Consider the following 57,671-nt stretch of genomic DNA (forward strand, 5'->3'; position numbering starts at 1 on the left):
GGTATATTGAGAAATATTGGATTTGAGAATTACATTTAACCCGCATCTCACACTCTGCCTATGGGTGCAAGGGGGGGCGGCTCTTTGCTTGACTCATCTCATGCAATATGTGTTTCAAGCAGACTCCCTCAAGTCCAGATAGCTCCTATATTTTAAAATTAAAACGTCTGGCTACCTCTCAATAAATCGCTCATAATATTCCCTGGCCGTCATGCGCTCTGCACAGGGAAAACAAATGAATTCTTCCAGATCTTCAGAGTTACCGTAAATGCCATCTGTCTTGTTCACATCAAAATACTCACCACAACCTTCACATTTTCGAACATCGTAAAGTCCTTTAGTATTTCCGACTATCCATTCTTTTGCTAAGGCTGTAAATGGAATATAGCTCATAAAGCATATTGAGTCTGTTTTTGAATCAAACCTTAGCTCTGGGTAGTTGATCGTTTTAACAACAAATTTCCACATTCGTGCTTCCAGATTTACAGCAAGAGCCTGGTTTGCAGCAGATACAGAGAGTGATTCTTCTTTGATATTTTTCATATTTGTATTGAACAATCTGATTTTGTATAAATTGTTTTAGAATTCTCATTCCTAATGAAGATGAAAGGTAGGAAGAGTAACCACAACTATAAGCTCTTCATCGAATAAGATCCACTATGGACATCCGTGGCGATTACTTCCTGTCTACGGGCAATGACACCGAGCTGAGTAATAGTGGATACCCAAACTCTTACGAAGTGACCATTTTTTCGTAATACTATCTTTCATAGGCTACGATAGTGTATTATTTATTAACAGTAATAGAGGGGGAAGAAGGATATGACATTGAAAAATCAGTGCGACCTGAAAACCGGTAAATGAGCTCCAAAGCATAGTTCTGGGGGTGTCCAGGGCCAGGTAGCATCAATTGTACTAGAGAGAAGAAATCAGCTGGAAGAGAAACCATATAGCACTGTAGAGAAGAAACATATTCAAAAAGCAATAAGACAAAAATATCTGCAGGTCTCGAACTCGGCACAAGGGTTATTCAGTTATCAAACTGGCAAAAGAGGAGCCTTGGACCTTGGTTATGATCAAGCCTTTCTTGATAGTTTTCCAGATGATGCGCTCAAATCGTTCTGTGGTGTCGGCAACCCTTTTTCAATATCTTTGATACCTTTAGGCAGCAAAGTCTTGGATATAGGCTGTGGTGCCGGATTTGATCTTGTTGTGGCCTGCAAGATTGTAGGGGATAAGGGGCGTGTGTGCGGAATAGATCTGACTGATGAAATGACTAAAAAGGCTAAAGTGTTTGTTCAACAATTTGGGGAGGATAATATTTCAGTCAAACATGTCTCCACAGAAGAAATACCGTATCCTACCGAAAGTTTCGACTATGTTATTTCTAATGGTGTCTTCAACTTATCCCCATCTAAGCTGGCATTTTTTTCCGAGATTTTGCGGGTATTGAAACCCAATGGTATTTTGCAATTTGCTGATGTTAGTTTGGTAGACGACAAGGTTCCTAATCAGACGATTAGCCCGGAAGATTGGGCTCAATGAATTGGTGGAACAGTCTCCGTGAGAGACCAAATAACTTTACTGGAAAAAGCAGGGTTTCATTCGGTGGAGTTTATGGGTAGTTCAGGATTCAAGACCTCTCCCCAGACTGAGGGAACTTTATTTAAGGCTATTAAGCCATGTTGAGTGCAAAATCAGCATTGTTTCCATAATCAGTTTAAAGAGGAGAATCCCACTTTATTCCGGCTTATTAAACTGCGAGATAGAGGCTTAGAGGTGCCTGATTATCTGGAACCTACTGACAGCAATTAGACGTTCTCGGAGTCTTCGCTTACCTAACGAATTAGATCTATATTAAAAAATTCGCTGTTATTGGTGCCCATGATCACTATCTGTCTGTGATTATTTTGGAAAGACAATCAGGTGATCAATTTCAGGTATGATTCCTATCGATTCCCCGATACCATGGTCATGGTGACTCGATACAAGCGATTGGCATCTTTCACCAGAAGGAAGCTGGAGTTGATACAGGATATTTGGTCCCCTGAAAGACTTATGCTTGATTGTTGCTCGCAACTTAGATTCATCAACATGTTGAATATCCTCAGGACGCAGCAAAAGATCAACTTCACAGCCTGAATCACATGGGAGTGACAGATCACCTTCAAAAACACCAAAACTTGATTGAACTGTTTTGGGGCCAACAACCGTACCTGATACAAGAGTTCCGTCACCTACAAACTTAGCAACTTCAAGTGTTGCAGGCCTATGGTAAATTCCATGAGCTTTCTCCCATTGTTGCATCTTGCCGTTAAATATAATTCCAATTTTATCGGCAACAGAGAATGCTTCATGCTGATTATGGGTTACGAGTAATGCTGTCGTGCCGAGCTCCTTTAAGATATCTCGAACTTCAACTGTCAATCTATCACGTAATACAGCATCAAGGTTTGAAAATGGCTCATCAAGCAGAAGTAGATCAGGCTTAGGTGCAAGCGCTCGTGCTAAGGCAACACGTTGTTGTTGTCCTCCTGAAATCTCATGGGGATATTTGTTACCAATACCTTCTAATCCAACGAGTGACAGCAACTCATTCAGCCTCGATTTCTTTTCAGAAGATTGATGTTTTCTAATACCGAAGCAAATGTTTTCTCCAATGGTCAGATGCGGAAACAAAGCATAGTCTTGAAACACCATCCCAATAGATCTATTCTCAGGAGGAACTGTTGTTTTACTGTCAGTAACAAGATTGTCATCAATATGTACTGAACCACTCTCAATATCTTCAAATCCGGCAATAACACGCAAAAGTGTCGTCTTGCCACAGCCACTTGGTCCAAGTAAACACCCTATCTCTCCTTTTAGAAGCGAAAGGCTAATGTTGTTAGCAACCGTATTGGAGCCAAATGACTTATTAACCTGGTTAACGGAGAGCAGGATTTTGTCGGTTTTCATATTTATTTCTCTGTTTGCTTTATGAGCAAAATTACGGGGACTATCGAAACGAGTATAAGATAGAGGCTAGGAAGAGCTGCACGCTCCCATTCTCCTTCACTTGTCAATTCGTAGATTTTTACTGCCAGAGTATCCCAACCAAAAGGACGGGTCATGAGTGTAATTGGCATCTCCTTAACAACGTCTACCATAACAAGAATCAGTGCAGTCAAAAGTCCTTTTTTTAACAGAGGTAGATGTATGAGCCGGATGAGCGAGAAACCTTTAACTCCTGATATAGATGCTGCTTCATCAAGGCTGGGAGTGATACTCTGCATGCTGCTATCAATACCACCAAATGCAGCAGCCATAAATCGAACTGCATATGCGGTTAACATCACAAAGATGGTTCCTTGAAGAACTGGACCTATCTCAATGTTGAATGCCCAATTCACAAGGAAGGCAAGACTGTTGTCAAACCAGGCAGTCGGAAGAAAAATACCTACTGCGAGTACTGTTCCTGGAATTGCGTATCCTATTGTTGATAGTTTACAAAGGAATATGTTCTTCTTTGATGGAGATTGTCTTTTAACATAGCTGAGAAGAACAGCACCTAAGCACGTAATTATAGCGGCAGTGACACCTAAAAATAGTGTTCGATAGAATTGAACTTTGTAGCTCGACAGCTCTCCCTCTTGCATCATCTCGACGACCCAAACCAATAGCTGTATGACTGGAACTACAAAAGCGATACAAACGATCAGTGCGCAGAAAAGCATAGCAGCAATACCTTTTCCACCCGATAGTTTTATTCGAGCGTGGACTCTAGAAGATCTTGGACTTGAAAAAAAACGCATCCGAGACTTATAGAGCCCTTCAATAGAAACAAGTAATAACGCGAAAATGACAAGTATGGATGAAAGTTGTGCTGCAGCTTTTAGAGAGAAGAATCCATACCATGCTTTATAAATTGCAGTGGTAAATGTGTCATAATTAAAAATAGATACTGCCCCAAAATCGGCGAGAGTCTCCATAAGAACTAACGCAAGCCCGGTTACAACCCAGGGTCTTGCCATCGGTAACATAACGCGCCAGAAGGCCTCCCAGGGACCAACCCCTAGAGTTCTCGCAGCTTCCATTAGTGCTCTTCCCTGACTGAGAAAAGCAGATCTGCTCAAGAGGTAGACATATGGATAGAGTGATAAACCTAAAACAAGAATGACAAATGGAGTAGACCTGACTTCAAACATCGTACGTTCAAACCCGGGAATCAGACGTATTGCTGACTGAACCGGACCCGAAAAGTCCATTACTCCAATGAAAATGAAGGCCATAACATAAGCCGGAACGGCCATTGGCAGGGTCAATGCCCAGGAGAAAAAGGCCCTGCCTGGAAAGGAGCAGGCACCAATTAACCACCCAAGGGACACACCTAAAACTGCAGTAAAGAGAAGTACACCTGTACTCAACCATAAAGTGTTGAGTACCAATGTGCTGAGTACTGTTTCAGTAAGGTGTTTCCAAATCTCTTGTTCAGGGTGAATAACAGAAGAAAGGATGACACATATTGGTACTATAACTACCCCGGCTAAAAGGAAGGCTGAAATTTGCCAGCCGTCTAGCCGGGTAGATCGTAAAATTGACCGCATAATAAACGTAATAATTATTTATAACCAACGCGGTCCATTAACTTAATTGCTGTCGCCTGAAGTTCACCGTATTTAGCGACATTCATTGGGTTTCCTTTAAACGTACCCCACTTTTCAACGACAGGATCTACCTGAACATTTGTATTAACAGGGTATTCCATATTAAGACCAGCAAACTGTGCTTGAGCTTCTTCACCAGATAACCACTCGATGAGTTGTACTGCACCAGCCTTATTCTTTGCATGAGAGGTTACACCTGCGCCACTAACATTCATGTGAACACCACTGTTCTCTTGATTGGGCCAAAATATTGCCAGTGGTAACTCAGGTTTTTTCTTCATTAACCTCCCGAAATAGTAGGTGTTAACAATTGTTGCATCACCAATTCCAGCAGCAACAGCTTCTAAAGCTTTTGTGTCATTACTGAAGGGATTTATTGCAAGATTTGTAACCCAACCAGAAACGATTTTTTCGGCTTCTTCTGCACCATGATCGGCTATTAATGAGGAGACTAAGGATTGGTTGTAAACCTTTTTGGAGGTGCGTAGGACAAGTTTTCCTTTCCAATTTTTATCTGCAAGTGCTTCATAAGTGGAGAGTTTCTCTTCTACTCCCGCCTTTGTATTGTAAACGATAGTTCTTGCACGTACTGAAAGACCAAACCACCTATTGCCTGGGTCTCTAAGGTTGCTGGGAACATTAGACTCAAGCTCTGTAGAATCTACTGCTTGCAGTACACCAGCTTCAGCCGCTTGCCATAAGTTTCCGGCATCAACAGTAATAAACAGATCGGCAGGAGTGTTCTTTCCTTCTGCTTTTAATCTCTCAAGAAGTGCTCCGGCTTTTCCTGTGACATATTTGACTTCGACACCTGTTTTTTTAGTGTATAGGTCAAATAGTGGTTTAATGAGGTGTTCTTTCCTGGCTGAGTATACAACGATCTCTTCTCCTGCAAATACAGATAATGTCGGCATTGTTAACATTAACGCCATCAGTGCAATAATTACTCTGTTCACAACAGTAACTCCTTTGAAATAAAAAATTGTTTTAAGGTTCTTGCCTAAACGCATGTTTAGGCTTCTCTTTAAAAGTTTGGGGAGTCTAAACATTTTGAAAGAGAGAGTCAAGGGGAAATACCACAATGTGGTGTTTGCCGTTATCTGAAATGGTTGTTTGATTTCTGTATTGTTTGGTAATCAAGATACTTGACAGGGAAGGTTTGTTTGGTATGTTGTATGTCAAAATTTTATGAGGAGAACAACATATATGGAACTCGAAACTTTATTAGTAGCAGCTATTCAATCTAGCTTTTTGCTGGGGTTGCTCCATGGCGTTAACCCATGTGGACATTCCTGGCTTGTACTGGCACCTTTTGTGTCAGGAGAGAAACAAGGCTCTCGAGTAGCATTGCTTACCGCTATGTTTGTGGGTGGTACGGCTGTAGCGTGTTTGGTTCTCGGGGCTAGTTTAGGCGCAGTGTCGAAGATAATACCCGTATCTATGGGCATCTGGGTTGAAGTGGTAACGTCGGTTATTCTTATTATAATTGGACTATTATTGCTCTATGATCCGCACATTTTACATAGTCATGACCATGACCATGACCATGACCACGAACACGGAAATGAGCATGAGCATGAACACTCACATTCTTGTGCCTGCAACCATCACCATCATGACGATTCACAAAATCATCACAGTGTTATGGGTAGAATTAAGGGTTTAACGAAGAATAAAAAGCTGTTACCACTAGTATTATTTGCGATCGGTTTCATAAATATGATTGTTCCCTGTCCGACAGCTGCTGTAATGTATACCTATGCCTTAAATGCAGGTAGTGTGTGGAATGCAACAGTTGTTTTTGGAACCTATGCAGTTTCAACAGCAATTGCTGTAGGGGCCGTTATTTATCTGATCTTTAAAGCAACTTCAATGGCCCATAGTCTGCAAAAGGAATGGATAGAACCGTTCATAATGAGATTTGCCGGCGTAGTAATAATTGTTTTTTCTAGTTATGGAATGTACCAAGGCTTTATGGAATAGAATTTAAAGAGAATAGTGACATTATGAGCATTGAAACCCTTTCGAATCAATTGATTGAATTATATGACAAAGTGTCATCATGGGAGCATTCTGTCGTTAAAGATAGTGGCTTATCTCCAGCTCAGATGCATACGATTGAGATCATTGGGCATAAAAAGAATCTTCGAATGAAAGAGCTTGCTGAAAAACTTGGTGTCACTACTGGAACACTTACCATGAGTGTCGATAAACTGGAAAAACTAGGTTTAGTAGAAAGAAAACCACATGATACAGACCGTAGATCATATTTTGTTGTGTTAACCGACAAAGGTGAAGAAATGTTTGAGGAGCATCATCGTTTTCATGAAGATTTTACGAGCGAGATTTCATCTGAACTTTCGAATCAAGAGTTGGAAATACTCATCAAACTACTTGGAAAAATCCTTGTGAAAATCTAAAAAAAGGGTTCTTTCGGATATTGGTATGTGCAACTACTAGAGTAGTGGAATTCAGTGACTGCATTTGTTTGAGGATAGAACCTGTTGACATTTAACCTCCACTCAAAACTGCGCTTTTGAGCGCTATATTCCTTTTCGCTTATCTCACCCGCAGCAAATCGATTTCTCAAAATTTCATAAACGCTATCACTTTGGCTTGAATGAGTGCTGAAAAAAAACCGTTAAGGATGCTGAATGCCAGATAGGCAATTAAACCCCAGAGAGGAGGGGAAACAGTCATCCGACAAGTCATGGGCCTTGACCTGAAGATGGGCCCCATAAGTACCGCGACTAGGTTACAAAACTTTAGACTGGTATAATATAGAGCATTCGCTTAAATTCCCATAGGTGTGAGCGTGGATAGTAGACTTTTAGCTAAAGCCCATTGATAAAACGAATTGAAAGGTTGGTTAAGCTTTTATTAATTTGGCAAAATTATAAAACCACAGAGAGCTATGTATAGAAATCTAGGAATGGAACTGGTCCGTGTAACAGAGGCGGCAGCGCTTTCTGCTGCTCGGTTTATGGGTATTGGGGATAAGGAAGGCGGTGATGGTGCAGCGGTTGATGCCATGCGTGCTGTACTGCAAACTGTGGAGATGGATGGTGTTGTGGTTATTGGGGAAGGAGAGAAAGACAACGCTCCCATGCTCTATAATGGTGAAGTTGTAGGAAGTGGCAATGAACCCAAACTTGATATTGCCGTGGACCCTGTGGAAGGTACCAGCCTGTTGGCCTATGGTCGCCCAAACTCTATTGCCGTTATTGCAGCCGCCCCCCGTGGAGCAATGTGGAGTCCGGGAGCATCTTTATATATGGATAAGATTGTGGTGGAAAAACAGGCTGCCGGGGCCATTGATATCACAAAATCAACTGCAGAAAATCTTCAGGCTATCAGTGAGGCGTATGAACGCCCTGTTACTGATCTGACCGTTTTTATCTTGGATAAACCACGTCATAAGAAGCTCATCAGTGAAATTCGTGAAACAGGTGCCAGGATATCTCTTCATACGGATGGTGATGTTATTGGTGGATTGATGGCCGCAGTACCGGGAACGGGTATTGATGTGTTGATGGGAATTGGCGGGACTCCCGAGGGTGTAATCACCGCTGCCGCAGTAAAGGCACTCGGTGGGGGGATGCAGGGAATACGCGCTCCTCAGCTGGATGAGGAACACGAGGCTCTTGAGTCACTAGGCGAGCCCCTGGACAAGGTTCTTGAACTAGATGATTTGATACGTTCCGACGATGCATTTTTTGCAGCTACTGGGATAACTCCAGGCCCTTTTTTAGAAGGTGTTCATTTTGATCGGGCTGGTGGGGTGACTACTCACAGTGTGGTGATCAGAGCGATTTCTGGTTCTGTACGATATATTCAAGGAATCCATCAGCTTAACCCTGAACATGTTTTTGGTGAGTAAACTGTGCTACGTGAGTTTGTAGCAGCCATTGAAGTATTGGCCGTTAAGGTTGTAGAAAACACCGTATTATAGTTAGAACCATTGTGGATTGGATCTTATGCAGACAATTTCAATAGTGATGGCAATGAAAAGCGAAGCTGAAGCTTTGATTCAAAGTCTCCAGTTGTGTAAGAAACCACGGTCATTGCCCATGAATGTTCCCTTTGAAGTGTATGAGGGGAAATTAGAAAGAACGCAACTTTCCTTATTGGTGAGTGGAACCGATCCTCACCACGGTGTGGATAATGTGGCTAACGTCCCTGCAACTCTTATGACCTACCTGGCTATTGAAAAATATAATCCAGATCTGGTTGTAAACGTCGGTACGGCAGGAGGGATTGCCGAACGGGGTTGCGAGATAGGTGATGTGTATCTCAGCTCAGGGTTGTTTACTTTTCATGACAGGCGGATTCCCTTACCTAGGTTTGAGCAATATGGCTTGGGGCAATATACTTCCTATGATACCTCTGTAATTTCTAAGGAATTACAGCTCAAGACTGGATCTGTATCCACCGGAAATTCTTTAGATTTACTTGAAAAAGACATGCAGCTCATAAAGAAAAGTGGGGCTATCATTAAGGATATGGAAGCAGCTGCAATTGCCTGGGTGTGTCAGACCCTTTCCGTACCTCTGATGAGTATCAAGGCGATTACTGATCTTATAGATAAATCGACACCTACAGAAATCCAATTTATGGAAAACCTACATCAGGCCGTCACCAATCTACAGATTAAAACTGTCGAAGTTCTTGAGCTTTTGGATAGTGCTGGAATATTAAAGAAAACAGCGTGAGTATAATGTCTCATTAGGCGCTGATATGGGTAGTTTGAGCCTCTTTATATTCCACCTTCAACGGATCTATACTTCACTTTTGTTATGGCCTGAATTCAACCTCAATGACGAATCCACTTTTCCTTTTATCGTTCTGCGTCACCTTGGCATTCATCGTTTTTACGGCGTGGAGTGGAAAAACCAAGGCCCATGACAGTGCTGACTTTTCCCTCGGAGGGCGGCGTGCAGGCCATTGGAACGTTTTTGGCGCGATTACAGGTACTCTTGTTGGTGGGGCCTCAACCATAGGAACAGCTCAGCTCGCATTCACCTGGGGGCTTTCGGCATGGTGGTTCACCTTGGGAGCAGGATTATCCTGTCTTTTTCTTGGACTTTTTCTGGCTATTCCTTTACGTCAGAGCAATGTTGAAACAATTCCTCAATTTATCTCAAGGTATCATGGCGAGCGGGCCCGAGTGTGTGCCAGCCTCTTTTCAGCAATAGGAATGTTCATTCAAATAGTGGCTCAGCTACTCGCCTGCGGAGCAATTTTGTCGGTCTTGTTTGATATGAGGCTCGTCTCAAGTGCAACGGTTTCATCTCTTCTTGTATTACTCTTTACTTTGGGCGGAGGAATGAAATCGGCGGGCATGACAGGCATCATTAAAATGGTGCTCATTTATCTGACCATGGTTGTTGCAGGTGTACTGGCTCTCTATAAATCAGGCGGCGTAACACAACTGACGATGCATTTTCCTGATTATCCCTGGTTGAGTCTGTTCGGCTACGGTACTTCTCAAGGTGTCTCTGATCTTCTTTCCATGGTCGTCGGGGTTATTTCCACTCAAACATATCTGCAGGCAGTCTTTTCTGCCAGTGATGGCATGACAGCAAGAAAAGGTGCGTTCTTAAGTGCTGTTTTTATTCCTCCACTTGGTTTCTTCGGGATTCTAGTCGGTCTTTTCATGAAGAAAACGGTTCCTGATCTGCAAAGTGCTTTGGCTTTACCAACCTTTATTATTAACTATATGCCGGACTTTATTGCTGGAATTGCTTTTGCAACATTGTTGATCGCTGCTGTCGGCACAGCGTCCGGGCTCGCACTGGGTGTTGCCACCACATTGAAAGTCGATGTGTTCCATGGTGCTTTTAGATCAGGGAAGAGAGAACTTGCACTATTTAGAGGACTGACAACATGTATCGTTCTCAGTGCTTTTGTTCTTCTGCTTTTTAATCTCGGATCGGCAATAATGGATTGGAGTTTTCTTTCCATGGGTTTGCGAGGAGCAACGCTGTTTTTCCCCATCATATTTGCTGTGTTTTTTCAAAAATACGATCTGCGGCTGGCAGGGGCCTTGTCGATATTTATTGCACCTATGAGTGTTGTAGTCTGCGGTGTAATGAAATTTCAGCAACTACAGCCATTGTATGTGGGTCTGGGGATATCCTTGACTATTTTTCTCTACGCAATAGTGAAAAGAAGAAAACAGATCTGATGCCTTAATTACAACAACAGAATCTGTTTTGTGTAGCTTTATATGTTTTCCATAAATCATTCTTTAGTTACGCAAACTCAGCACCAGCGCGATAATAATCTATTTGAGGAAATTTGTGGAATAAGATAAAATCAGATATAAGTTAGGCGAAATAGTTTGACAGTTCTGGCTTTACCATATGACAATATTCAACCAAAGAACCTGTTATGTCAGAAGCTGCTATTACGTTTTTGAGACAACATGGACGTCAGTCACTTGTCAGTCTTGGCTGCGGCCACTGGCTCAATAGGCTCGACAATCATATTCGATTATTTGTCGAATGTGGGTTGAAGTACTACGTTGCTGTTGACCGCGTCACAACAATCGATTACTCCCCCGACTCTGTTTTCACTGATAGACTTTCAGTAGACCTTCTGCTGAAGTCATACTATTCTGGAAACTCTGAACGATTCTTCGAAAATCTCCATACTTTCCCGGATACCTTTGTTGAAGAACTCGTAGATATCCCTTGTAGAGTTGTAGTCTGCCAGCGAATCCTCCCTTTTAGACACTGGGAAGATATTATCAAATCAATGGGCCCCGACCTCATACTTCAAGAAGATCTTAATGGCTGTGAAAAACAGTCAATGAGTGGTGAATTGTATAAAAAGACTTTCCCAGGTATCGTTCATTTCAAACTTCAACCCTTCAGAACTAGTCGTATTCTTGCGGCTGAAAAAAACATCATCCTCTGGAGAAGAAGAAACTTCTTCCCATGCTACTTCGACACAAAACCTTGGTGGGAGCGGTTGTTTTTTCGCCTTTTCTGGCGTAAATATCCCAGGTGTCATTATTAGTAGTTTCTTTTGCAAAATTACACTGAACTTTGTGGCCCGCTCAAATAATTTAGTGGGGTAGGAAAGATCTATGGCTCTAATAATATGCAGGAAATGTTATTGATAGCATTTCCTGCGTTAGTTCGGACTAAAATCTTCTGTGGGAGATACTTCTGAGGTGTGCACGGCTGTAATTAAAGGTCTTAATGAGAGAGATACTGCCAAACCGCCTTGTTCCATTCTGTAACACCCTCATATCGTTTTAAGGGAAGGGATAGCTGTGACTGTTTTTTGACCTTAGCTCAATACATCGAAAAGATGGATTAATGAGGGAAAGTTGATCAGGTATTCCTATTTGTAGAATGTGAGTTTTTGAGGTAAAAATTTGATTTTGGGGCATATTTAATAAACGGATAATACCTGATCCCGATAAACGGGATAAGTGCTTTGTTGGCAACAATCAACTTCACGTTTTTAAATATTGTTCCCGAGTTTTTCGGAGTCTACGCTACCTGTTCTTTATGACAGGGTTACAGCAGTAAGGCACTAATGTACTAAATTTATGGAGAATGTTATGAGATTGTTGGGATTAATCATGTTGTTGGTTTTAGGGACTGTAGTTTCAGCTTCTGCTGGGGATTACAACTATATTGACGCAAAAAACATGAAAGAGAAAATTGAGACTGGAAGTGACGTTATCATCGTTGATATTCAAGTTGAAAAAGAATTTAAAGAGCATCGCTTACCTGGCTCAATTGCCACCTACGCTTATCCGGTAAAGACAGACGCAGAGCGTGCACAGATCGATAAAGCTGTCCAAATGTTCAAGGAGTCTGGACAGGATGTCGTTATTGTTTGTCCCCGTGGTAAAGGCGGAGCAAAACGCTGTTACGACTATATGATGAAGAACGATGTTCCTGCAGAAAAAATCTATATCCTTGAAAAAGGTATTGCCGGATGGCCATACAAGGAGATGTTTGAAAAAGGTTGATTGTGGCTAAGAAGTGTACATAAAACAACCCCTCGTCTTATAGGCGAGGGGTTGTTTTATATAGTATAGGTGAGAACAAGGGGGGAATCGCCCTCGCTCTCACCAACCAAGCAGCAAATTATCTGTCTTTTAAAGGATTCGGTGTTCCCGGTTCTCCTGGTAGCCAGACACCACGTAATTCATCGCAAAGATCTTCCCTCTCATTTTCTCCAAGTACGCCAAGGGAAAGGGCCAGGAAGGTCCAGAGATTACTTACAAAAAAACCACCATTGAAATGATGAGATAGATCATGTATCTGGGCATGGCAGTTATGACAGGGGGTTATGCAATATTTTGCACCGGTTTCAATGATCTGGTCAAATTTAATTTTGCCGTAATCATGCCGTTCTTCATTAAACCCTGACTGAAGGTATCCGCCTCCACCCCCACAGCAATAGTTGTTCGACTTATTAGGGGTCATGTCGATAAAATTGTCTTCCCCTACGCAGGCCTTTACAACAAAGCGAAGATCATCAGCATAAATATCTCCGTATTCTTTACGCACCTGATTGCATGGATCCTGTACAGTAAAGCGCATTTTCAGATCCTTATTCCAAGCACTACTTGGTTTGAGCCTGCCCTCTCTTATCCATTTTGCGTAGTACTGGACAACTATTCTTACTTCAAGCGTGGTATCAATGTTAAATCGACGAATACCCTGGTTCACTGAGAAGGTGGAATGGCCACACTCGGTATTCAGATATATCCTGCAACCGAGCTCCTCTGCCTTTGAAACTGTGGCTTCAGTGATCTGCTTCCAGCCGTCATCATCTGCCAGGAACATACAGTAATTTTCTCCTGCCCAGGCGGTGCTGCCATAGGTCCAGTCCGCACCTGCAAGATGAAGGATTTTCCACAGAGGAACCATTTCATCAGGCAGTGACACAGGTTCCCGAGAGTTCTGACTAAGAAAAAATGTGGCATCTTCCTTGTCGATGGGTGCTTCCAGTTTTTCCCAGCCCGGTTGTGTCTCTCGAACTTCTTCCAGCACATCTTCTATGACAAAGCGAAAGTCATCCGGTGGTGTTCCGGTCGCACTGGTGCTGTCATTTTTCAACGCCATATCACAGGATCGAAGGATTCCCTGTGGTCGATCTTCGCGGGGCCATAGTAGGTTGCGACCTTCCATGATTAATCCGGCAATGTTGATCTCCATCGGGCAGACATAGGTACATCGCATACACATGGAGCATAACCAAACCCATTTGTGAGCGTTGAGATGATCGTCCATACCCATGGCCGCCATGCGTAGGAATTTGCGGGGATCCATATCCAGCATTCCTGTCGCGGGGCATCCTGCAGCACAAGCTCCACAGGTCAGGCAAAGATTGAGATTGCCGCCTTCTGGCAATTCCTGTTGCACCTTATCTAAGAAGGTCTTTCGTTTTGCTGAATTGACTTGAAATGCTTTACCCATTGTCCACCCTCAAAAGTTGTGGCACTATGTAGTGCCTTACTCCAGAAAGCCTGTCTGTTACTGAATGAAAGGCAAGTGGCTATCAGCAGCCACATCCTCCAGAACCACAGGAACCTGAACTGCAACCGGTTCCAGCTCCGGGTAGTGGATTTTTAGAACTTATACTAAATCCCGAACGGCTACCGGCATCAAGATAATCCACCGTAATATCGCCGCACTGTTCCAGAAGATGCTTTTCTATAAGAAAAGTCAGGGTTTGCTCTTCGAATAATTCATCACCAGGCTTTTTTTCGTCCAAGGCGAGGCCAAGGGAGGGCCCAGAGCAGCCACCCTGCATTAAGGCAATTCTTAAGGATGATGATATATTATTATCCTTCATATATTCGACCAGTTTTTCGTTAGCTTGAGAAGTTACTACCAGCATACTGTTTCCTTTAGCTTTGATGTTTTAAATGAATAAGAAACACTCATTTGTGGGATATGCCTGTACGATTTGGCATAAGAGGTGACAGTGTGAAGATATCAACACGATAAACCGGCGTCAAGAAGGTGGTTTCTATATTTCCTATCCGGCGCATAGGCAAAACCTATTTATAGCTAAGGGGTTATACCGTCAAATAGGGTCAGGCTGATTCCTCGCTTGCACATTTATTGAGCTATGTGAACGAGGTCTATGCACAACCTTCTTGCTCTACTGGAGGGGATATTTTACATGACTTGAACATGGTGTATTAAATCAAAGAGATGGTCAATGTAAGTAGCTGTATGTTTTTAGATTTTTGCTATTGCCTGGTGTGTTAAATCAAAACCACAACACCCTTAACAATGATACTTTCCGAGGTAAGTATTGTGTGTGTTTATTATCCTCCGATTGTGACCTTCAAATTATAATCGGATAGTACATTAACAGCTTTTTTTAGTGTATCCTCACTTGGCTCTGCCATGTCTTCTGAGTTATGCACCTGACCAAGACGACGATATTTATTGGCGGCAATATTGTGGTAGGGGAGAAGGTTTACAGCTTTTTTCTGCCCGGCAAGAGAAGAGATAAATAAAGCTGTCTCTTTGATGTTTTCCTCGTCGTCATTGACGCCTGCGATAAATGGGATGCGGATATTTATATTTGCACCAGACTCGGCAAGAGCCTTCAAATTTTTAAGTATCTGTTCGTTTTCAACCCCAGTGTATTTCTTATGACGGATGGAATCCATCATCTTCAGATCGTAGAGGAAGAGGTCAGTACGTTTGGCCACCTCAAGTAGTGTTAATGTGGTGGTAAAGCCTGTGGTGTCCACAGCCCTGTGAATCTTTCTCCTACCCAGTTCATCAAGAAGGGGTATGAGAAAATCAGCTTGTTGTAGAGGCTCACCGCCGGAGAAGGTGATTCCACCTCCTGACTCTTCAAAGAACACACGTTCTTTTTCAGCCTGTTCAACCACTTCCTTTGCAGTAATATATTTTCCGGACATTTCTGTAGCTAAAGTAGGACACACCTCCGCACATTGACCGCAACTGGTGCACAGAGCCATGTCAGTAACAATGCCTTCGGGGGAAAGTGTGCAGGCATTCTCGGGACAGGCCTCAACACAACTGCGACAGCCAATGCACTTCTCTGCATTGTACATCTTCTGTACCTGTGGAGAGATTGACTCGGGATTATGACACCAATCGCATCGGAGTGGACAGCCTTTTAAAAAGACGGTCATTCTGATGCCCGGGCCATCATTAATAGCATATTTTTTTATGTCGAAAATTAGACCTGATTGTTCCATGGTAAAATCTGTACTCTAAATGATGAAGGGGCATTGAACTTTCTCAATGCCCTTTGCTATGTGCTAACTCGTATGAGTGGCTTAGAAGGACTCGTTTTCGGTTCTCTCAATAACCTCTTGCTGGAGGTCCTGATTCATATCGTTGAAATAATCCGAATACCCTGCCATTCTGACCAGCAGGTCCTTGTAGTCATCTGGGGTATCCTGTGCCGCAAGCAGGGTTGCTGTATCAACAATGTTGAACTGAATATGGTGGCCACCAAGAGTAAAATAACTGCGAATAAGCTGGCCTAATTTGACGATATCTTCATCTCGCTTTAATAGACTGGGCAGAAACCTCTGGTTAAGCAGTGTTCCACCCGACTTGGTGTGGTCAAGTTTGCCAAGGGATTTGATAACAGCCGATGGCCCGTTCGTGTCTGCTCCGTGGGTGGGTGAAGTTCCATCGGAAATAGATTTACCGGCAAGCCGTCCATTGGGTGTTGCTCCAAGCACCTTGCCAAAGTAGATATGACAGGTGGTGGAGAGCATATTCAGATGGTAACTACTGCCTTTGGTGTTGGGCTTTCCGTCGATGGCATCAACCAGATCGTCGTAAACACGCAGTGCTATAGAGTCAGCATAGTCATCATCATTGCCAAAGAATGGGGTTCGGTTCATGATGGTCTGTCGCATGAACTCCTCGCCCTCAAAGTTGTTTGCAACGGCGCGTAAAAGCTCATCCATGGTAAATCGTTTGTCTTCCAGGACATGCTTTTTGATGGCGGCAAGACTGTCAGTGACTGTAGCAAGACCGGTACACTGGATATAATTAGTATTATACCGCGGGCCTCCATCGTAATAGTCCTTTCCCTTACTGATGCAGTCATCAATAACCACAGAAAGAAATGGAGCAGGGGCATATTTGGCAAACATCCGGTCAATGTAGTTGCTCACCCGTATCTTCTGATCGACTACAAAGTTGATCTGACGCATAAAGGCGTCATAGAGTTTGTCAAAACTTGTAAATGTTGTGGGATCTCCAGTTTCAATACCACATTTCTTTCCGGTAACGGGGTCGATGCCGTTATTTAATGTAACCTCAAGTACCTTAGGTACATTGAGGTAGCCGGTTAAGAGAAAGGCTTCTTTACCAAAGGCTCCAACCTCTATACAGCCACTGCAACCACCTTCGCGTGCATCTTCAAGGGTTTTGCCCTGGCGTACCATTTCCTGTATATAGGTATCAGGATTGAAGACGGATGGATAGCCATGGCCCTGTCTGATTACCTTTGTTGCGGTATGTAGAAATTTATCTGGTGTTTTGCGGCTTATATGAACCGATGAGCCGGGTTGGAGAATATGTAATTCTTCAATAATTTCCAGTAGGATATAAGATACTTCACTTGTTCCGTCACTCCCGTCTCGAAGGACACCACCAATGTTGATATTGGTGAAATCGTTATAGGTGCCGCTCTCCCGTGCAGTAATTCCTACTTTTGGTGGTGCCGGGTGGTTGTTTACTTTGACCCAAAAGCAGCAGAGTAGTTCTTTTGCTTCTTCCCTTGTCAGAGAGCCTTCTGCGATTTCTTTTTCGTAAAACGGGGCAAGATGGTGGTCAAAGTGGCCTGGGTTCATGGCGTCCCAGCCATTGAGCTCTGTGACTGTTCCAAGGTGCACAAACCAATACATCTGGATTGCTTCCCAGAGGTTTCTCGGCTTGTTTGCCGGAACATAGCGGCACACTTCAGCAATTTTATTCAGTTCTTCTTTGCGCTGAGGATCCTCTGTTTCTTCTGCCATGCGCTCAGCGAGATCGGCATGTCGCTCAGCAAAGACTATTACCGCATCACAGGAGATAGCCATGGCCTTCCACTGTTCGACCTTGTCTGTTGCTTCCGGGTCGTTCAGGTAATCCACTCCTGCTATATTTTCTTCGATTAGGCGTTTAAGGTCATTCATGCCGTATTGATAGATTTTTCCATCTAAAACGGTATGTCCGGGCGCGCGCTGCTCCATGAACTCGGTGAACATGCCTGCTTCGTATGCTGCCTGCCACTCCTTGGGCACGTGGGAAAAGATACGTTCCCTTTGTGTTCTACCCTGCCAAAAAGGGATGACCTCACGTTCGTAGGTATCAATATCTTCCTGCGTGGTGATATAGCGTTGCATGTCACGTGTGTTGAGCACGTGTAAATCTTCGACGCTATGACAGGTCAATTCTGGAAATGTGGGTATGGCCTTGGGCTTTGGCCCACGTTCACCGACGATGAGCTCGTCATCCCCAAGGTAGAGGGTCTTACGTTGACAATGGTCCAGAAATGTCAGGGCACGGAGTACAGGGATTGAATATTTGCCCAGGTTGGCCTTATAAAATTCTGTTTCGTGAAGAGCTCGTTCGATGGAAATTGTAGGTTCTGTTTCGACGCTGAGTTTACGAAGCCTCTGAATCCGAGGATTCATACCGGGCTCAGTATCACCACTTGTAGGATTATAAAAATTGCCTTCTGTTGCCGCTGCTCTTTCAGGTTGTGTGTTTGTAGAATTAATCTGCTCAAACATATTAATTGTCTCCCAATGATAGGATTGTCTTTCGAGGTTTAATTTTGAATGAAAACCAGGAAAACGATACATTAACTAAGATCTATAATCGTCTAGGTAACGTAAATAACAGGAGTTCACTGAAGAAATGGTACACCATTTCCTAAGGAACCCAGGGGGAAAAATGGGGAGGGTGTTAATGGTAGAGCATGCAGCAGTTATACAGGCACCTGTAGCTTGTTCGAAGGTGGCTTATGCTGGCAGGAGGTGTCATAGAGAGCAATGGGCTGACAATTAAAATGTATGGATAAACCTACGTAAAATAACTCTTAGCCCACATTATAGCACAGGGAGGCCAAGAGTTGAAACTAATTCTTATGTAAGAATCTCTACGTTCCACCATACAACAGGACGTTCACCGAGGAATTCGTCAGCTTTTGGTTAAAACTCGTTCTTCTCTGTCATCATTTACGCACGTTTCTTCAGGGAATACGCAGTTGAGAGCTTCAAAGGTAACCGTTGCCAAGATCACCGCCGCACTAATTTCAAAAACTCGTTCTATTGATGAGATTGCTATAGTATCCGCCAAAGCCAAGACAGAGTGGTTTGCATACACATTCATCATAATAGTAGCAGGTGCAATAACTATGAGTTCATAGGTCGTAAGAGAAGCGAACGCCGCAACAAGGTTGGTGTGCTGTTTTTCAAAAGGACAGCAGGAAAAGTGGAAAGTGCCATTCCCATTAAAGGGAACGGCACTTTTGCAGTACTTATTACGTACTATTTAAGTGAGCTATTTTGCAGAAACAGGGTACTTGTTTCTGTACCAGTCTCTCCAGCCGCCTTTGAGTGCGTATACGTTTTCGTAGCCTTGATCAACGAGTTTCTGTGCCATCCTGGCACTAGTATATTCGTTAGGTCAGGCGCAGTAAAAGACGAAGGTGTTATCCTTTGGATATTTCTCTGTGACAGTGAGATCTTTGCCATCCACCCGTACAGCATCCTGTATCATAAACTCACTGGTGCTCCAGTCTCGTCCTGTTCGAACATCGAGAACGACTAGTTTGTCCGAGCCAAGGAGCGTTTTGAGTTCGTCTTTATCCATAATTTGTACTGATCCTGCCACAAGAGGTGAGGCGAAAGCGAGTGAAAACAGCAGAACTAATGTAAATAGTTTTTTCATAACAGTTCTCCTAATTATATGAGTTGTTAGTGAGCTCTTTTACCGAGAAAGGTCACTGCTGAGCTGATTATAAAGCTTGGGCAGAGGGCAAGAGCGATAAAAATGACCAGAGATGTTGAGTCTTCGTGGGTCATAATTAAATAGAAGGGTGCCAAAATAAAAGTGGCTGGAAGAATAGTGTAGACTATTTTTCTGGTTCGCAGCCAGGCAAGGCTTACTCTGACAGCGGCACTCATTAGCCAGAGTAGTAAGGATGCAAAAATGTATATTTCTAAGTGAGGTTCCCCGGCAAGCCCTGAGGCCATACAGATAGCAATCATGGTTGCCAGTAGTAGTACAATCAACCGATCCGTCGCTACTTTATGAGTGCTCGAAGTCGTGATGGGATTCAACAGCTTGCGGCTGTATCTTGTCGTAAGGGAAAAGAAATAATTAACTGCGGCGCAGGTTCCTGAAATTATTGTTATTCCAATAATGATTCTGCCTGCCTGGCCCATTACTTCACGTGCAACAAAGATATAAGCAATTGTAGAGTTGGCAAGTTTTTCACCGGGTACATAGTGAATAGCAACTATTTGCCATAGGCTGATGAATAGGGCGCCACCTAATAGGATGCAAAACAGTTGTATCGGGCTAATGCTTCGCAGAGCCGGGTGCCAGCTTCCAAGAAACAGCAGCAGGCTGAATGTAAAATGAGTAAAGTAATGCCCTTCTCTTGAAGCGCTATGGAGCTCTGGTGTAGCAGTACCCGTTTGGCTGAGTAGCCCCACAAGAATAATGGTAAAAACGCCCATTGCTGCAATTGAGCTGAAGAGGCGTTGCGCCACCTGTACGGCAAACTCACCAGTTAACTGGATGAGCAGAACAACAATAAGCAGGGTGGCGCTAAACCCAAAGTTAGGAAACCAGTAGAGGAAGGTTTCATTGAAGGTAAAACCAGCAGTAACCAGCATACCTGTAGGCAGAAATATAGCTAGAGTCCCGGCTGCAGCAAGACCAAAACTGTGTAAGATAATTTCTTCTCCTGGAAAAGTCTTTTCCTGCTCACTTTGATAGTTGGTAAGGAGTAGTGCAAGGTAGCTGATCAGAGCAGCCCCAAGAATAAACAAGGGGGCTGTCAGTCCATTTGTTCCTGCAAGGTTACTCACTAGAACCAGTGCTTCAGGGGACAGTAGCCAGGCAGCAAAGATACTTCCTGCTATAAAAAATGAGTTGCTCATAGTTTCCTTGATCAGTAAATACGTCAAATTTCGACTTCTTACTAACTATACTAAGAGCAGTTTCTTGAGTTTCAAGGGGAGGGGGACATTGTTGCATGTACCATCTCATGCGAGGGCGAGTGATTTGCAGGAAGGCAGCAAAAAAAAAAATCGACATCACCTGTATAATCATTTGAATGACGTTTACAGGTAATGCCGATTTTCGGAGAGATCATTATCTACTGGCATCTTGAAAGATTGGTCCTTCGCCCAACTTCATCGTTGCGCTTGAACAAATCACCTCATTTTTCAAGGTACCCTACAATATGTAGTTACAAAAATTCAGTAAACTTGAGTTCTTCACTGTCAGAGTCTTCCAGAAGTTCATTTATCTCGAGTATCTGTTTGTATGTTGGTTTAACAAAAGCAACACCTACGATGAGTTCGAATCTGTTTAATAGTTCCTGGTCTCCATTTCGGGATTCCCAAACTTTTTCAACTTGAAGATCGCGAACGTGAGCACCTCTGGCGTCGAGAATATCCATGTTCCATTGTTGATCAAAGGTGTGTGGATAGAGACAACCAAAGGAGAGTCCCCTGTGGTTAATCTCAAATATTTGTCCGGTGCCCCATTTGGTGACTGCCAGAAGGTGTGCTATATGGAATCGTTCGTAGTCTCTCTGTTCTGGTATATATTGAGGGGATATTTGTCCCTGCACTGATAAAGTATTCATAATGTCTCCTGATAAGCTAACAAGTTAGATCGGCATGCTGTCCATATTGATGATGTCTGTAGTCGCCAACCTCAAATGGACAATGGCGAGCAAATTCTCTACCAAGATCCATTGGATCAGGACTGCCGTAAAGCAGATAGGTTTGCAGTATTTCAAAGTCATCATGATTCATCTGAGTGAATTGAAACGCTGTGCCGCAGTGGTCCTTTCTACTTACTCGTGCCGAAAAATCGAGGAATATCGGCTCGGAATCCAACCAGGTACCCTTAATCGTCAGCCTGCATGGCTCGAGAGGGTACGAATGAAGTTTACCAATGACATATATTCCTGAGAGGCTGATATCTTTAGTTTTCAGCCCCTCAATTTCCTTTTCACCAAGGAAAATGTTTGCACTAGCAGTAAGGCGTACTCTCTCATATTGTCGTTTGTATATATGAGTCATAATGCTGCCTCCTTTGTCACCAAGGTGTTTATTTTCCCCCCACCTCCATCAACAGTGTGCAATATCTCTAAACCTATATAAGCAAAGTAGATGCCATTTTTAAAAAGGTCATGTTTTCAGGGACATCGAAGAAAGGAGCTACAAGTAGTGGCTATGAAACGGTAATAAATTTCCCGCTGGATGGGTAAAAGTGCAATATTTGCGCACCCGCCAGGTGATTGGAGAGGTATGAGATAGGGAAGGGCAAATCACCCGCAGAGAGCGGGTGATTTGTTGAGCAGATTGTTGCTATTCGATGGTTTCCATGTCCCTGCCGCAGCAGAGTGGAACTGGATCATTTGCTTTTACTTTCATATACTTGTTACAGGTGTGACAGTAGTATGTGTTGTCTTGGGGTGCTTTTTTATCATCGGAGTAGGTGGTCACACCACCTTGCACACCTTCAATATTAAATCTTGCAAGTGAGTCTATACCGGGAACAAACTGTCCCATTGGTACCAACTTTTTGTTGTTACCGTAACAGTCGATTATGATTTTCCACAGTACGTCTAAAGAAGCTGTTTCTTGTTCTGATTCGGGTGTAATTTCAACAACATTTCTATCTACTGAGATTTTCATTTTCCGCTCCTGTAAAGTTATACAGCCGTTTATAAAATCAGTAAAAACAAGATATGTGCTACAACTTAGCGCCTTACTCCAGATACTCCAGAAAAGCTCCCATAAAAAACAGGTAGCGTAGACTCCGAGAGAACTGGAGAACCTTTTAGCATTGCGAACGTACAATTACTTCCAGATAAGTGAATGTAGTGAGACCTGAAAAATACTTATCCCTTTTATCGGGGTTAGTCAGCTTCCCAGAAATCCTCCTTCTCTGCACCGCATTTTGGGCAAACCCAGTCCGCGGGAACCTTCTCCCATGGAGTATCAGGGTCGACGCCGTTTTCATAATCACCTTCTGCCGGATCGTAGATGTAGCCGCAAGGGCATTCCCATTTTTGCATTGTATTCTCCTTAGTGCCTTACTCCTGGAAGCCTGTCATAAAAAACAAGAAACTCAGGAATTGTATTAAAAATCCTAAGTTTAATCTTACCACCAAGGCACTTATACCCCCTTGTGGGGTGTTAGTACTTTACTCCAGAAAAGCTCTCATTAAAAACAGGTAGCGTAGACTCCGAGAGAACTGGAGCACCTTTTAACATTGCGAACTTAAAATTACTTTCAGGGTACTTGACCCATTCATCGAGGTTCGTTGAGTGAATCTAAAATAAGCTGAGATTATCTTAGTGAGAATGATTGTCATTGTCAATAATAAGAAGTATAAATCCTAACTATAATCGATGAGATGTATTTTATCTCCCTGAACCAGTGAGTACCCTCTTCGTAAAAGTCACTACAACTGCAGAAACCAGGTCAGTGGTTTTAAAAAAACAAAAACTCGCTGGGTTAAGCAATCTTGAGAATACTATTTACTCAGGATTAATGGTCTGAGTACTGGCATTGGGCATAATCGGGTTACAATTTTTAATTGTAACTTTTCCCTGGAGTAAATTTCCCTTGGAATACTCACTGAAAATACAGCTATTGCTTTCAGGGTCATAATTTTCTACCCAAAGATTGTCGTCTTTCCAGGTGGCCCCAATATGATACTGCCCCGCGGGTACCTCGATCTTCATAACCCCGCCGTACCTCTTCACAAAGACTTGCTGTAGCCTAAAGTAGTAGGTGCTCCAGCCGATGGCCAGTATGACAATGGAAGTCACAATGCCGGTTTTCCATTGGCTGGTTTTGGCACAAATTCCAAAAACGAGTCCGGCTGCAATGAAAATTGCTGCCCAGTAAAAATATGTGATCATAAGAGTGTCCTTTAGTGCTTTATAAATTTATCCGAAGTCTACGCTCGACTGCGTTAGTCGAGAGTTAACTGTAATCTTAGACTACTTGGGCTCTAGACGAATCCAGAATATGCCGATTTTTCGATCTTTGTATGTTGCATTGACCGGGTAGCGCAAGCCCTGTTTGTCTTCTGAATATCTCGTCCATAGATCCTGTTCAGGGTAGACGGCAAAATTGATATCATTACCATCATTATTAGACTTTGGAGGAGCAAAGCCTTTAAGATTTGCAAAAATTGAATTATCGAGACGAGGAATATTTGACTGTACACCTTTAAGAATCAGGGCTTTATCACGGGGCACAATAAGCTCTTCTCCTGCAGATACGGTCATAAACTGGCCATTAATATTGACCAGTAATTTTTCTGCCTTCAACTGGTCTAAGGTTGGCTTTTTCTTGGCGGTAACAGCAACCTGCTTAGCGTTACCCTGTGGCTGTTCAGATTTTGCAAGTACCTCATCTGTAACCGTGTCAGTGTTTACCTTGATCTTGACCCAACCACAGGTTTCAGCATCCTTTCGTATGAGTACCTTGGTTGTCTGAGCGATACGAAAAGGAAGTTTGGTATCGTTGTAGCTACCCATATTCTCAAAATCTGCGGCCAGTCCCCTGTCAAAATTGGCAATGATATCTGTAATTATGACCTCATCACCTTCGGCCACTGTAATTTCAGAACCGTTGGATACCGCGTAAGGAAGGTCATCATTGATTTGTATCAGAACATAGTCGATCTCAGTTTCTTCCAGATGCATGCCGGGGGATTCCGGAACAATATCAAATTCGGCCATAAATGAATTAACCACAAGTTTTTGCAGGTTGACCTTTTCTGAGTTGGAACGGATGGATTTGGAGGTTTCTATTCCAAATGCCGGGATGTTAGCCTGGGTTAAGGCGTAGTATGATGCTGAGTTTCTCTGTTCAAGATGGGTGGACTCATCTGATACGGTGTTGTGATTATTAGCTTTAAAATGGTAGCGGGGATTTTCGATCTGTGGGTTAACCCGGCCAATGACACGAAGGGCCAGTTCTTCAAGGTTGATAGTTTTCCCCTCTTCACTGGTTAGATATGTGTCAGCATCAAAAATGATGGATTGGCCAAATCTCTTTGAGTTTTCAATCTCACTAATCCATTCTGGACTGTAGTATCCGGATCCCTCATGCAGGTTTAACAGACAGTCTGCTTCGTCGATTAATCCCTTGAGGATCGATACGATTTCCTGCTCGAGATTTTTCTGGTCTTTGTCTTTTTCACCGAATTTCCGATTCATATCTCCAGTGAGGCCATTTCTCTGGTTGAGGAGGATAGAGTAGAAATTGGCTCTCGGCACAACAATGAGGTTACCCTGTTTCAGGATGATATCAGCGTAGAGATCGGCGGTAAGATAGCCACCGGGTTCGTCTCCCTGAATGCCGCCAATGACCATTATCGTCTTGCCCGGCTTTTTCCCATAAATGCGAAAAACATGGAGTTCGTGCTCTGTGTTGGCAAGATACACGTCATGGAGGCTCTGATGCTCAGCACTATATGCTGGTATGGCAGAACAGAGGGTAAAAATGGTCAGAATGGCTACGCTTAGTCGAGCAAATGTTTTTATTTTCATTTAGATGAGATGCCTATGTCGCTAACAGTAATAAATATTTACATGAGCCACTTGCAAAAGTGTCTTTGCGCCCAATATCTTCGTTTTGTTCAAAATTTTATCCTCGGAATATTAACTATATGCCTGTGGTAAAAATTTTTTCACAGGCCTTGATCTTGAACGAAAATCATATTTTTGCAAAAGTCTCACATATATTCTTTTTCAATCATCCAGTTTCCATTTTCCTTTACCAATTGGAGGTTTTTGGTCCCGCTGGTTTCATAGAGATCGGATTGATATGTTTGAAAAAAAGAAATCTTTGCTCTGTCTTTTGTTCTCTCAATAACGATGTTGTCGATGGTAACCTGGATAAATTTATATTTTTTGTTGAGGTAGGTTTTTTTATTTCTCCAACCTTTTTTATCTAAACCGCTACTCTTAAAGTTTTGACTGTAACAGTCCATATAAACTTCAATATCCTTGTTAGACCAGGCTTTACGCCATTTTTCGACAAAATCAAGTAGCTCTTCCCCGTTTGTTATGGTCAGAGGTTGTTTGGGTACTGGAGTCTGCTCTTTAGCAATAACCTTAACAGCACGGCCCTTCTTTTTTATCGGGTAAATAGCGACAAGAGAGGGGATCATGTCCTGCTCATGGGTTGCAAAAAGAGTTCTCCAGTTTTTCGTGAGTGATGGTTTGAGATAGACATGTTTATCATACTTGAACTGCATAGAATTCGCATCAAACTCGTCATATCTTATAAGTGCAAGGCCTTGATCGCCAACCTTAAAAAACTGTAGCTTTTCAATCTGATCAGGTCTGAGATCCCTTGCTGACAAGCCAAGGGTGTCCATCACTGCTGTAAAGGCAGGATCTCCATAGAGCATGGAAAAATTTCTTTGGATTGGATCTTTTTCAAGGGAGTCAACGATGATGACAGGAATAGTTTGGACGGTGAGATATGGTGCAAGTTCGTCCAGGTCTTGGTTGTTCAAAGTTATACAGCCGTTAGTACTGTAGGGTGCCAGGTTCTTGTTGGTGCCATGGATAAAAATCCCATCACCATTATGGCCGGCGTACTTGTCAAAGATGTTTGGGTAATCGAGGTGAAAGGCACGACTTCCGAAGACGGTGATCTCATTGTCCTGAAATACTTCTGTGATAAAGTAGACCCCTTCCGGAGTTTTTGCATCTCCACTTATCTGTTTTGTTCCAGCATGTTCACCTGTCGCGCAGGTGAGTTTTTTTAAAAGTTTAAGTGAGTTACCTTGCTCAAATAGCTTGAGTGTTTGGGTCCTTTTTTCTACAATTATAAATTGGGTTGGGCTACCGTTGGAATAAAAAAACAGCTCAATACCGGGTTTGTTGCTCAGAGGTAGGCCACCCAATGCTTCTGAAGCTAAAAAAGAGCATACAAAGAGGATGGCAAGTAAGGTGTGGATAAAGCGTATATACATAGTATGGAAAATGAGTAATATAGACTATTGCTAAGGGTGTAAGGAGTGAATGAGTGCACCTTTATTAAACTGCAATTATGTTGTCTGCGTGGGTATGGATTTCGCTGACCAATTCCTGGAAAATTGTAAATATGCCGCAGTTCAGTTTGAGGCAGTGCTCTATTGTACAGGATTCAGATGTTGTTTGACAAATTTTCTGCGGAACTTCAATAGTTTTTTGACTTTTATAGCCTTGGTGCCTGTTTGCCTGAATATCCTGCTGATTCATAAAGTATCAGATTGTACGGCTTGCTGGTTTGTATAGGTCATTCCTATGTGGGGAATTCCATCTTCATCATAAGGGTCCGAGGAGATGCTAAATCCTAGGCCAGTATAGAATTCAAGAAGATATTGCTGGGCGGAAATTTGTATAGATTGCTGTGGAAAGAGTGTATTGCAGCTTGATATTCCCCTGCGCATTAATTCTTTTCCCAAGCCAGTTCTCCGCCGTGCCGGGTGGCACAGGACTCTTCCTATTTTGCATGTGTTATCATGGACAGTGGGCGGTAAAATACGAAGGTAGGCAATCAGTTTATGCTGCTCTGAGGTAATGTCCCACCCCAGCAGGTGATAAGATTTTTGATCTTTATTGTCGCAGTCGAGATAGGGACAGTTCTGCTCAACTACAAAAATTTCCTGGCGCAGCTGTAGGGTTGTGTACAGCTCGGATGTGGTCAATTCGTTAAAAGTACGTAAATTCCAAGTGATATTCATGGTGTTGTGGGTACTTCTTTTAATAATATGGCTCTTGCTGTGGAGGAACAGATACCCGCCAATAGTGGTGATAGAGTTTCGGTATGGTTGCCGGCCTGGACCATATTTTCCAGCTTGCAGTTCAGTTTAAATTGACGTAAATGATAGGAGTTATATCTTATTGCAGCAGAAAGACTGTAAAATTAGCTCACTCCGCACTTCATTGTAACACCTTATACATTCATTTCTCGTTTTTTAGAATGAATTTGGTGAAGGTGTGTATCCCGGCTGATTTTCAGTACACTTTGGGTAGTACTGACCCTCCGGGTTTATCACAGGTGTGTTGAAAAAACACCGATAATTTTATTGGTGGTGAACTGTGACCCATGAAGATTTAACCAAATTAGAAAAATCCATGATACGAGTAATTGTAGCACTTATAGCAAGCGTCATAACTGGAGTACAAACCTATCTCATTTATACCCAGGGACAAGGTTACTGTTTTAACAAAGGTTGTGAGATCGTAGAGAGTTTAACAGTGGTTCCTGCTCTCTATTTTAATATTGCAGGTTTTCTCTATTTTCAACTGGTTTTCTGGTGTCTGTTCTGGGGGCGAAAGGGCTCAGAGTATTGGGTGAAATTTGCCCGCATTATGCTGATGGCAGGCTTAATGGCTGAGGCTGTTCTTGTGTTTTTTCAGCACTCCATCGCTCAGGCCTACTGTTCGTATTGCCTTATTGTGTGTGGTTGTATTGTTGTGCTGAATATACTTTCTGGACTGCGTCAGATATTTAGAGGACTTATTCTTACTACTGCGGTGTTTGTGGCCTGTTTTAGTTTGCAGTTTAATCTGGGAGGAGATGGCGCACAACCTTTAAAAAACGGGGCAATTGCCCATGTTGCGGGAGAATTGAAGCGTCCAACATTGCATCTCTTTTTTTCTGCAACCTGCCCTCACTGTGAAGAAGTAATCGAATCCATTGATGGTGAAAATGTTTGCGAGATCTATTTTAATCCGATTGAGCCTTTAGACTCATTTGATTTTACTGGAGCCGAATTGAAATCTGATTACGATCCATCAGTGAGTCTTGGCTTTTTGAAAAATCTCTCAATAAAAGAGGTTCCAGTCCTTGTTACGATAGAGGACGGTGGTACACAGGTGATCAAGGGAAAAAGTAGAATACTTGCTTATCTTGGGGAGGAGTGTCGCCAGGAGGTTGCGGTCGACTATAGCGCAGGCTATAGTTCCTCATCTACGATTAACTATACTGAGACGTCGGGATTCTTAAACCTGGCAGAAGAGGGCTGCCGTGTAGATGAAGATTGCGAAGATCCTGAGAAACCGGCTCTGAAGTAGGCTCTCATATCGTCACAATCGTCAAGAGTGAAAAGAATATTGTACGATGACTGCTCTTGGTGTCTATATGGTCTAATAAATTGAATTTACTGCCTAACTTAAAAGGTCGGCCAACTCTTCTTTAGTGAGCATGGCACTTGGACGACTGTTACGTCTATTGGAAATAATTCTCTGGTCCCCTTGTTTTCTACGATCTACACCTAGGCGTGCATGGGTGAGAGAACGAACCCATGCATAAAAGCTACGATTGGATTTTTGTGATTGTCGTGGGTCGTTACGGCGTTCGTTGTAGGAGCGTCGATCTGAACTTCTTCTGCATCTACTGGATTGGCGGCGATCTGTACCATCCCATGCCGGGGGAATTATGGCGTTCATGACGTAATTTGATTCTAAATAAAAAAGTGTTAGGTAAAAAGTGCATTAATTCAATTATATCTGTGATATGTAATCATTTTACGTGACTAACACAATCAGAAAATGATGAAATGGCAGCGGAAGGTTTTCTCTGTCTATTTTTTGAATTTTTCTATCTGGCTCTCCAGTCCAATGACCTGATCCACCGGTAAAACAAAGGCAATTCCGGTTCCCGGCTTGTTGAATTCCCCGACTTTGCCTATGGTTTCAAGTACTTGGTCGACCAAGCTCTCCTCTAGGAGAAACATGATTATATCTGTTTGAGCTTCCAGGCTAAGGCCGAAAAAGGTCTTGGCTTCCCGTATGCCCGTACCTCTAGCGTGGATAATAGTTGCTCCTGTAGCCCCTGTTTCTTTTGCCGCATCAACAATTTTATCAGTAATATCGCATTTTACCGATGCTAATATAATTTTAAAGCGCATGGGTGATCTCCTTAGTGACTTATTCCAGATTTTCTGTCCCAAATAACAAGAAAACTGGAGGGTTAATTGAAAATATAAACTTCAAACTACCACCATGGCACTTATCCCGTTCATCGGGGTTAGGTAGTTCGTTTGTTTTTTCTTGTAGCAACCCAACGTGCACCTTGAGCATATGTAAGCACACTGATTATGGGAAACAGGGAGGCAAAGGCGATAAGGCCAAAACCGTCAATGGCCGGATTTCGTCCAGGCACCGCCGCGGACAGGCCAAGTCCAAGGGCAGCAACGATTGGTACGGTAACGGTAGAGGTGGTAACACCGCCGGAATCATAGGCAAGGGGCACCAGGGATTTTGGAGCGAAAAAGGTCTGTATACTGACGATGATATAGCCTGCCATAATATAATAATGAAGCGGAGTACCGCTGATAATCCTGTAGCTGCCAAGAGCGATTCCAATGGCGACTCCCACCGCTACGGTTATCCGTAATCCTCTTTGACTGATACTTCCGCCGGAAACTTCACTGGCCTTAAGGGCCACCGCTATAAGAGATGGCTCAGCTATGGTTGTGGCAAAACCTATGGCGGCTGCAAAAACATAAATCCAACCATACGTCGTCCAGGCAGTGAGGTCTACGCTCTCCTTGCCACCTAAAAGAAATGTAGGGTTGGTGAGTTGTGCTGCCATAATATCTCCCACAGGAAAAAGTGCCTCTTCAAGGCCTGTTAAAAAAAGAGTAAGGCCCAGCAGAACGTACAGGCTGCCTATGAGTATTTTGGATAGATTGGCAATGGGTTGCTTGATGATGACAAGCTGGAAGAAGGCAAAGAGGATAGCAATGGGCAGCAGGTCCCGTGCGGTGAGAAATAGTGATGTAAACAAGTCAGTTAGTATTTCCATAATATGTTCTCGCCTCTATATCCCAAAATAAAGTATGCCGTAACCCATCACAAAAATCATAGGAAGAAGAGAAGCAAAGGCAATGAGACCAAACCCGTCAAGAAGAGGGTTACGGCCTTTGATGATGGTGGCAAGACCTACACCAAGTGCAGTCACCAGGGGGACGGTAATGGTGGAGGTGGTAACTCCGCCGGCATCGTAGGCAATGCCAATTATCTGCTCCGGTGCAATAGTGGTAATGAGGACGACCAGGATATATCCACCGATGATGAGATAATGAATGGGCCAGTTGAGGAGTATGCGTAATACCCCAAGTAGGATTGCCAGGCCAACAGAAAAGGCGACGGTAAGTCGTAGTCCAAGGGCATAGGTGTTGAGCGATGATTGTGATGAATCAAGCAAGCCGCCCCCTGCTGCAATTTCAGCAGCCTTTTTACATATGGCGATAAGTGCTGGTTCTGCAACAGTTGTAGAAAACCCCAGGGCAAATGCAAAAGTGAGGAGCCAGAACAGGCTTCCCTTTCTGGTAAGGGACTGGGCCATGTTTTCACCTAAGGGGAAGAGAGCCATCTCAAGCCCCTGGATGAACATGGACAGACCGAAAATAACCATAAGGGTTCCAAAGAGGATCTCGCCCAGGTGGGGTAGTGGCTGGCGAATGATCAGAATTTGGAAGAAGCTGATCACGAGCACAATGGGCATGAGATCCATTGTTGCCTGCTTCAGCTTGGTGAAGATGTAATGAAACGTTTTATTTTTGAATGGGTTCATTCGATTCATAACCTGGTTGCAAACATAATTGTTTAAATGTTTTAGCTATTGTAGCGGGAAAACCAATTAAAAAGAAGGACTGAATTCGGTATAAATATGGACCAAGAAATGAGTGCTCATTCAGTTGAGAGTGTTATGTGTCTGAAATCTATTGGTATATTGTGTGTTGAAATATTATTTTAATCTGTTAATTATACTAGAGCTAAAAGAACACGATGCGTGGAAGGAGTCTATCTCTTGGTTTTTCTGGTGATGTAGATCGGTGTGGCTATTGAAAATTGAGGTTTTATGGAAAACCATAGGCTGGTTTTCACCGATGACAGAAAAGTGAGTGATACGAGAGTAACATATTGTACTTAAGTGAGAATGAAATGACATTACCAATTAGTGAGAACAGTCTCTCTCTTAGATCAATTAAGGAGATCAATACCCTCAGTGGGGAGAGCGTGAAGCTCTGTATGCAGTGTTCCACGTGTACAGGGATGTGTCCCATGGCTGAGGAGATGGATTTTAGTCCCCGTAAGGTTATGCATTTTGCCCAATTTGGTCTAATGGACAGGTTGGCTGAGATAAACACATTTTGGAAATGTGCTTCCTGCCATGCCTGCTCTGTGAAGTGTCCAAGAGGTATAGATATAGCAAAAGTGATGGAGGCCTTGCGCCAGCAACCTCTTCGAAAAAGTAAAAACTATATTGAACCTTCCGAGATGTCTAAGGAGGCCATTGCAGATATGCCACAGATTGCACTGGTCGCCGGTTTTAGAAAATTCACGAGTTAAGGAGAGCAATGAAGATTAGTTATTATCCAGGTTGTACCTTAAAGACTAAAGCAAAAAATCTGGACATTGCTGCGGTTGCGTCCCTGGAAACGCTAGGAGTGGAGGTTGAAGAGATTAAGCGGTGGAATTGTTGTGGGGCAGTACATTCGCTCACTGCAGATGATCTGATCCATCAGGTCGGGCCGGTTCGTAATCTTATCCGGGCAAAGGAGATGGGAGCAGACAAGCTGGTGACCCTTTGCTCCATGTGCTACAACAGTCTCGCCCGAGCCAATGAAATCATGAGAAATGATCCGGAAAAACGGGACACAATCAACCGTTTTATGGATGAAGAAATCGATTATAACGGTGAGATTGAAGTTGTCCACTATCTCACTTTCTTAAAAGAAGATATAGGCTGGGAAAAGCTGAAAAATAGCGTCAAGACTCCCTTAACGGATCTAAAGATAGGTTCTTACTATGGGTGTACGCTCCAGCGTCCAGCAGATGTGGGGATTGAGCCATTTGGTAGCTTTGAGCTGATGAATGATATGTTCAAAAGTCTTGGGGCCACTGTAAAGGATTTTGATGGGGCTGATAAGTGCTGCGGCTCCTATCAGGTCTTAAGTAGTCTGCCGGGTGAAAACAGTGCAGGTGCAAACGTTGTAAACAGTGCGGTCCGCTCGGGATTGGAAGCTATTGCCACCAGTTGCCCCCTCTGTGAATATAACCTCGGCAAACAGCAGGGCCAGATGCTTGAAAAGGGCAATATCGAAGCAAACGTACCAACCTATTATTTCACCCAGCTTTTGGCAGTGGCCCTTGGTTTGGACGTTGAGCTGTGTCATTTTGAGTTAAATGATCCTAAAAGCCTTAGCCTTTTGGAAGATAAAAACTATCTGGTTGCTGCGTAGCACCGGGTTCTTGATAATTTGTGCGAGTAGCTATTGCGCATTATTGGAGATAGATCATGTGTGAAACTGAACAAAAAAAACAAGCAGTACCAAAGGTTGCAACCGGGGATAGGGCTATCCTGCCTGAAGGCGCTAAAACAATTCCTGTATACATCATGGGCAAGCAGTACCAGGTGCCTGAGACCCTGACCATTATGAAGGCCATGGAGTTTGCGGGTTTTCATTTTTTAAGGGGCGCCGGTTGTAGGGGCGGGATCTGTGGTGCCTGTCCAACTGTTTATCGGATGGCTGGAGACTATAAACTTCACTTTGGTCTTGCTTGCCAAACGGTTGTTGAAGCGGATATGTATCTTGCTCAAATCCCATTTTTTCCAGCAAATAGGGCAAACTATTCCATCGAAGAGATTGGTGGTGCGCCTGAGGCAATCCATGCATTGTATCCAGAGCTGTTTCGTTGTGTTGCTTGCAATCAGTGCACTAAGGCCTGTCCGATGGATGTTGATGTTCTTGGTTATATTTCAGCTCTTAAACAGGGTAACATTGAGCAGGCAGCAAAAATTTCTTTTGATTGTATTCAATGCGGACTCTGTGCGAGTCGCTGTATGGGTGAGATTCCGCAGTACCATGCGGCTCAGCTTGCCCGCAGAATATATGGCAGATATGTACTCCCCAATGCAGAGCACTTAAAGGCAAGGGTAGAGGCCATTGAAGGTGGTCGATATGATGAAATGCTTACCGAGCTTGAAGGTATGAGTAAAGAGGACTTGGAAAAAAGGTATGTAGAACGGGAGCGTGAGCCTGACTTTGCAGAGGTCGGATCCTGGAAACCTGAAGAGACCCGTTATTTATAATTACACATCGATTGATCCTCTTTGGGATTAAGGAGAATACAATGGCTTATACACCTGAAATGAGGGAACTGATAAAAAAAGTTGAGGCTACCCGGCCTGAACGGGTTGCAATGGCGAGGCGCAATGAAAATTACCCTGCGCTTTCCATGGATGAGCGGGCGGATGTTCTGTCCAAATTTCATCCAGATTATCAGTCCACAGGAAAACGTACTGTAGCAGTAGGACCCAATAAAGGTGAGACTTTTCAGGAAGGCGTGGCGGCGCTTCTGGAATCAAAATCAATGGTACGGCCAGATAAGGTCAACTTAAAAGATGTTGACTATGAAACAGATGTCCTGGTAATCGGTGGCGGCGGAGCGGGAACCTCTGCTGCGATCATGGCCGCAGATGAAGGCTGTAAGGTTATCATTGCCACCAAGCTGAGACACGGTGACTCTAATACAATCATGGCAGAAGGTGGTATTCAGGCCGCAACCCATGAGTGCGATTCCCCTTACTACCATTTTATGGACACCATCGGTGGAGGACATTTTTCAAATCAGAGAGATCTGGTGGCGGCACTATCAAAAGATGCCCCCCTCTCCATCGCCTGGCTTGAGAAATTAGGTATGATCTTCAATAAGTATGAAGATGGTCGTACCGTTGTTCGTCACTGTGGTGGGTCTTCCAGGAAAAGACTGCAATCGTCAGGAGATATGACTGGTGCAGAGATCATGCGTGTGGTGCGTGATGAGGTGAGAAACCGGGAAGATCAGATAACGGTTCTTGAGTTCAGCCCTGCAGTTGAGTTACTTCTTGACGATGACGGTAAGTGTGCTGGAGCAATTCTGCACAATATGGAGACTAAAGAGTTTTTTATCGTTAAGGCCAAGTCGGTTATTATTGGTACCGGTGGTTTTGGTCGTCTGCATATTAAGGGATTTGCCACAACAAACCATTATGGTGCAACCATGGATGGTGTGGTCATGGCATATCGTGCGGGAGTTGGTAATCAATCCCTGCACTCAACCCAGTATCATCCCACCGGAGTCGCCTATCCGGAGCAGAATGTAGGTCTTCTGATTACAGAAAAAGTACGTGGCCTTGGTGCCCATGTATTAAATATTGATGGAGAGCAGTTCTGTTTTCCTCTTGAACCACGTGATGTGGAATCAGCCGAGCTTATCTGTGAGGCCATGGAGAAAGGTAAGGGTATTATCACCCCAACAGGCCGGGTTGGGCTATGGCTTGATTCTCCAATGATTGAGGAGCTGCATGGTCCGGGTTCTGTACGTAAAGAACTTCCTGCAAAATTTATTCAGTTTGAGCGCCATGGCATAGATATCAGCAAGGACCCAATGCTGGTCTATCCAACATTGCATTATCAAAATGGTGGTATCAATGTTAATGGTGACACTGAAACAGTGGTTCCTGGCCTCTATGCTGCGGGGGAGGCCATAGGCGGTGTGCATGGTGAAAACCGCCTTATGGGTAACAGCCTTCAGGATATCATCACCTTTGGCCGCAGGGCTGGAATTAGCGCTGCACATTATGTCAAGTCAGGTGTTGAATTGAAAAATCTCAGCCTTGATCACGTGGTGAAGTTTGAAAAAGAACTGAAAGATGCTGGCGTTGAGAATCCCGGCGTGGCACCAATTCTTCTACCGGACTACTCCACCGATGAAATGGTAGAACGCAGATGGCCTGATGCAAAAACCAAAGGTGAGGCTGCAGTCGCATAGGGTTTACCTTGATTTTAGTGAATGGGTAAGAATAGCAGGTTTGCCCAGGCATGACAGCTACGGAGCTGTATCTAATCCGCCTCAGAGTTATTCTGTGGCGGATTTTTGCTAGTAAAAGCAATACATGCATTTATGTTTGGAAAGTATTTGGTTGTGGTTTTTTTGTAAAACCGAAGTAGAGGTGATTTGGAAAATATGATAAGCTCACATTGATCGATCCAGTTACCTTGAAAGCGAGTCACTACTATTTCAAAAATGGGTATTGTATGAAGAGTAACTATATCACGACAGTCTACGGACCGGACATACCTGGAGTTATAAAGTCGCTCTCTCTTGCTACCAGAAGTTATGGAGGGGAGTGGCTGAGTAGTAAGTTGATCAAAGCAGATGGTCAGTTTGCGGCCATAATGAATGTGGTGGTTGGAAGCGATAAGGAACTGAGTCTGAAGATGGGGTTGGAAAATGACTTCTCTGCACTCACATTTGTCTATTCGCCAGCAACTGCGCCTTCACAAAATATGAACAAAACGATTCATCTTGGAGTGGATTGTATAGATCGTCCCGGTCTTACGGGTGATCTCAGTAACATCCTGACTAACCTCGATATCTGTGTTGAAAACATGGAGTGTAAACGATTTGTAATGGATGGTATTGGAGATGTTTTTTCAGCAAAAATTGCTTTGGTTGTGCCGGATTCTGTGAAGAGTGAGGTTATAGCTGGGGAAATTGAAACCCTGTCGGAAGACGTGCAGGTGAATGTACTGGGGTAGTGAATTGTCACTATCTCCTTGAAGAATGTAGCTATACAATATTTGTTTTTGGGGTTTAAACGGAGTTTCTTCCTAAAGATGGAATAAAGGTGTTTGAATGAAGCGTAAATTTGTGGCAACTGTTATGGGGCCGGCATCGTCCGGAATTGTTAAGAGTTTGGCAGAAGCAACTCGAGAGCTTGGGGGAGAGTGGAGTACAAGTAAGGTGATGAAACTTGATGGTAGATTTACTGCTATGATGGAGGTGGCTGTAGATGATGACCTCGAAATGTTATTAAAAGACACCTTGGCAGATAAATTCCCAGATTTAGAGTTTTACTACTCCGATGTTAATGGACAAGAGAGTGAACACAATAAAACTGTATCTCTTGTGGTGGATTGTAAGGATCGCTCAGGCCTAACGAGGGATTTAAATAATATTCTTTATAACCTTGATCTGGTTGTTGAAAATATGGATTGCAACAGGTTTCCGGTTTCTTCACTTGGTGAGTCAGTGTTTTCAGCCAAATTGACTCTGGCAGTAAATGAGGAGATGAGTGCAGAAGCGATAGCTGAGGAGATTGAGACTCTATCTGAAGATACGAGGGTGAGCGTTGTCTGAGCTGTAGTGATAACGAAGTGTTATATTGTTTTAAAGGAGGTACTGAATGTTCAGTACCTCCTTTTTTTATCTACTGGATCAACCGATAAGTGCTGGAATGCCAGGTATCATACCAACTATTGCCATGGAAATAGTGGCAATAGCAAGAGCAAGGCCAGGAATAACCAGACGATCTAAGATATTGAGAGCTTTGGGGCGATCCTTGTCACCGATAAAGCCGTTGTTATCAAGAAACATGGTAAGTGCCCAGCCAAATACCGGGTTTATGATTGCAGAGGCAAAGATACAGATTCCGGATGCCTGGGTGCTTTTTCTGTCACGGACCATCTCCATACCAGCCTCAAGAAGGGGCAGATAAACACCAACCAGAAGTGCAATACCAAGAACAGGGCGCCAGACTGCAATATCCATTGGAAAACCTGCAATGGCAACTACGGCCGACAATAATCCACAAAAAATTGCGCCACCGGGAATAGGGCGTTTGGCGATGGCTGCAGGGATCATATAAGTACCCCAGGAAGAGGTTATACAACCACTTCCAAAAAATGCGGAAGTTACCTGACGCAACGAGCAGCCGATCATGGTGTCGTCCACATCCATCAACACATTTTTGGCCTTACGTGGATAACTCATCTCCTGGAAAATTCTATGACCGAGAAAATCTGGAGACCACATGGCGACAGCTAGAATGGCAAAAGGCAGGGAAGATATGAAGTGTGATAGTGTCGGAAGTCCAAGTTTCCAGCCAGTGTCTTCTCCCCACCAGTACATAGGGTTAAAGCTTGGTAGGCCTGGGCTGGTTGTAAATTCAAATGGCGCCCCTAAAACGAGGGCTACAACGGCTGCGAGGAATGAGCAGATGGGTATGGAAAGCCACCGTTTACCTATGCGGGCAAGGTATGCGTATAAGACGAGGTTGGATATCAAAACGGCCAAACCAATAAAGCCAAGTTCAAGTGAATTTGCCCATTTCTGAATGGCTCCGACCTGGCCCATAGTACCAATTGCACCAAGGTAGACAAGGAGGCCACCTGCCACCCCCTGACTCGTCACTTTTACAAGTCGTGAACCACCCTTTGTTATACTGAGAATGAGGCCGAACACTGCTATAAGAGTCGCAAGCGCAAGAGGGTGTGTGCCTGAAACTGCCATGAGTGGAATAAGCGGCATCATGGGGCCATGGATACCGGCAAGGTTCGCTTTTGGGTTGAAGATTCCTGAGAAAAGAATAACAAAGAGGAAGGAGACAATGAGCATGTCAACCCGTACATTCTCAATGATAAACGCCTGGTCAAGGCCATAGGCATTTGCAAAGGCGTTGGTTACTGCGGTACACATTACAGTGAGACCGATGGTGCCGGCGATGGCTGGAATGCAATCTTCCCAGGCAAAATTAAAATCCCTTCCCGGCAGGTTAAGGCCCCACCGTTTGGGTTTCATTATGATTAATTCATGGTCAAGATACTCTGCACGGCTGTTAAATGCTGAGCGAGGCTTTCGCAATTCCTGATAGCTTTGGGGTTCGTTGTTCTGCATAACGTAAAATCCTAATATTTTTGATCGATTCTCGGCACGCTTTTCTTGGCGCCACCTGGAGTTGAGAATCCCCCACGGAACTCATCGACCTATGGTTAATTTGTAAAAAATGCTGGGTGTCAGGTGGTTAAATTAAGGGAAATCTCCGGTGAATGTTTTCTTTGATTGTTGACCATGTGAAAGTTGCAGAAAGTATATCTTTTGACATAGGGCGTAGCGGTGTCGGTGTAGTAGGCAGTAATAATAATAATTTTTTGCATAGATTGTATGGTTACTAAATGGCGTAATACAATGTAGGAGTGCACTATTCTAGAAGAGGGGGATGCTGTCAATGACAAAGATTTTTCTAACAATAGTTACAATAATGTCATAAAAAGACCATGGTCTAAGTGTTTGAAAATGTATTAGTAATTAAGGGGATTCATAGTTTTGTCCACACCTATCAAAATTATTGATACTATGTATAATGAAAAACCTGTAAGTGAAGTGTGAGTTAGGCGATAAGGGGCTTGGTTTTAAAGGGAATATTGAGGATATGTTATGGAAAGAGTGCGGTTTCTGGTATGCCCAGAACTGAAAAATGAAGTGAATTGAGGTGGGACGTTTAGTGAGTCAAAGAGTTGCAGGTTGTGTGAGGTTCGCGAGGTAATTTTTAGATCGCCACAAACCTGCAGAGCGTTCTCTGCAGGTTTGGCAATGGGAGATAGGGGTTGGAATGTCTATTCGTTTTCATCCTCGCAGAGAGCACGGTGTAAGGCTCTCTGGGCGAGGACAAAATGATCACGATCAACGGTAAACTGCATGTTTGTCTGTCGCGATGTCTGTGAAACCGTCAGGATATTAATATGGGCATCGGCCAGGGACTTTGTGGCCTTTGCGAGGATGCCTGGCTTTGCAATGTTAGAACCGATGGCGCAAACGATTGCCAGTTCCTGCACGCTTACGTTTTCGAACTGGGCCCTTAGTGCAGTAATTAAATCATCTGTGAGGTCTTTTTCTGAGATAATGACATCGATGGTGTTCGCATTGGTGGCCTTGTTAATGTAGCTGACCCCAAATTGTTCGAGAACCATCATGATCTTCATGTCAAAGCCCACTTCCCCAACCATTCTGGTGTCATGTATTTCAATACAGACAACACTATCTGAACCGGTGACCACCTCTGTCTTAAGTTTTGGACAGATGTAATCTTTGGTCATAAGGGTTCCGCTATGGCTTGGGTCAAAGGCGTTCATTACCCGTATTGATATACCTGCCATTTCAAGAGGTTTTGAGGCCTTGGGGTGTATCGCCTCCATACCAACATCTGCGAGCTGGTCAGCAACATCAAAGTTAGTATTGCAGATAGGATGTACATTTTCTTCACCCATTATCATGGGGTCACCTGAGCAGAGGTGGTATTCCTTGTGGATAACGGCTTCCGCTGCCCCAAGGATAACTGCAATCTTGGAAAATGTGACTTCTGAGTAGCCCCTGTCAAACTCTCTCATGATCCCTTCCGTTCCCTTGGTATAACCCGTTGCAACACAGATGGTTTTGGATGGGTCGATATTTCTGAAGGTGTACTCGATTCTTTCGTCTATGGTTCTCTCTATTCTATCGTTTCTGCCGCTTAGATCTACAAAGGTGGCGTCGTATCCAAGGTTTTGCAGAATATTGGTCGTATTAAATGCACTGTGCATTTCCCCAAGGGAGGCAAGGAGTTCACGGGCTGCAAGCAGTACTTCCCTACGCATAACATAACCGGAGCCGAGCACAGTATCCATGGATCGAAGAATATTGACACAGAATGCGATGCGCTCACAGATAAAATCATCGGCTTTTTTAGTGTCTAGACCGATGCTCGCAAAATTCGCATTAATGGTGCAGAGGTGTTTCTGCAGGTTGAGCATTGCCGGTTCATACTTTTCATTATTGGTAAAGGTCTGGTAAATACCCGGTTGACCCGTTTTTTTATGCTCAAGTAATTCGTTGGTGATTCCCGAATAAGCAGAAACGACGTATATTCTGTTAAAAATATCGGATTTATCTTTGAGGATAACGTTGTCCAGTACCTCACCAAAGCGGGACATTGTTGTTCCGCCTATTTTCTCAATGCGCAGATTGTTGTTACTCATTTTGTAATCACCAAAAAAAAGTGTTCGTAAAGCTGGGTAAATTCGGCCTGTATCCTAGCTCAAAGTTATGTGCGTCGCAATAGATTTATCAGGGGCAAGATGCAGGTTGTAAGCGGTGGTAAAATGGGAAATATTTTAAATAAAGACCTTCATTAGCACTGTGGCAGTGGTAATTTCTTCACTGAGCATATCAATGGTATGGGTAATAGCCTGTGTTTCGCCGGAGTTACATTGCCTTTCTAAAAGAAAGGCAACCTGTTCCACCTGTTTTGCTTCAACACTTGCCGCGGCACCTTTTATTTTATGAGCAAGTCGTTCTATTTCAAGAAAATTATCATCATTAAGAAAAGATTTGAGCCTTGCGAGGTGGGTTGGCCCATCTTGTATAAACAGTTTGAGTACCGTTGCCGCAAGCTCTCGGTCTCCCATGAGTCGCTGAACCAGAGTGTCAAAATTGAACGCAGATAATTCGTCAGACGTATGATCCAAATGTTCCTGCTCAGTTGGCTCTGTGTGGATGGTGAGCAGGGGATCGTGGAGCAAGGTACTTAAGGTTTTTGCGAGATCACTGGCACTGATAGGTTTTGCAAGGTAATCGTCCATGCCTGCTTGAAGGCATTTTTCCCGATCCCCTTTAATCGCATGTGCAGTTAAAGCCACAATGGGGATAGTTGAGGGGTTATGGATAAATCGTGTTTTACGAATAGTGGTTGTGGCCTCAAAACCATCCATTACCGGCATAGAAATATCCATTAATATGAGGTCAAAAGGTCTGTTTCGCAGGGAGCGGATCGCCTCCTCTCCATTATTTGCAACTTCAATATCCAAAAAGCCCATGGATTCAAGGATACCGAGGACAACTTGCTGATTAATTGGGTTGTCTTCAGCCAGGAGGATGGATTCGCTACGGTAATAGTTATGTTTGACCGACATTTGCCCAGACTCATCAGCAACGGGCTGGGGTGATATTATATCCCGTATTGAATCCGCTAAATCTTTAAACTTTAGGGGATTACTCAAAAGCGTTTTGTGTTTGTATCCTTCTATACCCGCTTTGTTACTGGTTCCCTTTGTTAAAAGCAGTACACTATTCATGTTTTTGTTGTTGGTGCAACCCTGTGTCTTTACAAGCTCGTCAAGGTTTACATTTCCTGATCGTACGAGATGTTCGTCGATGAGTGCGAGATCATAACAGCTTTGCTGTACTTCGGATGTAGGTGTTTGCCTATTTGGAACAGTGAAGGCATTAATGTGGGTTATGGCTCCGCCCCACCCGGCGAGTTGTTCTGCAATCGCTGTTCTGCGAATGTCGTGGCTGTCAACGATGAGGATTTTAGTGCCCCTGAGATCTGGACTCTTCAGGTAGACTGAGTTTGGATCTGTCTGTTTTTCAAGTTGAACGCTAAAATGAAATTCCGTTCCTTTTTTTCTTCCGGTATGCACTGTGATATTACCACCCATCAATTCACACAGCTGTTTGGAGATAGCAAGGCCTAGGCCGGTACCGCCAAATTTACGGGTGGTGGATGAATCGAGTTGTTCAAAACTTCTAAAAAGTGTCGATTTCTTGTCGTCGGGGATTCCAATTCCGGTATCTTCGATGAGGAATTCCAATAGAATATGCTTGGAATCTTCTCGTTTGTTGGCGACCCGAACAACCACTTCTCCGTCACTTGTAAATTTAATACCGTTTGTCACAAGATTAAGCAAAATTTGCTGCAGCCTGTCAGGATCACCTCTAAGCAGGGTGGGGACATTTGGCTCAATGGTGCAGATAAAATCAATATTTTTATCCTGAGCCTTAATGGACATTATACCAAGGATCTTATCGAGCAGTTCATGGAGGTCAAAATCGAGGGATTCCAGTTCAAGTTTTCTTGCCTCAATCTTAGAAAAATCGAGTATGTCATTTATTATTGCCAGGAGGAATTCTCCACTCTTCTGGAGCATGTCCACATAGTGCTGCTGGGTTTCATTCAGTTTTGTATTTCTAAGAAGTGAAGCCATACCAATAACACCATTCATGGGGGTACGTATTTCATGGCTCATATTGGCAAGAAAGGTAGATTTGGCTCTGTTGGCGGCTTCTGAGCTTTTGATGAGTTTATCTCTTTCTTTTTCACTCTGTTTGCGGTGGGTTATATCGTGTCCGACCCCGATGAGGCCTGTAATCCTTCCACGGTTATCAGTGAGAGGAATTTTGGTAAGGTGTAACCAGCACCAGTTTCCATCACTGTCAGGAAGGTATTCCTCTTGATCGAGCAAAGAGGTTTCACAATTAAAAATCGACTGTTCAGCTGTGTAGAGTTTTCTGGCTACTTCTTCTGGGAAGTAATAGAAGTCATTTTTGTTTAGCACCTTATCGGGAGAGCTTTCACCGAGAAAATCAACACAGGTCTTGTTGGCTGAGGTGTAGAGGCTTTTAGTATCTTTTACAAAGATCAGTGCCGGTATGTTGTCTATTACTGAGCGCAGAAAAGTCGACTGTTCTTCCATGGCTCTGTTAATCTTTTCTGTCTGTTCTTTTGCCTTGGTTAGCTCCTGGGTGCGCTTATCCACCAGCTTTTCCAATTGAGTCTGATGTTCTCTCAGATCTTTTGCGATTTTCTTTCTATTCGTAATATCGCGTACAATGGAAGAGAGGTACTTCTGATTTTGTAGAAGAAAAACGGTAACGCTTATTTCAACCGGGACAGTGCGGCCATCTTTGGTGATATGTATGGTTTCAAAAACATTTTTGTCACCTAAATTTTTGAGAAAGTCCTTGTGGTTGAACGATTGTGCTGCTTCTGGGCAGTCAAGCCCGTAGGGTTCAAGTTGCAATAACTCTGCCTTTGTGTAGCCGTAGCGTTTGCAGGCAATATTGTTCACATCTACAAGGGTAATTTCGAGTTTTTCTTCATTAAAACTGTGGAGGAAGATGGCATCATTTGCTGAATTGAACAGATGTCGATACCTGGCCTCGCTTTCTGAAAGAGCAATGTCAGTCAAGATGCGGCTGGTAATATTTTCAGCGGTTCCGATGATGCCCATGACATTGCCGCTTTCATCGTAGAGGGGTTGTTTATTTTGCTTGAATATGGCTCGCTCTTTTGTCTGACGGGTATCTTCGTAGATAAAGTCCCGCAGAGGGATTTCAGAGTCGATTACTTTTTTTTCTAAGTCCTCGATAAAGGAAATATCAGCGGTTGAATATCTAAAGTCATGATCGGTTTTACCAATCATGTCTTTGGGGTTATCAACACCGTTTGACTGGGCAAAGGCCTTATTGCAGCCAAGATATTTTGAATCGAGATCTTTCCAGCAGATGAGCTGGGGAACATTGTCAATTACGGTGCGAAGGATTCTTTTACTCGCATATTTAGAAAGTTCGGCTTTCTTTTGATCAGAGATATCGAGGCTGGTGCCGTGTAGTCGTTGTATTTTTCCGTACTCATCCCGGATCACATAGAGATGAATATTTATCCAGGAGATGGTTTCGTCGAGGTGTAAGATTCTGCACTCAAAGCGAAGGTTTGAGGAGGTCGTTTTGTTGAAATGGACGATGTTGCGTAGGAGCTGTACCTTATCTTCTGGGTGGACAAGTGAGATGAGTTTGACTCGATTTGAATAGAAATCAGTGGGTTGATAGCCAAAGTGAGAGATATTGTCAGAGACATACTCGACGGGCTGGTTTGAAGTGGCGTCCCATGAAAATACCACAACCGGGCTTTTATTAATTATACCCTTAAGGGTGTCAGCCTCTCTGCGTGTATTGTACAGTTCCTGTAACAATTGTTGATTTTGTTTTTTTAAATCAGTCATTGTTATTGTCGTGGGAAAATATCTTAAGGTGGAAGTTATAGTGTGAATCAATATAGTAGAAAACGCCTGGAATAACATACCTTTTTTCAATGACCAAATTTCACTCACTGCTATTGGCTTGGCAACCCCTGATTTTTCATGGTAAATATGAGTTTACCGAGGATGCAATTGAGACAACTGTAGAACAGGTTATCTAATTCAAACATGGACTATCCAAAGCTTAAAATTTCACTGGGTCTACTCCTTGCCACCATAGCCTTTGGTACAGGCGGGTATGTTCTATTTGAGGATATGCCTGTTTTTGAAGCATTTTATATGACCCTTATCACCATCAGTACCGTTGGTTTTTCTGAAATACAACCGTTGTCTGATGTTGGGCGCGGAATAACAATTTTAATCATTGTTCTTGGTATCAGCTTGTTGACCTATACCCTGGGGCAGGTTGCGCGTATTTTCGTTGAAGGTGAATTGCGAAAAATTCTTGGGAGAAGAAAATTGGAAAAGCAAATTGCTGAGGTCAAAAATCATTATATTATATGCGGTTACGGACGTATAGGGTCCATTATCGCAGCAGAGTTAACAGCAGCTGAGATCCCGATTGTTGTACTCGAGCAGGAAGAGGAGAGGGTCGCGACCCTTGAGGCAGAAAATATCCTTTATCTCTGTCGGGATGCAACTTCTGATGAGGCCCTCCTTGAGGCAGGGCTTGAACGAGCCATTGGTCTTGTCACCGCTGTGAGTTCAGATGCAAATAATGTTTTTATTTCTCTTTCAGCCAAAGGTTTACGTCCAGATATTTTTATCCTGGCCAGGGCATCAGATGAAAGTAACGAGAGTAAGCTGCTTCGTGCTGGGGCAACAAAGGTTGTTTGTCCATATCAGATTGGCGGCAAAAGAATGGCGGAAATCCTGCATAAACCAACGGTTATGGATTTCCTCGAACGGGTGATGGTCAACGAAGAGCTTGACCTGCAGATAGAAGAATGCATGATTTCTGAAGGGTCCCCCATCGCTGGCGCCTCTTTAGTGGAAAGCCGTCTTCGGCAAAAATATGGGGTTATCATCGTAGCCATAAAAAGAAAATGTGGAAAAATGGTGTTTAATCCTGGTCCAGAGGAGACCTTTATTGCCGGGGATGTTCTTGTTGTGATAGGCAAGAAAACTGAGTTGTTGAAAATGAGTCGTGATACGAAGTAGTGCGGTATATCTATCCTTCGTGAGTTTTGAGCCTGTTGTTGCAAATTGCTCCTGTTATATATGTTTTTCCTGTCTTATATATGGATCACCCTGCTGTTTTTGATTCCATTCTTGCTGATTAACACCACGAGATGGTAAGGATATGTGTTTTGTGGTATATGAAAGTATAGTATATTCAGGTGTGTAAGTATTCATTTTGAAAAATATTTATTTTTTCTGATTCTTTAGCTGAACCCACATGTAATGACCGCATATATACTATTGTGGGCCTCTCCATAATAGGCGGTGAGATATTAATTTTTGTCTAAAAGGAGATCCATCATGAATGGTGTCAGGACAGGGGCCTTGAGGCGAGTCACCGCAGGCGTTTGTATTTGTCTTTTCATTGTAGCTGGGCAACACTCTAACGTGAGGGCGGCGGATTCTTGTGTTGCCTGTCATACTGATGAGGAAATGCTTGTGAAAAGTCTTGGAAAAGATGATATGGCCAAATCATCACTTCAGGCAGGACCTGGCTGAGGCGGTTCGGTGACTCCGTTGGAGCCACAAAAAAAGGTCCTTGTATCTGAACAATTTCTAGATTCAGTCCATGGAGAAGTGTCTTGTGTAGATTGTCATGGAGGTGATGATGAAGCTGTTGCCAAAGAAGATGCCCATAAAGGATATGATCCCTATCCGTCAATTAACAGTCCTCAGGAAACCTGTGGGGAATGTCATGATGAAATAGCTGAGACCGCGCCAAAATCATTGCATGCGACCCTTTCGACCTTTCCAAAATATTTAGAGAAAAGGAGTTCAGCTGAGACCTTTGACAAGGTTGATCACGGTCGACAGCGTCATTGTGCCTCCTGCCATGCAACCTGCGGCTCCTGCCATGTCAGTCGGCCTCAATATGTTGGTGACGGTTTCATAAATGGTCACATGTTTAGAGCGCAGCCGGACACCATTAATCAGTGCATGGCATGTCACGGTAGCCGAATTGGTAATGAATTTGCCGGAAATCGTGGCCAGGGTGATGTGCATGTTCGTAAATATACAATGGTCTGTAAAGATTGTCATAAGGCGGAAGAAATGCATGCTGCGGCACCTGATGATATTGTAAATAGATATCACTTAGAGGAAGCAGCAAGTTGTAGGGGTTGCCATAAGGATTTGGAGTACGGCTCTGTTCTGGATCATAAAATTCATAAAAATAGAGTTCAGTGTCAGGTTTGTCATTCCCAGAGTTATACCAACTGTTACAGTTGCCATACTGGAACTGATGACAAGGGTATTCCGTACTTTGTGACAAATGAAGATTTTGAAACAATTAAAATCGGCTTGAATCCTGATAAAACTCCCCGATCAAACTATAAATACACGCTTTTACGACATGTTCCGGTGGATGAGAAGTTGTTTGACTATTACATTACAGATGGTTTTCCAAATTTTGACAGTTTGTCCACCTGGAAAAAGACCTCGCCCCATAATATTCAGCGTCGAACCTGGCAGAATGCCAATTGCAACAATTGTCATGGGCAGCGTGAACTTTTCTTGTCAGAGGATGAATTGCTTGATTATGAGAAAAAGGCCAATATTCATTTGGTTGTGAGCGATGCTGATCTGCCAAAAGCAAGGGGCAAAACCCAACCCCTTGGTATAGATGCAACAAAAGTTAATCATTCTATGGTGGTTGATGTCACCTGGCTCAAAGAAAATTTGGCCGATAATAATGTGGTGATTTTAGATGTTCGTGGTCAGGCCGCCTATGACAGTGGACATATTCCAGGGGCTATACGTTTTGATCCTGCGATGCCAGAGGGCTTACGAAAACCGGGGAACTCTGATTCTCCTATGATGCTGGAAGATGATGATATCCTTGCTGCGACCCTTGGCGAGCTAGGACTTACCGTTGATTCTCATATTGTTGCCTACAGTAATGTCGGCCAAGATGCTGGCTTTATCCTGGCGATTCTTGATTACGCTGGTGCCAACAATTTGTCTTTACTTAACGGTGGAATTGCTGCCTGGAAGAAGGCGGGTCTTGAAGTGTCTATGGATGCGGTACAACCTGAAAAGAAAACCTTTGTTATAGAACCACGAAACGAGCTTGTTGTTCACAATGATTATGTGAAGGCTAATCTTGATAACCCAGGCGTCACAATTGTGGATGTGAGAATTCTGCAGCAGTCATTAGGAGCTCTCAAACACCCCCTTGCCAAGCGGCCAGGGCGGATTCCTGGGTCAATTCTGTTTCCTATAACCGGTCTTTATATGGATCACTCCTACCTGAAGGGTCCTGAAGAGTTGCTATGGGTGCTTAAGGAGAGAAATATACGACCAAATAAAACCATAGTAGTATCCTGTAACACAGGATGGTGGGGAGCAGGTGCTCAGTATATGCTCCGTTATCTTGGCTATGAAGATGTACGCCTCCATGATGAATCTTGGATTGGCTGGCTGGATTAAGATCTCTGTTTTGGGTGTTGCATAGACCACTTCAAACTCTACGTCTGGCACTTGCACTGGATAGCCCGGATTTTTTAATCCGGGCTATTTTCGTTTATGGAGGCCATATAGTTTTTTTTTCAAACGCCGTATTGGCGTTGTTCCTGCGTCATTTTCTGGACTGAAAGTAAAAATATAATTTTGACATTTTGTATAAAAAAGAGAATGGTAGTGTTTTGGTTGTTGGCATATGAACAATATAATACAATGTCGTAGTTGAAAAGAGGAATGAGATGGAACCGAAAAAAATTGTAGTTATCGGGGGATCTGCTGCGGGTGCAAAGGCTGCAGCTAAGGCGCGGAGACTGGATCAGCAGGCGGAGATAACAATTATCCAAAAGGATCCTGATCTGTCCATGGCATCCTGTGGTTATCCATATTATGTGGGCGGTGTCTTTGATGATAGAAATGCCCTTCTGGCAACACCCACCGGTGTGGTGCGTGGGCCCGGTTTTTTTCAGAAAACAAAAAATATCAAGGCCCTTCCACTAACAGAAGCGACCTCAATAAATGCTGAAAATAAGTCCGTTACCATTAAAAATCTGCAAACCGGTGCGGAATCTGAAGTTAGTTACGATAAGCTGGTATATTGCACCGGTGCAAAGGCAAAGGTTCCACCTGTGGTGGGCAATGATCTCAGTGGTGTTACAACCTTGGTCTCCATGGAGGATACTGACTATCTTCATTCGGTGGTTGCAGAAAAATCGGCAGAGCATGTGGTTGTTATAGGTGGCGGACTTATTGGAGTTGAGGTGTGTGAGGCTCTGACTGAATCTTCGATAAAAGTGACCCTTGTGGAGATGGCAGAAGATATTCTCACCTTTCTTGATCCGCAGATGTCAAAGCTTGTTGCAAATCATATGAAGAGTAAGGGTGTTTCGGTTTTAACCGAGACTGGTCTTGAGTGTTTTGTGGGTGAGGATGGAAAACTCACCGGCGTTATGCTGCGTGATGGATCTGTTCTTTCCTGTGAGGTTGCGGTCGTTGCAACGGGAGTCCAGCCAAATATTGAGCTTGCAAAGGCTGCAGGTCTTGAAATCGGCACACTTGGTGGTGTTGTGGTCGATGAGTTCATGATGACTTCGAACACTGATATTTACGCTGCCGGAGATTGTGTTGAGGTTAAAAATATCATTTCAGGTCAGAGTTCACTTGCTCCTATGGGTGATCTTGCCAACCTCCAGGGCAGGATTGCAGGAGAAAATATAACCTGTGGTAATTGTGTTACTTTTCCTGGAACGATCCACACAGCCATCTGTAAGGTCTTTGATTTTGTGGCAGGTGCTACAGGGCTCAGTGAAGAGACTGCACGTAAAAGTGGTTTTGAGTCAGTGGAAACAGTTGTCAATGCCAGTCCAGATAAGCCTGGATTTATGGGGGCAAAGCTGCTGGTCTCAAAAATTGTTGTTAACACCGAAAACAATACTATCATAGGTTATCAGTGTGTCGGAAACGGTGATGTCAGTCGGCAAATTGCAACGGCGGCCATGGCAATCCAGGGACAGATGAGCCTTGATAGTCTCTGTTGTGCCGATCTACCGTATGCTCCACCGTTTTCTCTGGCGATAGATCATTTTATCGCGTCTGCTCATATTGTGCAGAACAAAATCAAGGGCAGGTTTAAGGGTATCAGTGCCAAAGAGGTTATGGAGAAGGTGGAGAGGAATGAGAACATCTTTTTCCTCGATGGTCGTGGGCCTGACGAGTATGAAGTTCTTCGTCTTGGAATTGGTGAACACTACCTCCCATTGGGCATCCTAAAAGATCACCTGGACGAGTTGCCAGAAGATAAGGATAGTGAGATTATCTGTTTTTGTAAGATAAGTCTTCGAGGTTACGAGGCGGCCATAGTTCTTGAAGAGCAGGGGTATACAAATGTACGGGTTATGGAAGGTGGTATCATGGCCTGGCCATACAAGAGAGAGATGTAAGTCGTAAGTACCTACGAACCTGAAGGAGTAAAGGTTATACTCCTTCAGTGTTTTGGAGACTCGCCTCTATATTTTTTGTTCGTTCTCACCATACCTGTTTTTATCCCATCAAATAATGTGGCATTTGCGCAACGCTGACTCTCAACATTACGAATATGTAATGAATATGCTGTGGTATTATTGTTATTCCTATTGACAGAGGGAATTGTTTATTTGTATTTTGTCACGTTCAGTTATAAAAAATTATTCCATAAGTGGAGGAAGGTATGTGGCAAAAAATAGAAGCTGCTCCAGCTGATTCGATTCTGGGATTAACAGAGGCGTTTAAGAGTGATTCAAGTTCCAATAAGGTGAATCTTGGAGTTGGCGTTTACAAAGATGAGAAAGGTACTACTCCAATTTTGGATTGTGTGAAGGCAGCTGAAAAGATCTTACTGGAGAAAGAGGGGACTAAGAGTTACCTGCCTATTTCTGGTGATCCTGTATATGCCCGTGAGGTGCAAAAGCTGCTGTTTGGTGCTGATAGTGATGTGATCACAGCCGGACGTGCTGCAACGGCACACGCACCTGGTGGTACCGGTGCTTTACGTGTTGGTGGTGAGCTTTTAAAAAAATTCAACCCTACAGCTAAGGTATGGATTTCAAACCCTACCTGGGCAAATCATAAGGGTGTATTTTCCACAGCGGGTTTTGAACTGGCGCAATACGACTATTACGATCCCAAAACTAAGAGTCTTGACTTTGATGCAATGCTGGCAAGTTTGAAAACTGTACCTGCTGGAGATATTGTCTTGCTTCACGCCTGCTGCCATAACCCAAGCGGTGTTGACCTCAGCCCAGAGCAGTGGAAGACAGTGGCGGCTCTTGGAAAAGAAAAGGGCTGGATTGCATTTCTTGACTTTGCCTACCAGGGTTTTGGTGATGGTGTTGATGAGGATAGGTGCGCGGTGGAGGAGTTTGCTGTAACTGGTGCTGACTTTTTTGTGGCCAGCTCCTTTTCGAAAAATTTTGGTCTCTATAATGAGCGTACTGGTGCAATTACCATCGTAAGCCCATCTGCTGTAGAATCCGCAGTGGCCATGAGTCATTTGAAGAGCACCATTAGGGTTATCTACTCCAACCCTCCTGCCCATGGAGGTCTGGTTGTTGCGACTATCCTCTCCGACGACAAGCTGCATCAGCAGTGGTTAGGTGAACTTGCTACCATGAGAGATAGAATCAAAGCCATGCGTGTGGCCCTGGTTGCCGGTTTAGAGAGCCGTGGTGTAGATGGAGACTTTTCCTACATTACCTCCCAGCGTGGTATGTTTTCCTTTAGTGGACTATCTGACAGCATTGTAGACTGGTTAAAAGAGAATAAGTCCATCTATGTTGTTGGCGGTGGTAGAATTAACCTCGCCGGCCTCACAAGCTCGAATATTGACTATGTGTGTGACGCGATTGCTGAGGCGTTAAACAGTTAAACCCTGTTTAAATGAACTATGAGCCGGTTCTGCTTAATGCGGAATCGGCTTTTTTTTTGCAATATGCGATTATATAAAGATATTAGGCTCGGAAGTTGGGGAAATAGCGGGGGAATATTTGTAAGGAATCTGGGGTAAGATCATTGGAATCCTACCCCAGATAGTGTATGGCTTAGAGCTTAAGGAATGGCTTGATCTTTTCCAGAAGAGAAGCATCAATACCTTCTACATTTAAAAGGTCTTTGAGTTGTGCAAAAGATCCATTGGCATCACGATACGCTGTGATGGCTTCACCCAGTTTGGGGCCAATTCCTGGGATAGAAGAAAGCATTTCAGGGGTTGCGCTATTGAGGTCGAACATATCTGTAAGTGAGCCTTTTTCAGCCATGGTGCTTACTTCTGTTGCTTTATCGACCATGGCAGCCATGCCTGTTTTATCATCTGCACAGGACAGTCCTGCTGCAAGGGTGAGCATGAAAAAACTACCAATTGCGATGCCTGTGAGCATTTTTCGTGATATCATTATTAATCTCCAATATTTATTATTACTAGTTAACAACTACTTGGTGCTGCATTGGCAATGTAATACAATTTGGATTTGAGTCAATAGTGCTGGGGTAAAGAGCTGGTAAGTATATAAAAGTTTAATGATATCTGTGGTAAGCTTGAAAGGATTGAGGTCGGTCTGGATGGAAAGAGACTGGACAGGTGATTGACTGTAAGAGAATCGACTAACACAGACGAAACATAAACTGGAGGAAATATTATGAACATGCTAGCGCTGCTTGGCAGCCCACGAAAAGGCGGAAACAGTGAAACCCTTGCACGGAGCATAGGGGCTTCTGTTGAGGAAGGTGGTGGCACTGTTGAATATGTGCATCTTAATGGTTTAAGTCTTCGCCCGTGTCAGGGATGTGGTGGCTGCGATAAGACAGGGGTTTGTGTGGTTAAGGATGACATGGGTGCAATTTTTGAAGCGGTGGACAGGGCTGATCGAATTCTCCTGGTAAGCCCGGTCTATTTTTATGGTCTTTCTGCACAGTGTAAAATTTTCGGGGACAGGATGCAGGCTCTCTGGGCAAGAAAATATCTGCTTAAAGAGAGGTATCGTCACAATGAGGGACGAAAAGGTTATCTCGTCTCTACGGCTGCAACCAAAGGACAGAAAATTTTTGACTGTTCCATCTTGACTACAAAGTATATTTTTGATGCCGTTGATGTAGATTATGGTGGAGAGTTTGTGGTTAAAGGAGTGGATGAAAGAAAAGCCGTGCTCAAATATCAGGAAGAGATGGATCGAGCGAATAAGTTTGGTGCAGATATAGTTAAAGGACGTATATAATTCGGATGGTTAGTGGGGTTACACCCGTATTTGTTCGTGCTTACGGGTGAACCTTATCACCGGTTTTTCTATATTCTTATTTATTTTCCCTTCTAATTTTGATAAATTTATACTGTTCGAATATTGTTAAGGCCACCCTTAAAAGAGACTATCAATGATTCCCCCGTGTTAAGAAACACTGTCTCCCCTTATTATCTTCTAATATCACTTACGATATACGCCCTCCACCCATAATGAGAACTTTTGTATGATTGTGTTTGATGGCCATGTCCATATTTATGATTGTTATGATGTAGATACTTTTTTCTCCACAGCCTTTATAAATTTCTCTGAAGAAGGAGAGATGTTACAGGCTGACTCCTCTACTACCTATTTCATGCTCATGGCTGAAGCTACAGGTGTGTACTATTTTAAACAGCTTCGCGAGATGGCTCTGGAGTCAAGAGGCGTTACCACTTCTGTACGATTTGAAATCAGTGACGACGCCTACGCTCTTAACGTGTACCATGATGACTTCCCGTCTATGCGACTTATTATTGTCGCTGGCCGTCAGCTGATCACCAAAGAAAGGTTAGAGCTGCTTGCTTTAATGACAGATAAAGATTTTGAAGATGGGTTGGATCTTTCTGCAACTGTTGATGCGGTGGTTGAGGCCGGTGGAATTCCAGTTTGTCCATGGGGGGCGGGTAAGTGGATGGGCCAGCGTGGCAAGGTACTGGAAACGTATCTTATGAATCCAGCCGAACTGTTTTTTGTGGGCGACAGCGGCGGCAGACCTTCTTTCTGGCCGAGACCAAGCCTCTTTGATGGTGAAAATGTTGCTGCGAGGGTATTGTCTGGTAGTGATCCTTTACCGCTGGCGGGTGAAGAAATAAAGGTGGGGCGTTTTGGAGGTTTTATTCCTCAGGACTGTCCGCAAGACCTACCTGCGACCTTTCTATGTCACGAGTTTAAGAAGCCGGAAACTGTTATCTCTTCCTATGGACGAGCTTGTTCTCCCGTGTCGTTTGTTAAAAATCAAATTGCACTTCGCCTGAAATAATTCCTTCGATTGCAACAATTATATAAGAAAATGAAAAGAGATTTTAACAACTTGCAGGATAAGGCCTTTGATGTTGCCGTCGTAGGTGCTGGCATACACGGAGCGACCATTGCTCTTGAAGCTGTGAAGGCAGGATTCTCCGTAGTTATTCTGGAAAAAGCAGACTTTGGTCATTCCACTTCGGCAAATAGTTTAAAGATCGTTCATGGTGGAATCCGTTATCTCCAGCATGGTGACCTGAAGCGCATGAGAGAATCAATTACTTCAAGGCGATCGATGATGCAGTTTGCACCACATCTGGTAAAGCCTCTTGCCTGCCTGATGCCCACCTATGGGCATGGTATTAAAGGACGGGAGACGATGCGACTGGCTTTTGGAATGTATGACCTTGTAGCCTGGGACCGGAATGCTGGTTTGGCCAAAGAGAATAAACTTCCATCTGGACATTCTATTGATACAACCGAGGTGCGCTGGGCCGTTCCTGGAGTAAATGAGACGGGTCTTACAGGTGGGGCTGTCTGGTACGATGCAATCGCCGATGATACCGAACGACTTATTCTGGAATACATTAAGGAGGCAGTACGATACGGCGCGGTAGCTCTCAATTACACAGAGGTTGTGGAAGTGAAGAGTGAAAATGGTCAGGTAAGTGGGCTCGTTGCCCGGGACAAACTGGGTGAATCAGCTCCTGTCAGTATCACTTGTAAGCGGGTCATAAATGCCGCAGGTCCCTGGTTGGCTGAGCAGGCGCGTGGAAATGCGGAGCTTGGTCGTCAGCAGTGGGCGAGCGCAGTAAATATAGTTGTTAAAAAACGACTATTTAAAAAATATGCGGTAGGCCTTGAGGGGTATACAGATTTTAAAGATAAAGATGCCATTATCCAGCGGGGCAAGCGGTTGTTCTTTTTTGTTCCCTGGCAGGAAAAATACACCATGGTTGGAACAACGTATAAACCGTTTACTGGTAATGCGGATGATTTGTCTCTTGGTCGTGAAGAGTTACAGGATTTTGTAGATGATATAAACAAGGTGTATCCGGCAGGCAATTTATCGCTTAGTGATATCACCTATTATCATGCCGGTTTATTACCCATGGATGGGGCCGACAGTAGCGAAAAGGACTCAGTTCAGGTCAATAAATCATCGGAAATTATTGATCATGGTGGCAATGATAGTGTGGAAGGCTTATTCTCTATTAAGGGTGTGAAGTATACAACTGCACCTGCAATCGCACTGGATATGGTGAAAATCTTGTGTAAACAGGATGATAAAGATGCTCGAGAACGTGGGGTGTACGTTAGTGATCCTCCGTTAAATCTTGATTATGCTCCTGCAATACAACGGCTTGGGGATGAATACCACAACATAACGGATCATCTGAAAAACAAGTATGGGAGAGATTGGCGAGCGGTTTTTAAATATATTGTGGGGCACAGCGATAACGCTGAGAATAGGGCTGACTGGTTGAGCCTTGACCCTCCGATGCTTCATGCTGAGTTGTTATATTTTATCTCTGATGAGATGGCAGTTACCCTGCTTGACGTTATTATAAGAAGATCAAATGTTGGTGCAGCTGAGTTGCCGGATAGTCGGGTTCTAAGTGATATTACAGATGCAATGGCTGCTCATTTGAATTGGACGGATGATGAAAAATCCAGGCAGTTGTCTAGGGTAGAACAGTTTTACTCCCCCGTTACGGGGGGCTGATTAGGAATTATGATGTTTGTGGAAACTGCGGATATAGAAAATGCATCAGCAGAGTATGCTTCTCGCTATAATGGGCCTGCAGGAGAATTCTTTTTAAAAAAACAGACGGAGGTCGTGCTTTCGTTGTTAAAGGATCTACCCAAAGCTAACATATTGGATGTAGGAGGAGGGCATGCCCAGCTTGCTGAGCCATTGGTTAAAAACGGTTTTGATGTGACGGTAACAGGCAGTGATGCCAGTTGTCGAAATCGACTGTTGCAACGTATCTCCCGGGTGGACTTTGAATACACAACATGTGACTTACTGAAATTACCCTTTGAAGATAACTCTTTTGATGTAGTCATGGCCTTTGGCCTGTTGTCCCAGGTGGATCACTGGCGTGAACTGTTAGCGGAGCTTTTAAGAGTAGCAAAACGTTGTGTACTTTTTGATTATCCGGATAGGCGGTCTACCAACATTTTCTATAACCAGTTTTTTGATATGAAGAAACGAGTGGAAGGTGACACCCGCCCCTTTCGTCTCTATTCCAGAAGTGAAATAGTAACTGAACTCAAGTTACATGGGTTTCAAAAGCCCCTCATAAAACCACAGTTTTTTTGTCCAATGGTAGTTCATCGTGCAGTAAATATGCTGTTTTTTTCTCGTTTTATCGAGATGTGCGCACAGCTTACTGGATTAACGCGATGTTTTGGATCACCAATAATAATGAGAAGTAATCAGACTGGTTAGTGAATGATTTTTAAACATAAAGAAACGAAAACAGATTCTTCAGAGTCTACTACCGTAAAGAAGTCTATACTGGTTTTGGCTCCTCAGCCTTTTTTTCAAAACAGGGGCACACCAATTGCAGTTAAACTACTTGTCGAAGAACTGGCGGCTCTTGGTTACGAGGTCCACTTACTTGTGTTTCACGAGGGAGATGATCTTGAAATGCCCGGTGTTCATATTCATAGAACGCCCTCAATCTGGGGAATACACAATATTCCCCCATCCATATCCTGGAAGAAGATTGTTTGCGATGTCCTCATGTTTTTTAAAGGACTGTCATTGCTGAGAACACATAACTTTAAACTGGTTCACGCAGTTGAAGAATCGGTTTTTTTGGCAATGGTGTATAAGCTGCTCTTTAGGATACAGTATATCTATGATATGGATTCTTCTCTTGCCTTGCAGCTGGTAGAGAAGATGCCGTTTTTACGCCCCTTGAACTCGGTGTTTCAATCTTTTGAAAAGGTCGCCATAAAGGGGAGTTGTGGTGTTGTTGCTGTGTGCGGTGCTCTTGAAGAAATAGCTCTTGCCCATGCTCCTGAAAAGTACGTTGTTCGGTTGGAGGATATCAGTTTTCTCGATCATGCGTCGGTTGTAGGAGATAATCTCCGGGAAAAATATAAGATATCCGGACCTCTTATGCTATATGTTGGTAATCTGGAAGGGTATCAGGGGATTGATTTGCTGTTTGAGGGCTTTCGCCTGGCCTCTGATAGAGGATGTCGAGGGAATATTGTTATAATAGGTGGTACAGAAACTGCGATTGCTGAATACCGAGAGCGGGCCAGTAAACTCGAAATTGACCAAAATGTGTATTTCTGTGGGCCTCGGCCCATTGAAAAGCTTGGTCACTATCTGGCCCAGGCTGATATTCTGCTCTCCCCAAGAGATCAGGGCAATAATACTCCAATGAAGCTCTACTCATATCTTGATTCTGGAAAAGCAATACTGGCAACGGATCTTCTGACCCACACCCAGGTACTCTCTTCTGAATTCGCCTGCTTAGTTCCACCAACACCGGAGGGTATGGCTGGTGGTATTGCTCGGCTTTTAGGTGACAGCAGACTGACCAAACGTCTGGGGCGAAAAGGACGGCGGGTTGCCCAGGAAAGATTTTCGCTCAAGAGCTATCGAAAAAAGTTGAAAAATTTTCATCTTAATATTATTTCAACTCTAAAAATATGAATACAT

At 43.6% G+C, this 57,671-nt stretch carries 51 protein-coding genes; 25 read left to right on the forward strand and 26 right to left on the reverse strand.

The features are described 5' to 3' along the window. Window positions 1-171 precede the first annotated feature (171 nt). On the reverse strand, window positions 172-543 hold the full coding sequence (locus tag ACX6CI_RS19855) for a hypothetical protein (RefSeq protein WP_458775398.1): 372 nt from the start codon (window positions 541-543) through the stop codon (window positions 172-174). A 390-nt stretch (window positions 544-933) separates the two neighbouring features. Here ACX6CI_RS19855 and ACX6CI_RS19860 point away from each other — a divergent pair, with 390 nt between their 5' ends. After that, on the forward strand, window positions 934-1,689 hold the full coding sequence (locus ACX6CI_RS19860; RefSeq protein WP_458778492.1) for a methyltransferase domain-containing protein: 756 nt from the start codon (window positions 934-936) through the stop codon (window positions 1,687-1,689). A gap of 216 nt (window positions 1,690-1,905) precedes the next feature. Here ACX6CI_RS19860 and ACX6CI_RS19865 read toward each other — a convergent pair whose 3' ends face one another. The 3 genes from ACX6CI_RS19865 to ACX6CI_RS19875 are packed head-to-tail and all read right to left on the reverse strand — an operon-like array spanning window position 1,906 to window position 5,578. After that, entirely contained in the window at window positions 1,906-2,958 is a 1,053-nt protein-coding gene (locus ACX6CI_RS19865; protein WP_458775399.1) for an ABC transporter ATP-binding protein, read from the reverse strand. Window positions 2,959-2,960: 2 nt separating this feature from the next. Continuing rightward, window positions 2,961-4,586 carry an ABC transporter permease gene (locus ACX6CI_RS19870; RefSeq protein WP_458775400.1) on the reverse strand — a complete coding sequence of 542 codons (1,626 nt, stop codon included), beginning with the start codon at window positions 4,584-4,586 and terminating at the stop codon, window positions 2,961-2,963. Between the two features lie 14 nt (window positions 4,587-4,600). Next, on the reverse strand, window positions 4,601-5,578 hold the full coding sequence (locus ACX6CI_RS19875) for an extracellular solute-binding protein (protein WP_458778493.1): 978 nt from the start codon (window positions 5,576-5,578) through the stop codon (window positions 4,601-4,603). A gap of 274 nt (window positions 5,579-5,852) precedes the next feature. Between ACX6CI_RS19875 and ACX6CI_RS19880 the strand changes: the two genes are divergently transcribed. The 7 genes from ACX6CI_RS19880 (at window position 5,853) to ACX6CI_RS19910 (ending at window position 12,639) form a co-directional block, all read left to right on the forward strand. After that, window positions 5,853-6,629 (forward strand): urease accessory protein UreH domain-containing protein, encoded by a 777-nt coding sequence (locus ACX6CI_RS19880; RefSeq protein ID WP_458775401.1) that lies wholly within the window; start codon window positions 5,853-5,855, stop codon window positions 6,627-6,629. Between the two features lie 23 nt (window positions 6,630-6,652). After that, window positions 6,653-7,066, forward strand: a complete 414-nt coding sequence (locus ACX6CI_RS19885) for a MarR family winged helix-turn-helix transcriptional regulator (RefSeq protein ID WP_458775402.1) — start codon at window positions 6,653-6,655, stop codon at window positions 7,064-7,066. 494 nt (window positions 7,067-7,560) lie between these two features. Further along, the gene (gene glpX / locus ACX6CI_RS19890; protein WP_458775403.1) at window positions 7,561-8,526 is read left to right on the forward strand and encodes a class II fructose-bisphosphatase; all 966 of its coding nucleotides are present in this window, start codon (window positions 7,561-7,563) and stop codon (window positions 8,524-8,526) included. A gap of 97 nt (window positions 8,527-8,623) precedes the next feature. Next, window positions 8,624-9,358: a phosphorylase family protein gene (locus ACX6CI_RS19895; RefSeq protein ID WP_458775404.1), complete on the forward strand. Its 735-nt coding sequence runs from the start codon at window positions 8,624-8,626 to the stop codon at window positions 9,356-9,358. A gap of 104 nt (window positions 9,359-9,462) precedes the next feature. Continuing rightward, window positions 9,463-10,833 (forward strand): sodium:solute symporter family protein, encoded by a 1,371-nt coding sequence (locus ACX6CI_RS19900; protein ID WP_458775405.1) that lies wholly within the window; start codon window positions 9,463-9,465, stop codon window positions 10,831-10,833. A 206-nt stretch (window positions 10,834-11,039) separates the two neighbouring features. Further along, window positions 11,040-11,669 (forward strand): hypothetical protein, encoded by a 630-nt coding sequence (locus ACX6CI_RS19905; RefSeq protein WP_458775406.1) that lies wholly within the window; start codon window positions 11,040-11,042, stop codon window positions 11,667-11,669. A 553-nt stretch (window positions 11,670-12,222) separates the two neighbouring features. Further along, window positions 12,223-12,639, forward strand: a complete 417-nt coding sequence (locus tag ACX6CI_RS19910; RefSeq protein WP_458775407.1) for a rhodanese-like domain-containing protein — start codon at window positions 12,223-12,225, stop codon at window positions 12,637-12,639. A gap of 118 nt (window positions 12,640-12,757) precedes the next feature. Here ACX6CI_RS19910 and ACX6CI_RS19915 read toward each other — a convergent pair whose 3' ends face one another. From ACX6CI_RS19915 to ACX6CI_RS19980, 14 genes are all read right to left on the reverse strand, one after another. Next, window positions 12,758-14,095 (reverse strand): (Fe-S)-binding protein, encoded by a 1,338-nt coding sequence (locus tag ACX6CI_RS19915; protein WP_458775408.1) that lies wholly within the window; start codon window positions 14,093-14,095, stop codon window positions 12,758-12,760. A gap of 82 nt (window positions 14,096-14,177) precedes the next feature. Then, on the reverse strand, window positions 14,178-14,519 hold the full coding sequence (locus ACX6CI_RS19920; protein ID WP_458775409.1) for an IscA/HesB family protein: 342 nt from the start codon (window positions 14,517-14,519) through the stop codon (window positions 14,178-14,180). A 436-nt stretch (window positions 14,520-14,955) separates the two neighbouring features. Next, window positions 14,956-15,867, reverse strand: a complete 912-nt coding sequence (locus ACX6CI_RS19925) for a glycyl-radical enzyme activating protein (RefSeq protein WP_458775410.1) — start codon at window positions 15,865-15,867, stop codon at window positions 14,956-14,958. 81 nt (window positions 15,868-15,948) lie between these two features. Further along, window positions 15,949-18,309 (reverse strand): trans-4-hydroxy-L-proline dehydratase, encoded by a 2,361-nt coding sequence (gene hypD, locus ACX6CI_RS19930; protein ID WP_458778494.1) that lies wholly within the window; start codon window positions 18,307-18,309, stop codon window positions 15,949-15,951. Window positions 18,310-19,180: 871 nt separating this feature from the next. Then, window positions 19,181-19,570 carry a rhodanese-related (seleno)protein gene (locus tag ACX6CI_RS19935; protein WP_458775411.1) on the reverse strand — a complete coding sequence of 130 codons (390 nt, stop codon included), beginning with the start codon at window positions 19,568-19,570 and terminating at the stop codon, window positions 19,181-19,183. 26 nt (window positions 19,571-19,596) lie between these two features. After that, window positions 19,597-20,790 (reverse strand): hypothetical protein, encoded by a 1,194-nt coding sequence (locus ACX6CI_RS19940; protein ID WP_458775412.1) that lies wholly within the window; start codon window positions 20,788-20,790, stop codon window positions 19,597-19,599. Window positions 20,791-21,101: 311 nt separating this feature from the next. Beyond that, a complete protein-coding gene (locus ACX6CI_RS19945; protein WP_458775413.1) occupies window positions 21,102-21,503 on the reverse strand; it encodes a hypothetical protein in 402 nt (133 codons plus the stop codon). A 16-nt stretch (window positions 21,504-21,519) separates the two neighbouring features. After that, window positions 21,520-21,945, reverse strand: a complete 426-nt coding sequence (locus ACX6CI_RS19950; RefSeq protein WP_458775414.1) for a PilZ domain-containing protein — start codon at window positions 21,943-21,945, stop codon at window positions 21,520-21,522. A 288-nt stretch (window positions 21,946-22,233) separates the two neighbouring features. Continuing rightward, a complete protein-coding gene (locus tag ACX6CI_RS19955; RefSeq protein WP_458775415.1) occupies window positions 22,234-22,563 on the reverse strand; it encodes a hypothetical protein in 330 nt (109 codons plus the stop codon). Between the two features lie 224 nt (window positions 22,564-22,787). After that, window positions 22,788-22,946, reverse strand: a complete 159-nt coding sequence (locus tag ACX6CI_RS19960) for a rubredoxin (protein ID WP_458775416.1) — start codon at window positions 22,944-22,946, stop codon at window positions 22,788-22,790. Window positions 22,947-23,412: 466 nt separating this feature from the next. Further along, window positions 23,413-23,799 carry a hypothetical protein gene (locus ACX6CI_RS19965; protein ID WP_458775417.1) on the reverse strand — a complete coding sequence of 129 codons (387 nt, stop codon included), beginning with the start codon at window positions 23,797-23,799 and terminating at the stop codon, window positions 23,413-23,415. 81 nt (window positions 23,800-23,880) lie between these two features. Beyond that, entirely contained in the window at window positions 23,881-25,440 is a 1,560-nt protein-coding gene (locus ACX6CI_RS19970; protein WP_458775418.1) for a M14/M99 family metallopeptidase, read from the reverse strand. A gap of 185 nt (window positions 25,441-25,625) precedes the next feature. Beyond that, on the reverse strand, window positions 25,626-26,876 hold the full coding sequence (locus ACX6CI_RS19975) for a L,D-transpeptidase family protein (protein ID WP_458775419.1): 1,251 nt from the start codon (window positions 26,874-26,876) through the stop codon (window positions 25,626-25,628). Window positions 26,877-27,140: 264 nt separating this feature from the next. Continuing rightward, the gene (locus tag ACX6CI_RS19980; protein WP_458775420.1) at window positions 27,141-27,629 is read right to left on the reverse strand and encodes a GNAT family N-acetyltransferase; all 489 of its coding nucleotides are present in this window, start codon (window positions 27,627-27,629) and stop codon (window positions 27,141-27,143) included. A 358-nt stretch (window positions 27,630-27,987) separates the two neighbouring features. Between ACX6CI_RS19980 and ACX6CI_RS19985 the strand changes: the two genes are divergently transcribed. Continuing rightward, window positions 27,988-28,965: a hypothetical protein gene (locus tag ACX6CI_RS19985; RefSeq protein WP_458775421.1), complete on the forward strand. Its 978-nt coding sequence runs from the start codon at window positions 27,988-27,990 to the stop codon at window positions 28,963-28,965. Between the two features lie 93 nt (window positions 28,966-29,058). Here the strand turns inward: ACX6CI_RS19985 and ACX6CI_RS19990 are convergent, their stop codons facing one another. The 4 genes from ACX6CI_RS19990 to ACX6CI_RS20005 all read right to left on the reverse strand — a co-directional run bounded on the left by ACX6CI_RS19990 (window position 29,059) and on the right by ACX6CI_RS20005 (window position 31,471). After that, window positions 29,059-29,340 carry a hypothetical protein gene (locus ACX6CI_RS19990; RefSeq protein WP_458775422.1) on the reverse strand — a complete coding sequence of 94 codons (282 nt, stop codon included), beginning with the start codon at window positions 29,338-29,340 and terminating at the stop codon, window positions 29,059-29,061. Window positions 29,341-29,474: 134 nt separating this feature from the next. Continuing rightward, on the reverse strand, window positions 29,475-29,801 hold the full coding sequence (locus ACX6CI_RS19995) for a P-II family nitrogen regulator (protein ID WP_458775423.1): 327 nt from the start codon (window positions 29,799-29,801) through the stop codon (window positions 29,475-29,477). Window positions 29,802-29,920: 119 nt separating this feature from the next. Then, on the reverse strand, window positions 29,921-30,700 hold the full coding sequence (locus tag ACX6CI_RS20000; protein ID WP_458775424.1) for a DUF1538 domain-containing protein: 780 nt from the start codon (window positions 30,698-30,700) through the stop codon (window positions 29,921-29,923). Window positions 30,701-30,715: 15 nt separating this feature from the next. Continuing rightward, window positions 30,716-31,471 carry a DUF1538 family protein gene (locus ACX6CI_RS20005; RefSeq protein WP_458775425.1) on the reverse strand — a complete coding sequence of 252 codons (756 nt, stop codon included), beginning with the start codon at window positions 31,469-31,471 and terminating at the stop codon, window positions 30,716-30,718. Between the two features lie 371 nt (window positions 31,472-31,842). Here ACX6CI_RS20005 and ACX6CI_RS20010 point away from each other — a divergent pair, with 371 nt between their 5' ends. The 6 genes from ACX6CI_RS20010 (at window position 31,843) to ACX6CI_RS20035 (ending at window position 37,086) form a co-directional block, all read left to right on the forward strand. Further along, window positions 31,843-32,250: a 4Fe-4S dicluster domain-containing protein gene (locus ACX6CI_RS20010; protein WP_458775426.1), complete on the forward strand. Its 408-nt coding sequence runs from the start codon at window positions 31,843-31,845 to the stop codon at window positions 32,248-32,250. A gap of 8 nt (window positions 32,251-32,258) precedes the next feature. After that, entirely contained in the window at window positions 32,259-33,143 is an 885-nt protein-coding gene (locus ACX6CI_RS20015; RefSeq protein ID WP_458775427.1) for a CoB--CoM heterodisulfide reductase iron-sulfur subunit B family protein, read from the forward strand. 56 nt (window positions 33,144-33,199) lie between these two features. Next, complete coding sequence (locus ACX6CI_RS20020) at window positions 33,200-33,994, forward strand: 4Fe-4S dicluster domain-containing protein (RefSeq protein WP_458775428.1); 795 nt, start codon at window positions 33,200-33,202, stop codon at window positions 33,992-33,994. Between the two features lie 41 nt (window positions 33,995-34,035). Beyond that, on the forward strand, window positions 34,036-35,715 hold the full coding sequence (locus tag ACX6CI_RS20025; protein WP_458775429.1) for an FAD-binding protein: 1,680 nt from the start codon (window positions 34,036-34,038) through the stop codon (window positions 35,713-35,715). Window positions 35,716-35,981: 266 nt separating this feature from the next. Then, complete coding sequence (locus tag ACX6CI_RS20030) at window positions 35,982-36,485, forward strand: ACT domain-containing protein (protein ID WP_458775430.1); 504 nt, start codon at window positions 35,982-35,984, stop codon at window positions 36,483-36,485. 97 nt (window positions 36,486-36,582) lie between these two features. Further along, window positions 36,583-37,086, forward strand: a complete 504-nt coding sequence (locus ACX6CI_RS20035; protein WP_458775431.1) for a glycine cleavage system transcriptional repressor — start codon at window positions 36,583-36,585, stop codon at window positions 37,084-37,086. Window positions 37,087-37,164: 78 nt separating this feature from the next. Here ACX6CI_RS20035 and ACX6CI_RS20040 read toward each other — a convergent pair whose 3' ends face one another. The 3 genes from ACX6CI_RS20040 to ACX6CI_RS20050 all read right to left on the reverse strand — a co-directional run bounded on the left by ACX6CI_RS20040 (window position 37,165) and on the right by ACX6CI_RS20050 (window position 44,543). Next, window positions 37,165-38,622 (reverse strand): DUF3360 family protein, encoded by a 1,458-nt coding sequence (locus tag ACX6CI_RS20040; protein WP_458775432.1) that lies wholly within the window; start codon window positions 38,620-38,622, stop codon window positions 37,165-37,167. Window positions 38,623-39,341: 719 nt separating this feature from the next. Beyond that, window positions 39,342-40,739: an aspartate kinase gene (locus ACX6CI_RS20045; protein ID WP_458775433.1), complete on the reverse strand. Its 1,398-nt coding sequence runs from the start codon at window positions 40,737-40,739 to the stop codon at window positions 39,342-39,344. Window positions 40,740-40,874: 135 nt separating this feature from the next. Then, complete coding sequence (locus tag ACX6CI_RS20050; RefSeq protein WP_458775434.1) at window positions 40,875-44,543, reverse strand: PAS domain-containing hybrid sensor histidine kinase/response regulator; 3,669 nt, start codon at window positions 44,541-44,543, stop codon at window positions 40,875-40,877. 204 nt (window positions 44,544-44,747) lie between these two features. Here ACX6CI_RS20050 and ACX6CI_RS20055 point away from each other — a divergent pair, with 204 nt between their 5' ends. From ACX6CI_RS20055 to ACX6CI_RS20075, 5 genes are all read left to right on the forward strand, one after another. After that, the gene (locus ACX6CI_RS20055) at window positions 44,748-45,740 is read left to right on the forward strand and encodes a potassium channel family protein (protein WP_458775435.1); all 993 of its coding nucleotides are present in this window, start codon (window positions 44,748-44,750) and stop codon (window positions 45,738-45,740) included. Window positions 45,741-46,061: 321 nt separating this feature from the next. Continuing rightward, window positions 46,062-46,259 (forward strand): hypothetical protein, encoded by a 198-nt coding sequence (locus ACX6CI_RS20060; protein ID WP_458775436.1) that lies wholly within the window; start codon window positions 46,062-46,064, stop codon window positions 46,257-46,259. 18 nt (window positions 46,260-46,277) lie between these two features. Further along, on the forward strand, window positions 46,278-48,188 hold the full coding sequence (locus ACX6CI_RS20065; RefSeq protein ID WP_458775437.1) for a rhodanese-like domain-containing protein: 1,911 nt from the start codon (window positions 46,278-46,280) through the stop codon (window positions 48,186-48,188). Window positions 48,189-48,460: 272 nt separating this feature from the next. Next, window positions 48,461-50,158, forward strand: a complete 1,698-nt coding sequence (locus tag ACX6CI_RS20070; RefSeq protein ID WP_458775438.1) for an FAD-dependent oxidoreductase — start codon at window positions 48,461-48,463, stop codon at window positions 50,156-50,158. 266 nt (window positions 50,159-50,424) lie between these two features. Beyond that, complete coding sequence (locus ACX6CI_RS20075; RefSeq protein WP_458775439.1) at window positions 50,425-51,621, forward strand: amino acid aminotransferase; 1,197 nt, start codon at window positions 50,425-50,427, stop codon at window positions 51,619-51,621. Window positions 51,622-51,793: 172 nt separating this feature from the next. Here ACX6CI_RS20075 and ACX6CI_RS20080 read toward each other — a convergent pair whose 3' ends face one another. Further along, entirely contained in the window at window positions 51,794-52,144 is a 351-nt protein-coding gene (locus ACX6CI_RS20080) for a helix-hairpin-helix domain-containing protein (RefSeq protein ID WP_458775440.1), read from the reverse strand. Between the two features lie 243 nt (window positions 52,145-52,387). Between ACX6CI_RS20080 and ACX6CI_RS20085 the strand changes: the two genes are divergently transcribed. The 5 genes from ACX6CI_RS20085 to ACX6CI_RS20105 all read left to right on the forward strand — a co-directional run bounded on the left by ACX6CI_RS20085 (window position 52,388) and on the right by ACX6CI_RS20105 (window position 57,665). Beyond that, on the forward strand, window positions 52,388-52,963 hold the full coding sequence (locus tag ACX6CI_RS20085; protein ID WP_458775441.1) for a flavodoxin family protein: 576 nt from the start codon (window positions 52,388-52,390) through the stop codon (window positions 52,961-52,963). Window positions 52,964-53,210: 247 nt separating this feature from the next. Next, a complete protein-coding gene (locus ACX6CI_RS20090; RefSeq protein ID WP_458775442.1) occupies window positions 53,211-54,005 on the forward strand; it encodes a hypothetical protein in 795 nt (264 codons plus the stop codon). A 30-nt stretch (window positions 54,006-54,035) separates the two neighbouring features. Next, a complete protein-coding gene (locus ACX6CI_RS20095) occupies window positions 54,036-55,712 on the forward strand; it encodes a glycerol-3-phosphate dehydrogenase/oxidase (protein ID WP_458775443.1) in 1,677 nt (558 codons plus the stop codon). A gap of 9 nt (window positions 55,713-55,721) precedes the next feature. After that, window positions 55,722-56,441: a class I SAM-dependent methyltransferase gene (locus ACX6CI_RS20100; protein ID WP_458775444.1), complete on the forward strand. Its 720-nt coding sequence runs from the start codon at window positions 55,722-55,724 to the stop codon at window positions 56,439-56,441. Between the two features lie 3 nt (window positions 56,442-56,444). Beyond that, complete coding sequence (locus tag ACX6CI_RS20105; protein ID WP_458775445.1) at window positions 56,445-57,665, forward strand: glycosyltransferase family 4 protein; 1,221 nt, start codon at window positions 56,445-56,447, stop codon at window positions 57,663-57,665. The last annotated feature ends 6 nt before the right edge of the window (window positions 57,666-57,671 follow it).

The sequence above is a fragment of the Desulforhopalus glucosivorans genome (assembly GCF_054397165.1).

What these genes read in the sequence shown, in the direction of transcription:
- ACX6CI_RS19855 (WP_458775398.1), bottom strand. Translation starts at nt 543, where the DNA reads ATGAAAAATATCAAAGAAGAATCACTCTCTGTATCTGCTGCAAACCAG.
- ACX6CI_RS19865 (WP_458775399.1), bottom strand. Translation starts at nt 2,958, where the DNA reads ATGAAAACCGACAAAATCCTGCTCTCCGTTAACCAGGTTAATAAGTCA.
- ACX6CI_RS19870 (WP_458775400.1), bottom strand. Translation starts at nt 4,586, where the DNA reads ATGCGGTCAATTTTACGATCTACCCGGCTAGACGGCTGGCAAATTTCA.
- ACX6CI_RS19875 (WP_458778493.1), bottom strand. Translation starts at nt 5,578, where the DNA reads ATGGCGTTAATGTTAACAATGCCGACATTATCTGTATTTGCAGGAGAA.
- ACX6CI_RS19880 (WP_458775401.1), top strand. Translation starts at nt 5,853, where the DNA reads ATGGAACTCGAAACTTTATTAGTAGCAGCTATTCAATCTAGCTTTTTG.
- ACX6CI_RS19885 (WP_458775402.1), top strand. Translation starts at nt 6,653, where the DNA reads ATGAGCATTGAAACCCTTTCGAATCAATTGATTGAATTATATGACAAA.
- glpX (WP_458775403.1), top strand. Translation starts at nt 7,561, where the DNA reads ATGTATAGAAATCTAGGAATGGAACTGGTCCGTGTAACAGAGGCGGCA.
- ACX6CI_RS19895 (WP_458775404.1), top strand. Translation starts at nt 8,624, where the DNA reads ATGCAGACAATTTCAATAGTGATGGCAATGAAAAGCGAAGCTGAAGCT.
- ACX6CI_RS19900 (WP_458775405.1), top strand. Translation starts at nt 9,463, where the DNA reads ATGACGAATCCACTTTTCCTTTTATCGTTCTGCGTCACCTTGGCATTC.
- ACX6CI_RS19905 (WP_458775406.1), top strand. Translation starts at nt 11,040, where the DNA reads ATGTCAGAAGCTGCTATTACGTTTTTGAGACAACATGGACGTCAGTCA.
- ACX6CI_RS19910 (WP_458775407.1), top strand. Translation starts at nt 12,223, where the DNA reads ATGAGATTGTTGGGATTAATCATGTTGTTGGTTTTAGGGACTGTAGTT.
- ACX6CI_RS19915 (WP_458775408.1), bottom strand. Translation starts at nt 14,095, where the DNA reads ATGGGTAAAGCATTTCAAGTCAATTCAGCAAAACGAAAGACCTTCTTA.
- ACX6CI_RS19920 (WP_458775409.1), bottom strand. Translation starts at nt 14,519, where the DNA reads ATGCTGGTAGTAACTTCTCAAGCTAACGAAAAACTGGTCGAATATATG.
- ACX6CI_RS19925 (WP_458775410.1), bottom strand. Translation starts at nt 15,867, where the DNA reads ATGGAACAATCAGGTCTAATTTTCGACATAAAAAAATATGCTATTAAT.
- hypD (WP_458778494.1), bottom strand. Translation starts at nt 18,309, where the DNA reads ATGAATCCTCGGATTCAGAGGCTTCGTAAACTCAGCGTCGAAACAGAA.
- ACX6CI_RS19940 (WP_458775412.1), bottom strand. Translation starts at nt 20,790, where the DNA reads ATGAGCAACTCATTTTTTATAGCAGGAAGTATCTTTGCTGCCTGGCTA.
- ACX6CI_RS19945 (WP_458775413.1), bottom strand. Translation starts at nt 21,503, where the DNA reads ATGAATACTTTATCAGTGCAGGGACAAATATCCCCTCAATATATACCA.
- ACX6CI_RS19950 (WP_458775414.1), bottom strand. Translation starts at nt 21,945, where the DNA reads ATGACTCATATATACAAACGACAATATGAGAGAGTACGCCTTACTGCT.
- ACX6CI_RS19955 (WP_458775415.1), bottom strand. Translation starts at nt 22,563, where the DNA reads ATGAAAATCTCAGTAGATAGAAATGTTGTTGAAATTACACCCGAATCA.
- ACX6CI_RS19960 (WP_458775416.1), bottom strand. Translation starts at nt 22,946, where the DNA reads ATGCAAAAATGGGAATGCCCTTGCGGCTACATCTACGATCCGGCAGAA.
- ACX6CI_RS19965 (WP_458775417.1), bottom strand. Translation starts at nt 23,799, where the DNA reads ATGATCACATATTTTTACTGGGCAGCAATTTTCATTGCAGCCGGACTC.
- ACX6CI_RS19970 (WP_458775418.1), bottom strand. Translation starts at nt 25,440, where the DNA reads ATGAAAATAAAAACATTTGCTCGACTAAGCGTAGCCATTCTGACCATT.
- ACX6CI_RS19975 (WP_458775419.1), bottom strand. Translation starts at nt 26,876, where the DNA reads ATGTATATACGCTTTATCCACACCTTACTTGCCATCCTCTTTGTATGC.
- ACX6CI_RS19980 (WP_458775420.1), bottom strand. Translation starts at nt 27,629, where the DNA reads ATGAATATCACTTGGAATTTACGTACTTTTAACGAATTGACCACATCC.
- ACX6CI_RS19990 (WP_458775422.1), bottom strand. Translation starts at nt 29,340, where the DNA reads ATGAACGCCATAATTCCCCCGGCATGGGATGGTACAGATCGCCGCCAA.
- ACX6CI_RS19995 (WP_458775423.1), bottom strand. Translation starts at nt 29,801, where the DNA reads ATGCGCTTTAAAATTATATTAGCATCGGTAAAATGCGATATTACTGAT.
- ACX6CI_RS20000 (WP_458775424.1), bottom strand. Translation starts at nt 30,700, where the DNA reads ATGGAAATACTAACTGACTTGTTTACATCACTATTTCTCACCGCACGG.
- ACX6CI_RS20005 (WP_458775425.1), bottom strand. Translation starts at nt 31,471, where the DNA reads ATGAACCCATTCAAAAATAAAACGTTTCATTACATCTTCACCAAGCTG.
- ACX6CI_RS20010 (WP_458775426.1), top strand. Translation starts at nt 31,843, where the DNA reads ATGACATTACCAATTAGTGAGAACAGTCTCTCTCTTAGATCAATTAAG.
- ACX6CI_RS20015 (WP_458775427.1), top strand. Translation starts at nt 32,259, where the DNA reads ATGAAGATTAGTTATTATCCAGGTTGTACCTTAAAGACTAAAGCAAAA.
- ACX6CI_RS20020 (WP_458775428.1), top strand. Translation starts at nt 33,200, where the DNA reads ATGTGTGAAACTGAACAAAAAAAACAAGCAGTACCAAAGGTTGCAACC.
- ACX6CI_RS20025 (WP_458775429.1), top strand. Translation starts at nt 34,036, where the DNA reads ATGGCTTATACACCTGAAATGAGGGAACTGATAAAAAAAGTTGAGGCT.
- ACX6CI_RS20030 (WP_458775430.1), top strand. Translation starts at nt 35,982, where the DNA reads ATGAAGAGTAACTATATCACGACAGTCTACGGACCGGACATACCTGGA.
- ACX6CI_RS20035 (WP_458775431.1), top strand. Translation starts at nt 36,583, where the DNA reads ATGAAGCGTAAATTTGTGGCAACTGTTATGGGGCCGGCATCGTCCGGA.
- ACX6CI_RS20040 (WP_458775432.1), bottom strand. Translation starts at nt 38,622, where the DNA reads ATGCAGAACAACGAACCCCAAAGCTATCAGGAATTGCGAAAGCCTCGC.
- ACX6CI_RS20045 (WP_458775433.1), bottom strand. Translation starts at nt 40,739, where the DNA reads ATGAGTAACAACAATCTGCGCATTGAGAAAATAGGCGGAACAACAATG.
- ACX6CI_RS20050 (WP_458775434.1), bottom strand. Translation starts at nt 44,543, where the DNA reads ATGACTGATTTAAAAAAACAAAATCAACAATTGTTACAGGAACTGTAC.
- ACX6CI_RS20055 (WP_458775435.1), top strand. Translation starts at nt 44,748, where the DNA reads ATGGACTATCCAAAGCTTAAAATTTCACTGGGTCTACTCCTTGCCACC.
- ACX6CI_RS20060 (WP_458775436.1), top strand. Translation starts at nt 46,062, where the DNA reads ATGAATGGTGTCAGGACAGGGGCCTTGAGGCGAGTCACCGCAGGCGTT.
- ACX6CI_RS20070 (WP_458775438.1), top strand. Translation starts at nt 48,461, where the DNA reads ATGGAACCGAAAAAAATTGTAGTTATCGGGGGATCTGCTGCGGGTGCA.
- ACX6CI_RS20075 (WP_458775439.1), top strand. Translation starts at nt 50,425, where the DNA reads ATGTGGCAAAAAATAGAAGCTGCTCCAGCTGATTCGATTCTGGGATTA.
- ACX6CI_RS20080 (WP_458775440.1), bottom strand. Translation starts at nt 52,144, where the DNA reads ATGATATCACGAAAAATGCTCACAGGCATCGCAATTGGTAGTTTTTTC.
- ACX6CI_RS20085 (WP_458775441.1), top strand. Translation starts at nt 52,388, where the DNA reads ATGAACATGCTAGCGCTGCTTGGCAGCCCACGAAAAGGCGGAAACAGT.
- ACX6CI_RS20090 (WP_458775442.1), top strand. Translation starts at nt 53,211, where the DNA reads ATGATTGTGTTTGATGGCCATGTCCATATTTATGATTGTTATGATGTA.
- ACX6CI_RS20095 (WP_458775443.1), top strand. Translation starts at nt 54,036, where the DNA reads ATGAAAAGAGATTTTAACAACTTGCAGGATAAGGCCTTTGATGTTGCC.
- ACX6CI_RS20100 (WP_458775444.1), top strand. Translation starts at nt 55,722, where the DNA reads ATGATGTTTGTGGAAACTGCGGATATAGAAAATGCATCAGCAGAGTAT.
- ACX6CI_RS20105 (WP_458775445.1), top strand. Translation starts at nt 56,445, where the DNA reads ATGATTTTTAAACATAAAGAAACGAAAACAGATTCTTCAGAGTCTACT.